Source organism: Candidatus Pelagibacter sp. FZCC0015, assembly GCF_007833635.1.
GTDB lineage: Bacteria > Pseudomonadota > Alphaproteobacteria > Pelagibacterales > Pelagibacteraceae > Pelagibacter.
The window spans coordinates 57672-114263 of the sequence record NZ_CP031125.1; the positions used below are offsets into that span (position 1 = coordinate 57672).

Consider the following 56592-nt stretch of genomic DNA (forward strand, 5'->3'; position numbering starts at 1 on the left):
TGCCGAGTATAAAATTTAATTTAGATTATAATCCTAACCAACCGTCTACAGTTGATTTATTTGCTTCCATCCAAGCTCTAGCAACAGCAGCTGGATCTTTCTTCTCAACTGAAACTGCATAAGCCATTGCAGAAACATCATCAGCTGTTAATTGAAAATTCTTGAAGAATTCTACAATCGCTGGTGATTGACTCTCTAAAGAAGTAGCCCAACCTATTTGGATTTGCTTAAGCGCATCTTTAGATGCAACATAAGATTTCTTATACCAGTCAGCATCTGCTTTAGGTTGAATCATTTTATATTTTGCAGGATCATATTTTGGTTCTGTTAACATCACTACGTCAGCCATTCCCCAAATTGCATGAGGTTTGTAACAATAGAATGCATAACCTTCACCTTTTTTGATTGAGTCTAGTACTCTTGCATTTTTAACTGCTTCAGCAGCTCTAACTGCTTCGATACCAGCATCATATAAACCATAGTCTCTTAACTTAACTTGGTTTACATTTGCAGAAGCCCAACCATCAGCACCAATCCAAAACTCACCTTTTCCATTGCCATCACTATCCATAGCTTTAACAACTTCTGGTCTTGCTAAGTCTTCAATTGCTGTAATGTTCATTTTTTTAGCAAACTGTTGAGAAACACAGTAACCTTGGTTTCCTTCATAAGGTTTGCTGCTTAATTTTAAAGTTCCTTTTGGAACTAAATCATTTGTATAAGCTTCTTGGTTTGGTAACCAAATATCAGGGTGAACATCAATCTCACCTTTTCCTCTATCAATCGCTGCATAAATTGCAGTATTGTTTCCAGGAACAAGTTCTGCTTCACCACCCATTTTATCTATAACTACTGCTGCTAATAAATTAGCAATAGCAGTTGCACCTGTCCAACCTGGATCTCCAATTTTAACTTTTTCTGCGTTAGCAGAGAACATTGTTAAAATAGAAATTAATCCAGCTACAAGTGTAGTTTTGATTATTCTCATTATCTCTCCTTATTATTTATAAATAAATTCTAACGCGGATTGAGATAACGAGTCAAAGAAAATAAAGTTATAAAATGTAACTATAATAACTAAATATAATTTATTCTGGGTTTGATGTAAGCGTCTTTATTTCAAGGATATTTTCGTTAGGGTCTTTGACAAAAAATGTTTCTTGCTCATACTTAGTGCCCTTAAATCTTAGATAAGGTTCATCATAATATTTTGTACCACTATCTTTCAGTCTTTGTTTAAGTGCATCAAAATCTTTTCTTGATAAGTGAACCCCAAAGTGAGGGACAGACACGTTACCCATATCAACGTCGTGTCTTTCATTGTCCAGTTTATGATCACTTTTATGAAGCGTTAGTTCATTGCCCCAAAAATCTACATCGGCCCATTCCTGAGCAGAGTTATCTAACCTACATCCTAAAGTTTCACTATAAAACTTTTTAGCTACCTCTAAATCACCACAAGGAATAGCTAAATGAAAACAATTAGTATTCTTATACATTTCAACCCTCTTTAAATTGCGTATTTAATCACTATATAAAGCATGTAATTTTTTTTATCAACCGCGACAAATTTTTAAGGAAATATGAGTGATTTTTTACAATCAATAATTGATAGAGACCCAGCTGCTAAGTCAAAACTAAGTTTAGTTTTAACTTATCCCGGTGTCAAAGCAGTATTCTTTCATAGACTAGCAAACTTTTTTAGTACTGCTAAATTTCATTTGATTGCAAGAATCATTTCTCAATTCTCAAGATTCTTAACAGGTATTGAAATTCATCCAAATGCAAAAATTGGAAAAAATTTATTTATAGATCATGGAATGGGAGTAGTGATTGGAGAAACATCTGAGATTGGTGATAACGTAACTATTTATCACATGGTTACATTAGGTGGTATTGCTCCAAGTATAAATTCCAATGATCAACGTAATACTAAAAGACATCCTACAATAAAAGAGGATGTGGTAATTGGTTCAGGTGCACAAGTGTTAGGACCAGTAGTAGTTGGTAGAGGTGCAAGAATTGGAGCTAATGCAGTAATCACTAAAGATGTTGAGGAAAATGCTGTGATGGTTGGAATTCCAGCAAGAAGAGTTGGAATAGCTGATAGCGAATTTAAACCTTATGGTATTACACCTGACAGTGATAAAAAATCAGATAATGAATAATACACAAAACGATTTTATTTCAGGAATAGGAAATACCCCATTAATCAAACTAAGAGCTGCTTCAGAGATTACTGGATGTAACATTTATGGGAAAGCAGAATTTTTAAATCCAGGAGGATCAGTTAAAGATAGAGCTGCGCTTGCATTAATTAAAGATGCTCAAGAAAAAAAATTAATTGCTAAAGGTGGAACAGTTGTTGAAGGAACAGCTGGAAACACTGGAATTGGTTTAGGTCTATTAGGAAATTCCTTAGGTTATAAAACAATCATTGTAATGAATGACAATCAAACTCAAGAAAAAAAAGATTTACTTAGAAATCTTGGTGCTGAATTAAGATTAGTGCCACCTAAACCTTATAAAGATGATAACAATTTTGTTAAAGTGGCAGCGAGACTTGCAGATGAATTAAGACCAACAAATAATAACGGTGTCATTTGGGCTAACCAGTTTGATAATACCGCAAATGCCAAAGGTCATTACGAAGGGACAGGACAAGAAATTTGGGAACAAACTGAGGGTAAAGTTGATGGCTTTGTATGTTCTTCTGGAACTGGAGGAACAATTTCTGGTGTAAGTAATGCTCTTAAAGAAAAAAACAAAGATATAAAAATTTACTTATCTGATCCAAAGGGATCAGCTCTTTATAATTACATTAAAAATGGTGAACTAAAGTCAGAAGGAGGATCAATTACTGAAGGAATTGGTTCAAGCAGAGTAACAGCTAACTTTGGCGAGGCTAAGATTGATGATGCCTATTCAATAGATGATCATGAGGCACTACCTATACTTTATGATTTAATTCAAAATGAAGGCCTAAGCTTAGGTACTAGTTGTGGAATAAATATTGCTGGAGCAATAAGAATGGGCAAAGAATTAGGACCCGGTAAAACTATAGTAACCATTCTTTGTGACAGAAGCGATAAATATGCAACTAAAATGTTTAATAAAAAATTCTTAGAAGAAAAAGGTCTACCAGTACCTAATTGGTTTTAGATATAAATTTTATCTGCTAGTCCGTAACAAAGTATTGCACTCAATAAAGTTAAAATACCTGGTGCAATAATTCCTTCATTAGATGTTTGAGGTGTGTGACCCAATTTATTTATTTTAATATTATAAATACCAACCACAAAAGCTGAAAGATTTTGTAAAAATACTAAATTAAAAAATGCCCATGTTCCTTGAAGACCATCAGGTCTAATAAAACCAACCCATATTGCCATTGCAACAGCACCTATAAACAAAGAACCAAAAAATCTGGTCATTCCAGCACCAGTATCATCAATACCGAACTTATCTAAAAATTTCTTTGTAGCGAAAACGGTTTGATATGCATAAACAGCAAAAACAATAAAATGTACTAAAAATATAATTAAATAAAAAATTCCATTAAATTTTTCGATCATGATAAAACCCTATCAAATTTTATCATCAAATAAAACAACATAATCAGCAATTTTTGTGCTCCTTAATTGCATAACTGACGCGCGTTATAAACGCGAGAGACTTTTTCATGAATATGTAACAGTTTTCTATTACTTATAATTAATAATTTAAAAAGAAAGATAAAATGAAAAAAATAATAATAATTTTGATGCTTAGTTTATTTACTACAATTGCTAACGCTGACGGCCATGCAAAAGCAAATGCATTTGCTATTACTTTAAAAGTTCCAGCGAGTGATGTTGCTAAAGTAGAAGAAATGTTGAAAACTCACCACAAATGGATGAAAGAAACTCATCCAATGACAGGTGAAAAAAAATTAAATTCATATTCAATTCTCAAAGGACCTGAATGGAATAATCCTGCGGATCCTTCACAAGGTATGACTGGAAATATGTATTTTATTTTAACTGAGTATTATGAAAATCCTGCTGGTTTTCAAAATCACCAAGAACTTGGAAGTAAATGGCCAATGATACAAGAATTTCAACAAATGCTATTTACTTACGTTGTTGGATATACTTTTCCTGGAACAACTGTTGCTACGATAGAGTAAAAGGAGAAAATTATGAGAAATATATTAATCACTTTAATTATAAGTTTATTTTCAACTGCTTCTTTAGCCGACAATCATAGTGGAAAAATAGATCTTAAAGGATTTTTTGTTGGGGACGCTAAAGCAATTTTTGACGAAAAAGGTAATCCAATGACTTTTGTTTATGATGGTTTGGTTGGAATGATGGCGTTTGGTGGAACATCATTTGGAGATAACTCATCTCATTATTGCGTAGGAGCAGGAACAATTCCAGGCAAAGGAGTGGAAATGGGTCATTGTATAATTAAGTTTATTAATGGCGATACTGCAATTACTTATTATGAAATTAAGTTGGGTTACTCTATGGAAGGTACGTTTAAATGTATCAGTGGTACTGGAAGATATGAAGGTATCGAGTGTAGTGGAACAACTGGCTATACACAAATGAAAACAGCTCTTGAAGGAAAAGTTCACTCAACAAATTATTTAAAGGGAACTTACACTTTAAAAAAATAGGTAATATATGAAAAAAATAATAATAACTATATTCAGTCTTTTTTTTCTAACATCTGTATACGCAGATATGAATGATAGCGACAAAAATAGAGCTTGGGAATGCAGTGGAATATATATGGCTAACTATTTTTTACCATCTGGAGAAACATTTGAATATAGTATGAAAGAAAAATCTATGGCATCTGTAAAAGTTTTAAAAGCTTATGCTTTAGAAGTAGGAATTCCTGAAAAGGAATGGGATGAAGGCGTAAACAAAGCTGTTGATAAACATTATGGCTCTAAATTTGACGAGTCTAAAACTAATGCATGTCATGACTTTGTAAATTCAACAATACCTAATGGAGAAGATAGAGTTAAAAAGGTAGTTCAAACTCTATATTAACAAAAAAAAAGGAGAAAAAATGGAAAAAGAAATGTTAGTAGTAGCAAAGTTAAAAGAAGGTACTTTTGAAAAATTCATGGGATTTATGCAATCTCCTGAAGGACTTGCTGAAAGAGCAAAAGTTGCAGTGGTTGAAAAAACAATTGGAACTGTAACTCCAGACAAAAGTACTGTAATGTTTAAAATATTTTGTACTGATGAAGCTGCACTTCATAAGTTTATAGAAGGTACCGAGGTATCAAAACCAATAATGGATGAAGTGTTAGACAGTTACTCAATATATGATTTAACTAAGGTTAAATAGAAAGGAATAACATGTCTATATTAGAGAAATATAGTGCTGCATTAAAAAATAAAGATGAAGCTGCCATGAATGAACTTTTGCATGACGATTTTAAATTCACAATGCACAAGTCAGGAAATGTTTTAACCAAAACTGATGTTATCAAATGGGCGATGAGTGGTGATATTAATCAAGATAAGGTTAGAATTGTTTATGAAAATGACGAAGTTGGTATTCACCATGCCTTTGTAACATTTAATGATGGTAATGTTGAGGCGGTAATGGCAGTTTATAAATACGACAATGGAAAAATTGTTAGTTTAGAAACTGGTGCTACACCAATGCCAAAATAAGTGAGTGAAATTGATTTTTATTTTTCGATAGGAAGCACATATACCTATCTATCCGTAACTAGAATACTTGATGTTGAAAAAGAACATCAAGTAAAGTTTAACTGGAAACCTTTTTCAGTAAGAGCAATCATGAAAGAGATGAACAATATCCCATTTCCAAAGGATAAAATGAATAAAGTTAATTACATGTGGAGAGATATTGAAAGAAGAGCTGAAGGTTATGGTTTTTTTGCTAAAACGCCAGTTCCCTATCCATTATCAGAATTTGATTTAGCAAACCAAATTGCAATCCTTGGTTTTGAAAAAGGTTGGGGAGAAGAATTTGTTGTTCTTACTTATAAGAAATGGTTTCAGGAAGGTAAAGAACCAGCGATCGAACCTAGTATTTCTGAAGTTTGTTCAGAATTAAAATTGAATAAAGATGAAATTGTCTCTGAAGCAAAATCATCAGATATAGAAACAAAATATAATGAAAACACAAACTCAGCTCGTGAAAATAAAATATTTGGAAGTCCATCTTTTATTGTAAAAAATGAACTTTTTTGGGGAGATGATAGAATGGAAGATGCAATTGAATGGTCTCTTAAATAATTCTATATATTCTCCTTAAATTAATTTAAAGTCTCGAAATGAGTCTTACAACTTCATATATATTTTTAGGCATTGCAGTTTTTTTGGGTGTTACATCTAATAGTTTTGCTAAAAGTGCTGAAGGATTTACTCTTCTAATTCCAAGCATAATTACCGCAATCACAATTGTATTATGTATGTACGCACTTTCATTAGTAATGAAAAATATTCCAATGGGAATTACTTATGCCTCCTTTGCAGGTTTAACAATTATAGCAACGGTCGTGGTTGGAATAATTAGGTTTAATCAAGTACCTAACCTATATTCACTAATTGGTTTAGCGTTTATTATAATTGGTGTATTGATGGTAAACTTATTAGGAAATAACTAATTATGATTTCAAAGAAATATGCACAACTTTTATTTATGTTTTTTATGTCTTTTAGTATGAGTGTAATTATGAGTGGAGTTGTAGTGGCTGTTAATACGGGTATAGGAGAAGGATTTATAAATAGATGGTTTTATTCTTGGATGTTTGCATTTCCAGTTGCATTAGTTGCAGCACTTACAATGGCACCGATAATGAGGCCTTTAGTAAACAAGATTGCATCAAAAGAATAATTATGAAACCTTTATTGGGATATTTATTTTTAGCTAATGGCATAATTTTTGGAATAGCTTCAAATAGTTTTGCAAAAATTTCTGAGGGATTTACTAAACTTACACCATCAGTTTTATGTATTTTGTTTATGTGTATTACTATGTTTTCAATTGCAAAAGCAATGTCTGCACTGCCAGTTGGATTTGCCTACTCTACTTATAGTGGTTTGACAGTTACAGGTGTTGTACTTTTCGCAGTATTAAAATTTAATCAAGTTCCTAATCTTTATGGAACTATAGGAATTATTTTAATTATTATTGGTGTGATAATGGTTAATTATCTTGGACGACTGAACTGATACTTTTTTAAAATCTCTGGAAGCTCATGTCTTCCATCTTCATTCAATGGTAACTCATATTCATTAACAACAGTGCTGGTATCTAAAGGTGAATATAAATGAGGATACATATCTCCATTTGATGCCTGTTCCCATAATAAATGTTCAAGTTTAAAAGCATTTACTTTTAACAAAACTAGATTTTCTTTTTTGGAATAATATTTATTTAAAGTTTCCTCTACCTGATCCTCTTCTGAAAAGTGAATATATCCATCTTTAAGATCTTTTTCTGATCCACTATAAGTTCCAGATTGTTTGGCCTTTTGCCACTCATCTTTATCTATAACTTTGAAAATAAATTCTAAATTCATTTTACCAAGAAGAATTTGGACCTTTTAAGAATTCTATTTCTTCTTCAGTGGATTCTCTTCCTAAAATTTCATTTCTATGAGGATATCTATGAAATTGTCTGATTGCTTTTGTATGATCTTGCCAAAATTTTTTTATTTCATTATATCCTTCGTGTTCTCTTAAATATTTATTTAATAAGTAATAGGCCATTTCATGATCACTGATTTCCTCACTATGAATTAAAGGTAACAACATAAAAAATCTTTGATTTACATTCATGGCTTCTAAATAACCTGAATAAACTGCATCGTTTACAATCAATCTAGTTTTTTGATCTTGAGCAAAAGCTTTTTTGTCATTTCTAAACATGTTTCTTGAAAATTGATCAAATAAAATAACCAATGCTAAACAGCTCATAGGATTATCTTGCCAATCATCATATTCATTTTGACAAGCAAGTTCATAATCCTTTAAAAAATTATCTTTAATTTTTTGATCAAACTTTTCATTTTTTTTGAAACGCATTTCAGAAGGAGTTTCTTTAAACCAGAAATCTAAAATTACTTGTGCTCTTTCTGGTATCATTCAGCTAATGGTTTTAATAATTTTAAAATCTTTTTATGATTAGCTTTATTATTTGAAACAATAATATTCCCTCCAACGACAGGGTTTTGGTTGCCCCAAGTTGTTACTATTGCTCCTGCTGCTCTCACGATTGGCATAATCGGGTGAATATCCCAAATCTTATTTGCACATTGTGCAACCATTTCAAGTCTACCTTCTGCTAATTGACAATAAGTCAATGCATCAAAGCATGGAAATTGCATTCTTTTAATAAATTTTTGAATTTTTGATTGTTGCTTCAAAGTTAATTGATTATGAAAAGCAGCAGCCAATTTTGCATTAGTAAAATTTAATTTTGAGTTAACTTTAAGTTTTCTTTTTTTATTATCTTCAAAAACATATGCAGAATTTTTATTCACATTTAAATAATATTTTCTTATTTTAGGAAAATTTGCTAATCCTAAAATTGGTTCTCCATTATAATTTAATGAAATGAGATTACTCCAACTAGGATTACCTACAACGTATGATCTAGTTCCATCAATTGGATCAATCACCCATGAAAACTCACTCTTAGTATTTTTATGACCATATTCCTCGCCTATAATTTGATGATTTGGGAATTTTTTTGAAATTTTAGATCTTATAAATTTCTCAAAGGCTTTATCTGATGTTGTTACAGGATCGTAACCTTTGCCTTTCATCTTATTGGTTATCTTAAATGGCTTATCTAACTTGGCGTAATAAAACTTAGTTAAATCTTTAGCAAGTTGATTTAAAAAGCTTGCATATATTGGATATTTTTTTGTATCAAATTTTTTCACAATGAACTCTTACTATTTAATTTATGTTGATTAAAGTTAAATTTTAAATAATCCTTAGCTTACTATTATGAAAATTGAGCTAATTGAAAATAAGGTTTATTTTAATAATGGGTCTGAAAAAAAAGAAATTCACCCATTCTGGTTACGAGAAAGAGTTAATGGTGAGGAATATTTAGATAAAGGAACTCAGCAAAGACTTTTTGATCCTACATTTTTAAGTAATGATGTTTCAATAAATAAAGTAAACCTTAATGAAAAATACTTAGAAATAGATTTTAATGATGGTGTTAATTCAAAACTTGAAATTGATAAAATTGCTTCTGAATTTTCTAAAGAAGATATTGTAATTAGATCTATTGAAAAAACTAAATGGGACTCAACTTTAAAAAATATAAAAAATTTTGAATACCAAGAAAATTTTTATGAAAGTAAAGAGATGCATGATCTGCTTGTTTCATTTTATAAATTTGGTTTTGTAATAGTAAAAAATATTCCAATATCTAAAAATTATATTGTTGAATTTGCAAATTCAATAGGCAGTGTTCGAAGAACAAATTTTGGTGAATATTTTGACGTAAAATCTAAACCTGATCCAAATGATCTTGCTTATACTTCATTAGCTTTAGCACCTCATACCGACAATCCTTATAGAAATCCTGTTCCATGTATTCAACTTTTGCATTGTATAGAAAGTAAAGTTTCAGGAGGATTATCTACTTTAGTAGATGGTTATACAGTAACTGAAGATTTAAAAAATCAATATCCAGAATTTTATAAAATTTTAACTGAAGTAAAAGTTAGATTTAGATTTGTAGATAAAGAAGTAATTTTAGAAACTATCTCTCCTTTGATTGAACTAAATGAGAATAGGAGTTTCAAACAGGTAAGATTTAGTCCTAGATTAGACTATGTTCCAATTTTAGAAAAAGAAAAATTAGATCTTTACTACCAAGCAAGAAAAAAAATATCTGAAATGTATAATTCAGATAAATATAGAATTGAATTTAAACTCGAGCCAAAAGACCTAATGATGATGGATAACCATAGACTACTCCATGGGAGAACAGCTTATGAGACAAAGGAAGGTGAGAGATTTTTACAAGGTTGTTATATTGATTACGATAGTACTGAGGGAAAACTTAGACACTTAAAAAGAAAGTTTAATCTTTAAACAAATTTTCTATTTGAGCTTCAGCCTCTTTGATTGATTTTTCATAATCTAGTGCCATTTGATCTGCACTAATTATATCTACTTTTTCAATACCAAAAAAATTAAGAATAAATTTTAACCAAGGAGTTAGAAAATCTTCTGAACTATTTAGTTTTGTTCCTCCAGAAGTAATAACTAGATATGCATGTTTATTTTTTAACAATCCTTCTCTTCTACCATTTGGTTTAAATCTAAAAGTTTCACCTATACGAGCAGCTAAATCCGACCAAGCCTTAAGAGTTGCTGGAGGTCCATAATTATAAATTGGTGCTGAAATTATTATGATATCACTCTCTTTTAATTCTTTTACAAGCTTGTCAGAAAGCTCAAACATTTTCTTGTGTTCTTCTGTTTGATCTTTTTCATCTATGTTCATTCCAGATTCTGTAAGTCCACTTACAAAAAGCATCTCATCATCTAAATCTCTATAAATTACTTCATCTTCTGGTTTTTTAATTTTATCTAAAAGCTTTTTTGCTAAAGCTCTAGAGGTAGAGCCTTTTTTTCTAGCACTGGAATCTATTTGATAAATCTTCATTGATACTTTTTATCCGAATTTTTGCATAAATGGAAAGATTTTAATTATATAAAATCCTATTGCTTGTAATTGATTAGTCAAAATTAAAATACCTGTAACTAACAGAGTTATTCCACCAATTTTTGAAATTAAATTTATGTTTTTCTTAAAATTTTTAGAAAATAATAAGAATCTTTGAATTAAGTATCCAGACAAAACAAACGGGATAGCAAGACCTAATGAATAAGAAATTAACAAGATTACAGCTCTTGATAAAGTTTCTTCAATAGATGCCAAAGCTAAAATTGAACCTAAAATTGGACCAATACATGGTGTCCAGCCAAAACCAAAAGCAACACCAATCACATATGGAAAAAGAATATTTCTTGATTCTTTTGCATCAAATCTTTTTTCAAAATTTAAATATGGAATATTGATAATTCCAATTAATTGAAGAGAAAAAATTATGATTACTATTCCTGCTGAAATTCTTAACACTTCTGAATTTTGTAGTAATGCCTGTCCTAAAAAAGATGCTGATGCACCTAAAAGAACAAATACAGTTGAGAACCCTAAACAAAATAAAATTAATGGAAAAAAATTAATTTTTTTTTGATTTAAAATTTCTTGTAAAGATTGACCAGAGATATAAGAAATATATCCAGGTATTAATGGGAGAACACATGGAGACAAAAAACTTATAAGTCCTGCTCCAAAAGCAATTAAGTATTCAAACATTTATCCAGTATTTTTCATTGCTGCAGAAATACCTGCAATCGATGTCATTAAAGCATCTTCAAGAAATTTTTTATCTAAATTTTTATATTTTTTATTTGTTAATTTGTTCATTACATTTGCCTGAAGTATATTTAACATCTCTGTATAGTTATTTCTTATAAATAAAGCTTTTCTAAATTCTTTCCTTTCTTTTATCACTTCTTTGGGGGTAATTTTATTGTGCAATTTGACCAGTGCCTCAAATTGAAATCTTAATTTTTTACCAATTCTTTTTAATGAGGCATCAGCTAAGTTATTTTCATAAATAACTGATATTTCTGGATCCACCTTAGAAATTACCATATCTAGAATATCCATCGTTGATACAAAGTATGGCCAATTTCTTTCCATGTCAGTCATTGTTCTTTTAAATTTTTTAATTGAACCGTATCTTAATGCTTCAGTTGTACCAAGCCAAGCAGGTAACATTAATCTAATTTGTGTCCAAGCAAATACCCACGGGATAGCTCTTAAACTTTGAATATTATCAACATTCTTTCTTTTGGTTGGTCTTGATCCAATTGCAAGTTTTCCTAGTGATTTATGTGGCGTAACTGTTTTGAAGTAACGAATAAAATCCTCGCTTTGATTTAAATATTTTCTATATGAAGATGTAGAAATTTCTGACATTTTTTGAATTAATTCACGCCAATTAGTTTTTGATCTTGGTGGAGGATTTAAAGAAGCGTCCATTACAGCCCCTATATAGCTACATAAATTGTACTCAGCTAAAGGTTTATAGCCATACTTTTGCTGAATTACTTCTCCTTGATCAGTAATTCTAATTTTTCCGTTAACTGTACCGGAAGGTTGTGATTTTAAAGTAGCCTGTATTGGACCACCTCCTCTTCCTGGAGATCCACCTCTGCCGTGAAAGAAAACAAGATCTATTTTATATTTTTTAGCTAAATTTCTAAGCTCTTCTTGAAGTTTGTATTGATGCCAACTTGCAGATAATTTTCCAGCATCTTTACTGGAGTCTGAATATCCAATCATGACTTCCTGTTTTGACTTAATCATTTTTCTGTACCATGAAAGTTTGAATAAGTTTGTCATAACGCCGTTAGCATTTTTTAAATCATCCAGAGTTTCAAAAAGTGGAACAACTCTTAATAAATTTTTTGTTTGTGCCTGCATTTGTAAAAAATAAACAGATAAAATATCAGATGCTGTGGACGTCATCGATATTACATAAGCACCAAGACATTGGGTTGGTTCTTTAGAAATTTGTTTAAAAGTATTCCATACTTCTTTGTTTTCTTTATCTCGAATATTTATTTTATCTACAAAAAATTTTCCTTGTTTAATATTTTTATTTAAAAGTTTTATTTTTTCACTTTCACTTAGAGAAGAATAATTTATTTTATTTTTCTTTTTAAAGATTTCATTTAAAAGTTTTTCATGTCGATCAGACTCTTGTCTGATATCTAATCTTGCAAGATTTATTCCAAAACATCTCACTCTTCTAATTAAGTCTAGTAAATCAGCATTTGCAATATGTTGACCTTTGTTTTGATTCAGAGAACTTCTTACTTCTCTCAAAGGGTTAATAATTTCATATTTATCTTGGAGTAATTTTTTTTCATCTAAAGGTTTATTAAAGTTTATGTGTGCCTCTATTAATTGATGAGTATTTCTTACTTTGTCTCTTAATGGTCTTAAATAAACTCTATATGGTTCAAAACTTTTTCCAGTAACTCTACTGATTGCAGGAGAACATTCTTCCATGGATAAATCTTGAATTAATTGAGTAAGTTCTTTCTCGTATAGTTTTGCAGCTTGCCATCTAGAAAATAAAATTACTTTCTTGGTTACCTCTGAAGTTACATTTGGATTTCCATCTCTGTCTCCACCCATCCATGAACCAAATTGAATAGGATTAAAATTTCTAGGCAAGTCTTTGTTTAAATTTTTTCTAAAGATATCATTCAATCTCTTATAAACTTTAGGAATAGTATCCCACAAACTATCTTCAATTACAGCCAGACCCCATTTTGCTTCATCCAATGGAGAAGGTTTAGTTCTTTTTAGTTCATCAGTTTTCCAAATAATTGCTATTTCTGAATATAGTTTTCTATCTAATTCTATAATTTTTGAGGGATATTTTTTATAGAGGTGTCTTTGCTCCATAATTGATATTAAATTTGCATATTTTTGAATTAAAGTTCTTCTTTTAACCTCTGTTGGATGAGCGGTAAGAACTATCCCAATATCTAGCTTGGTTGCCAAATCATAAATTTTATTATTTGAAATATTTTTATTTTTAAAAAGTCCCTCAATAATATCCTCAATAAATAAATTTTGATTTTTGCTTTTAAAATATGGATTTTCATATTCATTTAATTTTCTAGATGCATCTAAAGACTCAGCTAAATTCATCAAATTAAGGATGTGCGAAAAAGCCCTTGTGATTTTAAAAGTTTTTTCTGGCGAAAGTTTTTTTACTTCTTTTGATATTTTTGAGAAAACTTTACTCTTGTTTTTATCTAGTAATGTGTTTTTAGATAGTAATCTTAGTCTTTCAACAATTTTAAAAAAAGATGGTCCTTCTTGATCTTTAATTACTCTTCCTAAAAATGTTCCTAATAATCTAATATCTTCTCTTAAAAGCTTTGTAGGTATTCGCTCATAGTAAAGATCTCTTTTCTTCATTATTTAATATAAATTTTTTTTGCAAAACTCCTTTTGCATTTGTTTTTACACTAAAAAAGAATCCTGAATATCTAAATTTTCGCAAATCTGCTTTGCTCATACCTTTTGTTGCTGTTGAAACGTAAAGTTCTTTAGTATTTTTACCTCCAAATGCACAATTAGTAATATTTTTTGCAGGAAAATGAATTCTGTGAATTAATTTTGCTTTTTTATTAAAAACAGAAATACATGCACCATGAAAATGAGCTACCCATAAATTTTTATTTTTATCTAAGGTCATTCCATCTGGTGAACCCTCTTCAGGTGATAATTTTTTAAATATTTTTTTGCTGACTATTTTATTATTTTTATTTATTTTAATTTTATAGATTGTTTTTTTTGGACTATCCGTATGATAAAAATTATACTGATCAATAAATGCTGGTCCATTAGTAATTCTATAATTTTTATCAACTTTTATTAATTTAAAATTTTTATCTAGTTTATACAAAGAACCTTTTTCAATTTTTCGCTCTAAGTTGTCCATAGTACCAAACCAAAGATTTCCTGCAGGATCTGTTTTTCCATCATTAATTCTATTTAACTTTAAGTTTGGTTCTATCTTAATTGATTTTAAAATTTTTTTTGATTTTAGATTTTGAATTCTTAATTCACCCTGAAGGCCTAAAATAAAAATATGATCTTTGATATGAGCGATAAAACCAATTTCTTTATTTACTTTAAAGATTTTCTTTTTTTTATTTTTAATATTGAAAGAACAAATTTTCTTTTTTTTTATATCTACAAAATAAATTGAATTATGTTCACCAACCCATAATGTTCCTTCACCTAAAGTACATCTTATTTTCCAAAGAGGTTTTGGTTCTGAGGTTTTTATTTTATTCATTTACTTCAAACTCCTTTATAAAGTCTTCATCAGGATTAATTCCAATACCTACTTTATCTGTTACTGATGCAAAACCATTATTGTTTTTAACTTGGTCTAAAATTGAAAACTCTTCCTTTGGCAAATCTGTGATAAAAATATTTTTTTCTGTTGTATCAAACTCGAGCATAGATTTAGATGGAAATAATCCACCTGGCATATCTGGTTGTGCTGTCAACAAATGGAGATTAACTGCAATACTCACTGCAGAGCCCCATACATGATTAATAACTGGTATAAAATTTACTTGCGCTAATGCTGCAACTTTTAAATACTCCGTAATACCGCCAAGTCCACAAACCTCTGGTTGAGCTATATCAATACATTTGTTTGATATTAATTTGTTCCAGCCATATTTGGTAAATTCAGCTTCCCCTCCTGCAATACTAGTAGAGATTTTTTGTTTTAATTCTCTGTAACCTTCATAATCTTCTGGAGCCACAGGTTCTTCAAACCAATAAATATCTAGCTCATCTAAACCTTTTCCAACATAAAGAGCATCTTTCAAGTTGTAAGCGTGGTTGGCATCAACCATTAATTTAAAGTCTTTTCCAACAGAGTCTCTTACAGCTTGAACCAACTTTAAATCTTCGTTTGGACCTAATCCAACTTTCATTTTCATGGCTTTAAAATTTTTTGATTTTATTTGCTTAGATTCTTCTTTGAACAAGGCAATCAATTCATCAACTGATTTTTTTTGTAACATCATACCGTATCCATACACTGGAACTTCATTATTACATTTGCCACCAACAAGCTGATAAAGAGGAGCATTTGTTTTTTTTCCAAGAATATCCCATAATGCAATATCCACTCCTGATAATGCTTGAATTGGCATGCCCTTTTGACCGCTATCTCTTAAAAGATTGTATACTTTTTGCCAAATATGTTCTTTCTTTAAAGGATCTTCACCAATTATTAAAGGCTGTATAACCTTTTCAACAATAAACTTATTCGCTAAAGCTATATTTCCAGGACCAAAACATTCACCCCAACCTGTTATTCCTTCATCTGTTTGAACTTCAACAAGATGAGCTGTACGATGTTTATAATACTGTTGTGAGTAACCAAGTTCTTTTTCTAACTCATATCTAAGTACATGACTTTTAATAGAAGTTATTTTCACAATTAATTATAAAGCAACTACCTTCGAGTTTTGCTCTCCTAAGTTTTCTATTGATAATTTCATTGTATCACCGGCTTTTAAGAATTGTTGAGGCTTCATACCCATTCCAACACCTGGAGGTGTTCCAGTTGTAATTATATCGCCAGCTTGAAGAGACATAAATTTACTTAAATAAGATACAATTATATCAACATTGAATATCATTGTGCTTGTGTTACCTGTTTGCATTCTTGCACCATTAACATCTAAACTCATTTTTAAATTGTTAACATCTGCAATTTCATCTTTTGTAACTAAGTAAGGTCCAATTGGTCCATAAGTATCATGAGATTTTCCTTTAACCCATTGACCCATTTTTTCAATTTGCCATTCTCTTTCACTAATATCATTTACTAAACAATAACCTAAAATATGATCTTGAGCTTGGCTTTCAGAAATATGTTTTGTTTCTTTTCCAATAACAATTCCTAATTCAACTTCCCAATCAAGTTTTTTTGATCCTGAAACTATTTCGATATCATCGTTTGGTCCATTAATTGAACTTGTAGCTTTCATAAAAGTAATTGGTTCAGAAGGAACATCTGCTCCCGTTTCAGCAGCATGATCAGAATAATTTAATCCAATTGCAACAAATTTACCTGGCTTAGTAATACAAGATCCTATTCGATCACTTGCAGATAATTCTGGTAAAGAAGATAAATCAGCACTTTGTAATTTGGAAATAGTCTCAAAATTTAAATGATCAGGATTTAAATCTTTAACATGAGAACTAATATCTCTAATTTTACCATCTTTGTCTAAAACAGCTGGTTTTTCGTTTCCTTTATTTCCTACTCTTAATAATTTCATATTTATCCTTTTGTTATTTAATTATATTGAAATTCCACCATCAACATGAATTGTACTTCCTGTTGTAAATGTTGCATCATCGCTAGCTAAATAAACAGCCACAGCTGCTATTTCTTCTGCTGTACCTAATCTTCCCATAGGTTGTCTTGCTATAAAATCTTTTTTTGCTTGAACAGGATCTGGGCTTTGATTTACCCTATCTTGCCAAGAAGGTGAATAAACTGTGCCTGGCGCAATTGAATTACATCTAATATTTTGTTTAACGAAATCTGCTGCAATCGCCTTTGTTAAACCAATCACCGCACCCTTTGTTGTTCCGTAAACAAATCTATTTGGAAAACCTTTAAAGCTAGATGCACATGAAGATATATTAATAATACTTCCACCATTTTGTTTGATCATTAAAGGTAAAATAGCTTTGCACATAAAGTACATCGACTTAACATTTACATTAGAAGAAAAATCCCAATCTTTTTCATCACATTCCAATATTGTTCCATGATGAACAAATCCAACGGCATTAAATAAAACATCTACTCTATCTAAAGTTTTAGTAAATTCTAAAATTGCATTGTTGTCTGTTGAGTCTAGCTTTTGCACTTTAATCTCAGGATATTCTTTATTTAAATCAGCTAAAGTTTTATCATTTAAATCAGTAGCAGTTACATGAGCACCTTCTTTGTGAAAAGCTATTGCTGTTGCTTTTCCAATCCCTTGGCCTGCTGCTGTTACGAGAATTTTTTTACCTTCTAATCTTCCACTCATTTTTTATTCATCCTTTCGATTTCATTGTAAAGTGAACTATGATCTGTATTTCCATGACCATTATCGACCAAGGTTTTATACATTTCTTTCACTAAATTTGAAATAGGTAAATGTGTATTATATGAATTTGCACACTCCAAAATGTTATTCATGTCTTTTAAATGAGTAGATGTTTTACCTTTTGGGGTAAAATCTTTATCTATCATTCTTTTTCCATGAGTTTGTAAAATTTTACTATCTGCCCAACCTCCAGAAAGAGCTTTAATTAATTTTACTGGGTCAGCTCCTGCTTTTTCACATAAAGTTATTGCCTCCGCAACAGCTCCTATTGTAACTCCTACCACAATTTGATTTGCTAACTTTGAAACTTGTCCACTTCCAATTGGTCCAACTAAAGTTGGATTTCCCATCGCTTTTAAAATATTTATAGAGTTATCAAAAACACTTTGCTCTCCTCCAACCATTATAGCTAATGAAGCTTCCTCAGCTCCAATTGTTCCTCCTGAAACTGGTGCATCTAAATAATTTATATTTTTTGATTTTAGACTATTTCCATATTTTGTTGCTGTCGTTGGTTTAACCGAACTCATATCAATAACAGTTGATCCAGATTTTAAATTTTCTAATAAATCTGAATTATTCATTATCTCATCAACAGCGCTATCATCTGTTAACATTGTAATAATAAAGTCATTATCTTTAACAACTTCACCTAAAGTTTTTGATATTTCAGCCCCAAATTCCCTCAAAGGCTCTGCTTTACTAATTGAACGATTAAATGCTTTTAATTTAAAACCAGATTTTAATAAATTTTTAGCCATTGGAAGACCCATAAGGCCTGTTCCAATAAAGCTTATTTTCATCATGGTTTTGGTTTAAATTCGTGGAAGTTTTGTGTCATCGCTTCTGGAAAGAACATAACACATGCTAATACAATTAACTGGATAACTATAAATGGAGCAAAACCTCTAAATATATCTGTTAATGAAATGTGAGGAGGTGCAACAGATTTTAAATAAAAAGCGGCGGGTCCAAATGGTGGACTTAAAAATGAAACTTGCATGTTTACACAAAATAATATTCCAAACCAAATTGGATCAAATCCTAGAGCAATCACTATTGGTAAAAATACAGGCATTGCTAATAATACAATTCCAACCCAATCCATAAATGCTCCCATAATTAAAAACATAATCTGCATCATGAAGATTAAATACATCGGTTTTAAATCATAAGCTAAAATAGTTTCTGCTACATATTTAGGACCTCCAGCAAGAGAATAAGCTCCTGCTAAAACTGTAGCACCAAAAGTAATAGTTAAAATAGTTCCTGATGCTTTAAAAGTTCTTGTTAATGCATCTTTAAATAAAAACCACGTAAGTTCTTTTCTTGCAAAAATAATAATTAATGTGGCAACTACTCCCATGCCAGCTGCTTCGGTAATTCCTGTCATTCCAGAATAAATTGAACCTAATACAATGATTACTATACCAATTGGTGGTAAAAGACCTGGGAGGTATGACATTTTTTCTTTTAAAGTTAAAGCAGGCTCATCACTTAAAGGTGCTAAATGTGGTTGTAATCTTGTTCTAATTAAAATGTATGTAATAATTAAACCTGAAATCATTAAACCAGGAACAATGGCTTCTTGAAACAACATAGTGATAGAAGTCTCTGTTGTTAATCCATAAATAATTAAAACAATTGAAGGTGGTATCATTGTTCCTAAAGATCCAGATGCACAGATGATACCAATCGACATATCCTGATCGTATTTTAATCTCAACATTTGAGGCAGTGCAATCAAGCCTAATAAAACTATTTCTCCACCAATAATTCCGCTCATCGCCGCCATGATTGTTGCCATAATGGCAGTAACGACACCTACTCCACCCCTAGTTTTTCTTAACCACGCATTTAAAGCGTCATAAAGATCTCTTGCGATGTTTGAACGTTCAAGCAAGGAGGCCATAAATATAAATAATGGAACAGATAAAAAAGAATAAGTAACAACAAGAGAATAATATCTTGAAAGTAATATGCCTAATGCATGTTCACCTATGTATAAAAATACTAATACTGCACCCATAAAACCAGATGCAAAACCCATAGGAACACCAATAGATATAAGTAATAACAATCCTACTATAAGTATTATCGAAAGTGATCCTATATCCATATTATTTTAATTCTTTAGATGGATCGTATTGTTTTTCTTTTGGATTTCTCCAATCAATAATTAAATTGTTTACAGATTGAACAGCAATAAGAAAAACACATAGAAGTGTTAGTGGCTTCATAGTAGCAGGAATTGGTGGATCCCAATAAGTTGCAAACCTTTCCCAATTTATAAATGATCTGTATGCATCTTCCATACCTCCATAAATTACAGCTGCTGCGAAAAGAACAATAATTAAAGTACTAATTAGGTCAAAAATTCTCTGTGTCGGTCTACTAACCCAATCATATAATAATACTATTCTAATATGGCTTCTTAATCTTGTTGCATATATTCCACCAACTAAATAACAAACTCCCGCAAGCCATAAGCACAGTTCGTTTGCCCACAAAGTTGGTTTAAACAATACATATCTCATAAAAATTTCGTACATCATCACAATTACAATTACAGGAATTAAATATTTTATTGTGTGACTTAGAAATAAGGAAACTCTATCTATCCAATTTATTGGAAAATCATCTTTACTCGCGACTTTTTCATTTTGTTCTTGTAATTCTTTATCGATCATTGCGTAAAAATTTAGGTAATTCGAAGGGCCTTTGCAGGCCCTCCAAAATTTTTTTATTACATGATACCGTTAGCTTTCATATAAGCTTTATGTATCTCAATAAGTGCCGCAGCTTCTGGAGATTTAGTCTTCCATTCTTCCCAAGCAGCTAAAGCAGCTTGTCTGAATTTAAGTCTATCTTCTCTAGACCAGTCGTGAAGAGTAACACCCATTTCATTTAAAGCTTTAACAGCTTCAGCGTTTTTTCTTTCAACTAAGCTAGTGATAGTTCTTCCAGCAATTTCTATTGCAGCTTTCATAGCACCTTGCTCATGTTTCTTTAACTTCTTCCATACTTTAGTATTACAAGCTAAATGGTCAGCCGGCATAGAATGAAAACCTGGGTATGTAGCATACTTATTGTTTTCATAGTGTCCACCTGCATAATTTGTAGCTAATGATGAATAGTCAGCACCATCGATTAGACCAGTTTGTAATGCAGTTGGAACTTCACCAAAGTCCATTACGATTGGCTTAGCACCTAATGCTGTAAAGATCATACTTTCCATTCCTGGAGGTGATCTAAATTTGAAGTCTTTCAATGAAGCAACATCTGGGATTGGTCTGCTAGATATTAAAGACTCATGTCCTGGTATCCACCAACCAATTAATGTCATTCCATATTTGTTATAAAGTGCATCAACAGCTTCTTGAGCTCCTGGGAAATTCAAGAATTCATATTGTTGATATGGATTATCGTATCCACCCATTACATCACCTGCAAATTGGAACGCTGCATTTTTACCAGTTTGGTAACCAGCACCAGTCATATCACAATCGATAATTCCAGTTTGTGCAGAGTTAAACACCTCAGCAGATTTACCTGTTACTGATGATGAGTAGAACATTTCTACTTTTAAGCTTCCGCCAGAAAACTTCTCTACGTTTTTAGCGAATTGAGCAGCAACTTCACCATTTGGTGAACTAGCTGTAAAGTGTGTTTCAATCTTTAAAGTCTTTGCATTTGCAGAGCCGAATAAAGCAACTGAAACAATAGCTACAGCTGCTATAGTTTTAGATATAAGTTTAAACATTATCTTCCTCTCGTTTATGTTTTTTCGAAAGTTAATCATAAAAGATTTTTGAGATCAATAATTTCGTTTAACTTTTATATATAGAAATTATATATATTTATTGAACAGACAACTTATAGTTGTTCTAAACTACTTCTGAAATAAGAGGTTTTTTATTGAAAAAACAGTAGATATTGTCGACAGCCATCATGCTCATAGCTAGTCTGGTTTCATGTGTTGCGCTCCCAATGTGCGGTAAAACAAAACAGTTGTCTAGTTTTAAATATCTTTTATCTAAATTTGGTTCGTTGTTGAACACATCTAAACCTGCTGCATAAATTTTTTTGTTTTCTAATGCATTTATCAAAGCATCATCATCAATGGTTGATCCTCTTGAAGTGTTTATAACTACCGCATGTTTTGGTAACAAGCTTATTGTTGAAGAATTAAGAATATGTTTAGTTTCAGCAGTTGCTGGAGTGTGTATACTTACAAAATCACACTCTGGTAGCATAGTTTTAATGTCAGAAAAATACTTTGCACCATCCTCAAGATCATCAGGGAGTTTATTTCTGTTGTAATAAATTATCTTCATTCCAAAAGCTTTAGCACATTTTGCAGCCATTCTTCCGATACGACCCATACCAATGATGCCTAAAGTTTTTCCTGTAACAGAATTTCCAATCATAAATTTAGTTAAATCCGGTTTTTGATTTTTCCAATCATCTGTTCTAACTAGATTATAAGCTTCACCAATTCTTCTAGATGCAGCTAAAATCAAAAGTATAGTGGTTTCAGCTACCGACTCATTTAACACATTAGGAGTATTTGTTACTTTAATTTTTTTTTCTTCAGCTGATTTTATTGAAATATTATCATAACCAACCCCAACTTGAGCTATAATTTTTAATTTCCCATTTAAATTATTAAAAAAATTTTCACTAATTTTGTCAAAACCTGTTGAAATCATTCCATCATAATTATTAACCAATTTTATTAATTCGCTTTCTGGAATGGGTTCATCTTTTGGATTAAGGGTTACCTCAAATTCTTTTTGAAGTTTTTCCTCTGCTAAATCAGATATTTTTCTAGAAACTAATATTTTTGGCTTCATATTAGTGAGAGTCTCTTGGTAAACCTTTGGTATGTGATACGTCTAAATATTTACCTCGAGAATTAATACATGCACCATCATCCAATTGACCAACTGTATTTCTAAATATTTCCTGCCAAGGAGTTTGGTTATTTGGTTTAAATACTTTTTTATTTTTTCTTCTTTTTTTAAATTCAGCTTGAGAAATTAATAAATCAACTCTTCTCTTATTTAAGTCTATTTTTATTTTATCGTAAGTTTTAACAATTCCTAGATCTCCACCTACTGCTGATTCTGGTGAAACATGTAATATTGATGGACTTTCTGATGTTCCACTTTGTCTTCCATCTCCAAGAGTTGGCAAATGTCTTATTCCTTTTTTTAATAATCTATCTGGTGGTTGCATATTAACTACTTCAGCAGATCCGGGATAACCAACAGGTCCGCAACCTCTAATAATCAATAGAGAGTTTTCATCTATTTTTAATTTCTTATCATTAAGCCTTTTATGATAATCCTCAGGACCGTCAAAAACTATAGCTTTACATTCAAAAACATTTGGGTGTTTAGGATTTGATAAATATTGATCTTTAAATTCTTTACTAATTACTGATGTTTTCATAATAGCTGATGAAAAAAAATTACTTTTCATAACTAAAAAACCAGCTTTTTCAGTCAATGCATTCTTAAATGATTTAATTACTTTGCTGTCTACATCAACTTTCTTTCTCAAGTTTTCACCTACAGTTTTTCCTGTAACTGTCTTTATGTTTGTATGAATTTTTTTGTTTTTAATTAATTCTTTCATAACTGCAGGTATTGCTCCAGCTCTGTGAAAACTTTCCATTAAGTATTCTCCTGCAGGTTGGCAATTCACCAATAAAGGAATGTTGTGCCCAAGTTTTTGCCAATCAGAAAGATCAAATTTAATTCCCATATGTTTTGCAATAGCACTTAGATGAGCTGTGCAGTTACTCGATCCGCCAATGGCACTTGCAACTACGACTGCGTTTTCAAAAGCTTTACGTGTCATAATTTTTGATGGGGTTAAATTTTCATGAACCATTCCAACAATTCTTTTTCCTGTTTCATAAGAAATTTGTTCTCTTTCTCTGTAAGGAGCTGGAATAACTGCACCTCCTGGTAAAGACATTCCTAATGCTTCAGCAACAGAGTTCATTGAAGAAGCTGTTCCCATTGTATTACAATGTCCAGCACTTGGTGCGGAAGATGCAACCATGTCCATAAATTCTTCGTATTTAATTTCTCCTTTGGCCAACATTTTTCTTGCTTCCCAAACTACCATTCCTGAACCAGCTAATTTTCCTTTGTAAACTCCGTCTAACATTGGACCACCTGATAAAACTATTGCAGGAATGTTTACAGTTGCAGCTGCCATCAAAGCTGCTGGAGTAGTTTTATCACATCCTGTTGTAAGGATAACTCCGTCAATTGGGTACCCATATAAAACTTCCACTAGTGACAAATAAGAAAGGTTTCTATCCAACATTGCTGTTGGTCGTTTTCCTGTTTCTTGAATTGGGTGAGTAGGAAATTCCATTGGTATACCGCCTGCTCTTCTAATTCCATCTTTAATTCTTTTGCTTAAAGAAATGAAATGCCTGTTACATGGAGAAAGATCACTGCCAGATTGTGCTATTCCTATAATCGGATTACCAGATTGTAATTCTTTTCTTGTAAGACCATAATTTAAATATCTTTCCAGATATAAAGCAGTCATGTCAGGGTTTTTAGGATTATTGAACCATTGTTGACTTCTGAAACTCTTTTTTCTTTTTTTAGGCATAATTTAAATAATGGTTTGTTTAGATTTATAGTTATATAATAATTTTATGAATAATCTAATAGTTTTAAATAAGAATGACAATGTGGGCGTAAGCCAATTTATTATTCCTGAAAAAACTAAAATTGAAGGTCATGAAATTAGTACTATCGATCCAATACCTTTTGGGCACAAAGTTTGTTTAAAAACAATTAAAAAAGGTGATCCAATCATTAAATATGATCAAATTATTGGGTTTGCATTAGATGATATTAAACCTGGACAACATGTACATTCGCATAATTTAGAATTTAGAGAATTCAAAAGAGATTTTAAAGTTACAGATAAAAAACACATTGTTGATGAGAAAGCAGACACCTTCTTTAATGGAATTTTAAGAGATAATGGACAGGTTGCTACTAGAAATTATATTGGAATTGTAAGCACTGTAAATTGCTCAGCAACTGTAACTAAAATGATCGTTGAGAGGATTAAATATTCTGACATTTTAAAAGATTATCCAAACATTGATGGCATAGTACCTATAACTCACTCTACAGGATGTGGAATGAACACTGAAAGTGAAGGGATGCAAATTTTCCAAAGAACTATAGATGGATTTAAAAATCATCCTAATTTTTCACATGTTTTTGTTATAGGTTTAGGATGCGAATGTGCTCAAATAAGTTTATTTGATGAATCTCTAAAGAAACATAACCGAATTCATTTTCTAACCATACAAGACGAAGGTGGAACAAAAAAAATAGTAGATAAAGTATTATCTCAAATTAAAAATTTACTTTCTGAAGCTAATAATATTCAAAGAACTGCACAACCCGTAAGTCATCTAACTTTAGCTCTTCAATGCGGTGGTTCAGATGGTTATTCAGGAATAACTGCAAATCCTGCATTAGGAGTTGCGGCAGATCTCTTGGTTAAAAAAGGTGGAAGTTCAATTTTATCTGAAACTCCAGAGATTTATGGAGCTGAACATTTGTTAATTAATAGAGCAAGCTCACAAGAAACTGCTGATAAACTAATTAAAAGAATTGAATGGTGGAAACATTATACTTCAATCAACAATAGTTCCATGGACAACAACCCTGCGCCAGGAAATAAAAAAGGTGGTCTCACAACTATTTTAGAGAAATCATTAGGAGCTGTTGCAAAAGGAGGAAACTCTATCCTTCAAGATGTATTGCATTATGCTGAACCTTTAAAAAATAAAGGTTTTAATTTTATGGACTCTCCTGGGTATGATCCTGTGTCTGTAACTGGTCAAGTTGCATCAGGTGCTAATGTTATTTGTTTTACAACAGGACGTGGATCCTGCTTTGGTTGCAAACCAGTTCCAAGTTTAAAACTTTCAACAAACTCAGCGATGTTTGAAAGAATGTCAGAAGATATGGATATTAATTGTGGTACAATTGCTGAAGGAAAAGAAAAAGTTGAAGAAGTTGGTCAAAAAATATTTGAATTAGTTGTAAATACTGCTTCAGGGAATAAATCAAAAAGTGAAATCAATGGCTACGGTGACGAGGAGTTTAATCCTTGGCAAGTTGGCGTTGTAATGTAATTTATTTTTCCTGTGCCTCAACAAACATCATTAATTAACGTAATTTTATTAGCCGCTGGTGGTTTTTTTATGTTTGTTTGTATGGACTCTACAGCAAAATATCTTGGAACAGTAATGCCGGTTACTCAAGCAATTTGGGGGAGGTTTTTTTTTCACTTAGTATCTTTAATTATATTTTTTTTAATTTTTAAGCCAAAAGTAAATTTAAAAAAAAATTTTAAAGTCCAAATAATTAGATCAATATTAATGGTCACTGCCACCACGTTTATGTTTTATTCTTTACAAAAATTTGACCTGGTAGATATTTATGTTGTTTTCTTCACAGCGCCTTTAATCGTCTCATTACTTTCAGCATACTTTCTAAAAGATATCTTAAGTCCAAAGGGTATACTTTTAATGCTGCTAAGTTTTGGTTCAATTGTTTATTCGTTAGGTCCAAGTATGAGAATATTTAGTTTAGAATTAATATTTCCAATTGTACCTCCAATTTGTTGGGCTCTTTACCAATTTTTTACTAAAGTTATATCAGGTGATAATGACCCATTTGCTGCTATTTTTTATACTTCGATTTTAGGCGCAATAATTTTTAGTATTTTTATATTTTTTAACTGGGTACCATTAGAGAAGAATATCTTTTGGCTTTATTTAGTAATTCTTGGTGTGGCAGGTTTTGTAAGTCATTCTTTAATTATTTATGCGATTCAACTTTCTAATTTGTCATTTGTAACTAATTTTCAATACTCACAATTAGTTTGGTCTACAATTATTAATTTCTTAATTTTTGGTGTACCGTTTGATTATAATAAAATTGTTGGGGTGATAGGTATTATTGTTTTTGGTATAATGTTCATAAGAACAGAAGGTAAAAAGAAAAGTTAAATAGTGAGGTTTAGGTGAAAAATATAGGTTTTATTGGTGTTGGATATATGGGCTATGGAATAGCTAAAAATATTTTAAAACACAAAAATAAGCTTTTTGTCATTGCTAATAAAAATAGAAAACCAATTGAGAAAATTGTTAGCGAGGGAGCTGAAGAAGTAAAATCTTTTGAAGAATTTTCTAATAAAAATTTAGATGCAATGTTTATGTGTGTTACTAACACTCCCATAGCAAAATCAATATCAGAAAAAATTTCTAATGTTTTAAATAGCAAAACTCTTATTATTGATATTACTACTCATAACAAAACTGGCTCAATGGAAACAGAAGAAATATTTAATGCAAAAAAAATAAATTATGTTGAGTGTCCTGTAATGGGAGGTCCAGTTCAAGCAGAGGAAGGTATTTTAGGAGGAATTGTTGGAGCTTCAGACGAAAATTTTAAAATTGCTGAGCCATACTTAAATTTTTTCTGTAAAGAATATTTTCACTTTGGACCTGTTGGCATGGGTGCAAAATCAAAGCTGTTAAATAATTTTTTATCCCTTGGAAATGCTGCCTTAGTTAATCATTTAGCTAAAAGTGCCAAAGAAATGGGTTTGGATTTAAAAAAAGTATTTGATGTTGCAAAACTTGGTTCTGGAAATTCTGCAGCTTTAAATCGAGTTTTTGACAATCTATTAAAAGGAGATTTTACTGGTTTTAAATTCACAGCTAGTAATTCTGTAAAAGATTTAACTTATATTCAAGATTTATTAAAAGATTTTCCAGAAGCCGAAAAAGTTGCTGAAGTAAATAAAAATTATTTTCAAAAAGCTGTTGATGATGGTTATGGTGAAAATTTTATTAGTGAATTGATAAATAAAAAATAATTTTAGGAAGTTATTTAAGTTACCGGGAATCTACTAAAGCACTAGGTTGTATTCAATAAATATATTTGCATAAAATGAAAATAAATTTATTGAAATTGTATTTAATATAATTACCTTTTTTATAGAAGGAGGTTTATGTTAATACTTTCACCGCCTGATACTTAGCTGAACAATTTTAAATATCAAAAAACTTAAAAAACATAATAAATCCACTTGGATTTAAATGCCAAAGAGGCGAAATAAGGGAGCTCTTTAGGTATCATCTTAAAGAGCGAACCCTTAAAAATAATTAATTTACAGATTTTAATATTTCTAGTGGAAGTGGAGCTTCTGGGTATTTTTTTTGACACAACTTTTCGTAGTTTTCACAAAAACTCATGATGGTTTTTTGAACCTCTTTTTTATTTTTATTTAAAAGATCAAGCTCTTTAATTAATTCACTACAATTTTTTTCAAGTTCTTTTATTTGTTCTCCTGAAAAAAATTCTCCAGTTTCTATTTCCCAATATGTGTCTTCAAGCTCATCATCATTTAAACTGTTCAATTTTTTTTGTAATAATTTTATAGTCTCATCCTCGGTTTCCTTGTCTCTCATAGGAGAATTCTTAAGTTTTCCAAGGCATTTATCTCTTAATCCATCAATGAAATGAAAATATGGTTTACCTTCTGAAAAATCTCTAAAGTGATTTGTGTTAAAATACCTATCTATAGCGGATTCTGTTGAAATTTTTTCTTTACCCTTGATTATTGCGATTTGAACGTAAACTTCTTGGCTAATATATTCTTCGATATGATCTTTAACTTTTTGAGGTATCATTCTTGCTTAGTTACTAATGCTCTTCTCTGTACCTACTATGACAAGCTTTACAATTACTCCACATAAATTTAGTTAATGTACCTCGAATATCATCTGCATCTTCGATTACTGATACAAGTTTTGTCATATCATCAGAGGCTTTTTGCATTAATGCATTGAAGTCATCTTTTTCATCCCAAATTGTAAGTAAAGCTTCAGTATCAAAACCCTCTTGTGTATTTTCAGGAAATAGATCTATTAAAACTTTATAATTTTCACTCATTTCTATCATAAGTTTTTTTGCTTTTTCAAAATCTCCTTTTGAAGAGAGCGCTTGAACCCTTTTAGCTGTACTATAGTTTTTACTAAACAATGCTTGTCGACTTTTAATAATTTCTTCAACTGTTAACTCGGCATTACTAGATGAGACGAAAAATACGCTTAAAATTGAGAATAAAATTATTTTAATATATTTTTTTATATGATTAAATAAATTATGCATGTAACGAATACCATAACAGAGTATGGCATTATCTCAAAGGTGTTACATTGGCTCAGCGCAATTATTCTTTTTATACAAATACCTTTAGGATTTTATCTAGTTGATTTGGATTTTGGTGAACAACGAATAACCATTGAAGATATACATGTTGCACTAGGTTTAACTGTTTTTTACATAATAATAATAAGATTAATAAATAATATACTTAATCCAACTCCAAAATTAGATCCAAGTATTTTTAAGGGACAAAGGTTTCTAGCAAAGATGAACCATATTCTTTTATATATTGCTATTTTATCGATAACAATTTCAGGAATATTAAAAAAACTTTTTAACGGTGAACCTTTAGTAATTATTTTTAAAGAAATTATAATAAAAGAAAATTTTGAGCTTGCTGATCAATTTTACGATATTCATATTTTGTCAAACTATTTTCTTATAGGTCTAGTTGCTTTACATATAAGTGCTGTTATAATTCATAAATTATTCTTTAAAGAAAATTTGTTAAAAAGAATATTATAAAAATTTACCGACACTTATGGAAAAATCTTCTATTGGATATATTTTAAAATTATCCGTTCCGATCTTTTTTGCTAATTTAGCTATTCCACTAGTTGCTATTATTGATACTTCATTAATGGGTAATTTGGGTGATGTTTCTTATTTATCGGCGACTTCTGTAGCAGCAAATTTATTTTCGATGATTTTTTGGAGTTTTGGTTTTTTAAGAATGGGAACAGTTGGTATGGTTTCACAAGCACATGGAGCTGGAAATTATAACGAGATAATTAATATAATTTTAAGAAATTTGTTATTTGTATTAATTTTATCTATTATTTTATTTATTGCTCAAAACTTAATCTTAAAGCTAAGTCTTCAGGTTTTTGAGCTAAATGATCAAACTACTGATTTTTATAAAGATTACTTTAAAATTAGAATTTATTCTGCACCTGGTGAACTTTCTCTTTATATTATTACAGGTCTCTTTGTTGGACTGCAAAAAACCAAAATTTCAAGCATAGCAGTTGGTTTTTTTTCAATATTAAACATAATTTTAAGTATAATTTTTGTAACCCAATATAATCTAAACATTAAAGGTGTTGCTTACGGAACACTTTTTTCTGGAATAATTACTTCTATAATATTTTTAAGTTATACTTTCATTTACTTAAATAATTTTTTAAAAATTAGTTTAAAAATAGATGAAATTATTAATCTTAATAAATTAAAATATATATTTAATATAAATTTTAACATTTTTATCCGAACTATTTTACTTACTTTTTCTTTTTTATGGTTCACATATCTTGGTTCAAAAATTGGAGAAGAATATATTGCCGCTAATGCAATATTAATTAATCTTGTTTTTTTATCTGCATTTATTTTAGATGCATATGCATTTTCAACAGAAGGAATTATTGGCTATTCTCTGGGTAAGAAAGACAAAGATTTATTCAGTTCAATAGTTAAAAATTCATTTATTTTGAGTTCTATTACAGGATTAGTAATTTCTATTGTTTATTATTTTATTCACAAGAATGTGATCTATATGATGTCTGATATTGATTTAGTAAGATCATTAAGTTTAGATTATTCAATTTGGATGATCATTTTGCCTTTTTTTGCATCTTTTTGTTATCAATTTGATGGTATTTTTATTGGGGCTTCTCAAACAAAAGAAATTAGGAATGCTATGTTTTTTTCTGTTTCTTTATATCTGGTAATTTCTTTAATTCTTACAAATTACATTTCAAATAATGGAATTTGGATATCTCTCACAGTTTTTATGATTTTACGAGCCCTATCTTTATTTTACTATTTGAAAAGAATTTATTTAAGATTTAATGACAGCTAATACCATATTTCTTTAATCTCCAATAATTATATGGCCAAGGAGTTAAAAAACCAACAAGAAGCATTATCGGAACTACCCACCAAGTTAACATGGCTCCACCTGTTAAAAGATAATCAGTTAAATTCATTGCAGCTTCCATGCTTACCATAGAAATAAAGCTCATCCCAAAAGCAGTTTTTAATGCATTTTTAAAAGTAAAGTTTTGTTTAAGTAATATAATTGTCTCTAAAATTATACTAGTAATTAGTCCATTTATAATTGCTAAAGTCATGATTGCAATAACTGGCCATGGGATACCAGTAATTTGAAAATATAAAATTGTACCAAAGTCACCAATAGCACAACCCAATAAACACCATGCTGTATTCTTAGCGCTTCTCCTCCAAGTATGCTTACATGACCAATTCAAAGTTGCGACTGCACTCATTAATTGCTCATATTAATTTGAATCTCATACAGATCAAGTGGCCAGTATGATTTAATATAAGCTAAAATATTGTCTATATCTTTATCAGACAATTTTTCTCCAAAACCCATCATTTTTCCCTCATAATTTTTAACCAATTTAGCTAATCCGTATTTGATTATTGCATGTAAAGTTTTATCATCATGATGCCAAGTATGACCTGTGCCGTTTAAGGGGGGAGCTTTTCTATGTCCATCTTCATCTACACCCTTCCAGTTTTCAGCACCAGCTAAATTAATCATATGACAAGAAACACAATTTCTTTCATATGCAATTTTTCCTCTTTCAATCATAAGTTTAGAATCAGTTGTTATGGGAAAATGATTGTGAGCACTTACTGTATTTGAAAAACTGAATGTAAAGAAAACAATAACAAATGAAATGTGTTTGAACATAAAGATTATATGGATATTTGATTTATTATAACAAGTACATGTGTTATTTTAAGTCATGATATTTAAGCAAGTTTTTGATACGAAATCGTCAACGTACACTTACATAATTGCATCAGGTAAAGGTCGAGAGGCTGTAATAATTGATCCAGTAATAGAAAATGTTGAAAGCTACATTAAGTTACTAAACGAATTAAATTTAAAATTAGTTAAAGTAATAGATACACATATACATGCTGACCATGTAACAGGTGCAAGTAAACTCAAGCAAGAAACTAATTGCTCTACAATTATGGGGGAACATACACCTGCTGATGCTGTAGAAATTAAAGTAAAAGATGATGAAATAATAAAAATTGACCAAATAAAAATCAAAGCAATGTATACACCTGGTCATACTTCTGACAGTTATAGTTTTTTAATGGATAACCATTTGTTTTCAGGAGATACTCTTTTGATCAATGGCACAGGTAGAACTGATTTTCAAAATGGTAGTTCAAAAGATGCGTATAATTCAATTTTTAATAAATTGTTAAAATTACCTGAGGATACCATTTTGTATCCTGGTCATGATTATAATGGCAAGGTATCTAGTACAATTGGTAATGAAAAAAAATTTAATCCAAGATTGCAGGTTAAAGATGTTGATGAGTATGTAGAGCTTATGTCAAATCTTAATTTAGCTAAACCAGAATTAATAGATATTAATGTAAGTAGAAATATTAAGTTAGGTGCTAATTAAAGATAACAAAAATTAAAAACCAATAAGAAACTAATCCAGCTGAAATTGTTGCAATAATATTTTTTGAAAAATAACCTACAATTACAGCAACTAATGCTCCAAAAATTTTAGGATCATTCATTTCTATAAAAGTTCCAAAATCATTTATAAAGATCCCTGGGAATATTATTGCTGGGAATACTGCAGAAGGAACATATTCCAACACTGCTTTAATTTTATCTCCCAACATATCTCTACTTATTAAAGCGATCATAGTCATTCTAGTGAGGTAAGTTAATATTCCAGCAAAAATAATTGTAGTTAGTGTCATTTTTTTAACCTCAATAATAGTGCAGCTACAAATAAAGCAATTACTGGAGAAATAATTATGTAAGATTTAAATGGAGCGTCAAAAAATAACAGTGAACTCAAACCACAGGTAATCATAACAATAACATGATCTAATTTTTTTAAATCCTGAACAACAATTGCTATAAATGTTAGAGGAATTGCAAATTTTAATCCAAGTTCCTCTGGAACAAACGATCCTAAAACAATACCTGATAAAGTTGCAATTTGCCAACAAACCCACATTGTGCAGCCAGTACCAATTAAATGATAATGTAAAAATTCTTCACTTCTATTTTTTTTGAAAAACTTATTAGACTCTGCAAAGCCTTGATCTACAACTACATATGAAATTAACAATTTTTTAATAAAAGATAATTTTTCTAAATATTCAGATAAAACAGCTCCATATAATAAATGTCTGGAATTTATAATTCCAACAGAAGCAACTGCAACTAAACTAGATGCGCCTCCTGATAACAACTGTAAAAATACTATTTGTGAAGCTCCTCCAAAAATTATGAAGGACATTGCGTAGACCAAATATGGGTGAAATCCAAGTTCAACACCTATTGCTCCACAAATTATTCCAAATGGAATTACAGAAAGCATATGTGGAGAAATATCCAACATCCCTCGAGTAAATAATTGTTTTTTGGTATGCATTTGCTTGTTTTATTAAAAACAAACTATGTGATCAATATTAATCGGTCTCTTAATTCCAAACTTTTCATCAGCTTCATGTTGATGTTCGTGATGAGAATGAACAAAAACTGGTATTAATAAATTGCTATTAGTTTTTAAAGTATAAATAAAGTTTGTACCTCTAAATTTCCGATCCACTACCTCTAGCTTCAAATTGCTTTTGTCATCATGCTCAAGATCCTCTGGCTGTAATAAAAGTTGTACATTAGAACCTTTTGGATAATGTTTAGTGAAGTTACCTTTAATTGTTCCTAAATCATCATTTTCCAATGTGTTTTCGTCAGTAACTTTTGCAGGAATTAAAATGCCTCTATTTAAGAAATTAACAACATCCACAGAATTTGGGAAATGATAAACATTATATGGATCATCAAATTGTTTGAGTTCACCATCTAAAATAATTCCACATTTACTTCCTAAATAAAAAGCTTCATAAGAGTCATGTGTAACAATTATTGTTGTAATTTTTAAATCTTTTAAGATTTGTTTTAATTTAACTTGTATTTCTTCTTTAAAACTCTGATCAATATTTGATAATGGTTCATCCAAAAGTAATAGATCAGGATTTGACATTAAAGATCTTGCTAAAGATGCTCTTTGTGCTTCTCCAGAACTTATTTCATGAGGAAATTTATCTAGAATATTTTCTAGATGAAGAAATTTCACTATATCTTTAAGGTTCAATCCTTTCTTTTTTTTTCTATTTCTTTCAGCTCCAAAGTTAATATTTTCTAAAACATTGTAATGTGGAAAAAGTGAATTATCTTGAAATGCTAATGATATATTTCTATCTTCTGGTTCAACGTGATTTTCTTTAGAAGAAATTGTTTTATTTTTTAAAATAATTTTTCCTGAATGTATCTTTTCTAATCCAGCTATTGTTCTTAAAATTGTAGTTTTTCCAATACCAGATGGTCCTAGAAGACATACAATATCACCTTCATTTTCTATATTAAAAGAAACATTATTCACTTTATTTTTTGAACTTGCTGCAAAAGTAACGTTTTCAATTTCTAAAAAATTATTTTTCATATTTATTTATCTTTAAGAATATATCTTGATGTAATCAAAATGAAAACACTTGCTATAAGTATAAGTATCAAAGATGGTGCTGCGGCAGCTTCTAATAAGTCTTGAGAAGCAAAAATATAAGCTTGAGTAGCAAATGTTTCAAAATTAAATGGTCTCATAATTAATGTAATTGGTAGCTCCTTAATTATTTCAATTGATAATAAGACACCAATTAATAAAACAGAATTTTTTAGATATGGGATGTGAATATTTATAAATGTTTTCAATTTAGAATATCCTAACAAATAAGCACTTTCATCTATTGAGTAATTAATTTTAAGATAACCAGATTTAAGACCATTATTCGCTAAAGAATAAAATCTAATAAAATATACAATTACAAGTCCAGCAATTGATCCTATAAAAATTGCTTTAATATCAAAAAAATAAATTATATTTTTATCAAACCATGAAATAAACGATATAAAAGCTACAGCTAAAATTATTCCTGGAATAGCGTAACCAGTAATTGAAAAAGTAGTTAAAATATCTAAAAGTTTATTTTTATTAATTCTATTTCCATAATTAGATATGAAAGATAATGAAATTAAAAGAAAGCTTGATAGAAAAACTAAAATTATTGTATTTGATAATAAATCAATAATATTTAGGTCTATAAAATGTTTTGGAAAAATTAATGTCCAATAAAGCATTTGAGTTACAGGAAATAAAAAACTTAAAAAAAATATTATTGAACAAAATAAAATTGCAAAAAATGATTTCCAACCAGTTAATTTTTTTAAAGATTTTGATTTAAAATTACCTCTAGTATGTGAATGATATTGAGCTTTTTTTCTAGAAAAATTTTCTAAGACAAATAAACCTAAAATAAATATTAACAAAAAAAATGATATTCTATTTGCTAATGCTAAATCATCAAAAGCTATCCATGCATCATAAATACCTGTAGTCAGAGTTGAAATTCCAAAAAAAGAAACGGCACCAAAATCTGAAAGAGTTTCCATAGCTACTAAGGATAATCCAGCCACAATTGCTGGTCTGGATGCTGGTAAAATAATATTTAAAAATGTCTTTTTATTTGAAAAACCTAGGTTTTTACCTAGTTCAAGTAAATTCTGTGACTGATAGTGGAATGATGCTCTTGTCAAAACATAAACATATCCAAATAATGAAAATGAAATTGAAATTATTGCTCCAAACATCCCATCAAATTTTGGAATATAATTATTATAATCTCCCTCACCGAACAAACTTTTCATAATTGAAAATGCTGTACCATAATTTTCAAAGAATGCTGTTAATGAATAAGCATAAATATAAGCAGGTACAGCAAATGATAAAATTAAAGCCCCTTTAAAAAATGATGAGCCTGGAAATTTATAAAATGAAACTAAATAAGCGCATCCTACTCCAATAATAAAGGTAGCTGATAAAACACCTATAAGAAGAGTTACCGAATTAAAAATATATTCAAATAAAAAAGTATTTTTAATTATTGATAAATATTCTCCTGTAGGTTCGAAAAAACTACTAAATACAGTTACTATCGGTATAGCAACTATAATTGATATAAGCAAAGAGCTTAAAAACCATATATTTAATTTATTACCCATTTTAACGAAGCACTAATGATATAAAGTAGGGTAATTAACTTTATACCAAAAGTGCTTAGTGTTAACCTCTTTTATTTCCAACCAGCTAGTAACATTACTTCTAATGCATCAGCTTGGTTTTTTTTATAGTCTCCAACTTTTGTTTTTAAATCCTGTTTAAAATCTTTACTCATTTTTTTTACTAAATCATGTGGTTCAACACCTTCAATCATTGGATATTCAAATGTGTTGTTGACTATATGTTGTTGTGCTTCTTTTGTTAGAAGAAACTCTAATAATTTTTTTGCATTTTCTGGATTAGGAGAATTTTTTAAAATGCCTCCTCCACTTATATTCATATGAGTTCCTCTATCATTTTGATTTGGAAAGAAAGGCATTACTTTTAAAGCAGCTTCTTGTTGCTCTTTGCCTTTTTGACCTGATAACATCAATGCATAATAATAAGTATTGGCCACTGCTATGTCAGCTTCACCTGCGGCTACTGCTAAAATTTGAGCTCTATCATTTCCTTTAGGACTTCTTGCAAAATTAGAAACTAATTTTTTTGCCCATTTTAATGTTTCTTCTTTTCCATTATTTTTTATCAATGACGCAACAAGAGATTGATTATAAATATTATTTGACTTTCTAATAACAATCTTTCCTTTCCACTTTGAATTGGCTAAATCTTCATATGTCATTCCACTTAGATCACTTAAACTTACTCTATCTGGTGAATAATAAATAATTCTTGCTCTCTTTGCGATACCTGTCCAATTATCTGATCTAAAATTTGAGGGGACGGTAGCTTCAATAATTGGTGTCATTGAGTTTTGAAACATTCCTTTTGCATCAAAAGCTCCTAATCTTCCAGCATCAGCAGTGATATATAAATCTGCCTTTGAGTCTTGTCCTTCCTCACTTATTCTTTTTTGTAAAGCTTTGTCTTTTCCTGATACTACGTTTACTTTAATTCCTGTCTTTGCAGTAAATTTTTGATACAACTGAATATCAGAGTCATAATGTCTTGCGCTAAAAACGTTTACTTCATTTGCAAAACTAAACTTGGCAAAGAAAACCAAAACTATTCCTATTAAACTTATTTTTTTCATTATTGTCCTATTCTTTACCCTAATTAATTTGCGAATGAGAATTATTCTCAATGCGAATGATTATCAATCGCATAGATTGTCTCAGAAAGCAAGATATATTTAATATTATTTTTAGAGGAGATTTCTATTTCCAGTCGCCGATTTTACTGAATAAGAAGTTTCTAAAAGCTTGAACTCTAGCTGTGTTTTTTAAGGATTGTGGGTACACAAAGTGAGCTTCTGTTATTGGTCCTTCTACTTTCGGAAGTACTTTAATAACGTTATTAGAATTTGATACTAAATATTCTGGAAGTGCAGCTAATCCTACTCCAGACTCAACTGCTAACAGTAATCCCATAACACTATTCACTTTCATGATTGATTTTCTTTTCTTTCCATCATGCATTCCAATTTTTAACGCCCAATCAGGGTTATAAACTGGAGAAGGAGCACCTTTTCCAAAAGAAATAAATTTATGTTTATTTAAGTCTCCTATTGTTTTTGGCATCCCATTTTTTTCTAAGTACTTATTTGATCCATAAATATAGTACTTAATATCAACTAATTTTTTTTGAATATAATTAAGCTGTTTTGGTCTTCTCATGAAAATCCCAATATCTGCTTGTCGAGTACTTAAATCTAATTCTTTGTCATCAAAAACTAATTCGATTTCAATTTCAGGGTTAAGTCTCATAAATTCTTGAATTCTAGGTGTTAACCAGTGAGTTCCAAAACTTCTGACAGTAGTAATTGTTAATTTACCTGTTGGCTTACTTTTTTGGTCTCCTAATGAGGTTTCAACTTCTTTTAGTTTACTTATTACTTCATGGGCTGTTTTAAAGACATATTCACCATTTTCTGTAAGTGTTAGTCCTCTTGCGTGTCTTTCAAACAATTGTACTTTTAAATCTTGTTCTAATGATTGAATTTGTCTGCTAATTGCTGATTGACTAAGATTTAAGTTAACAGTAGCGTTCGTAAAACTACCTGCTTCTGCTACAGCATGAAAAATTTTTAATTTATCCCAATCCATTATTTATTTAAATCAACTAATACTCTTCCAGCAATTTCACCTTTTAAAATTTTTGGATAAGTTTCAACTAATTCCTCCAAGCTGACAGTTAAAACTGATTTTTCAATTAAATCAAAATCAATTAATTTAGATGCTTCTCCCCATATAAATTCTCTTCTCTTTATACTGCAGTTAGCAGAGTCCATTCCCCAAACTTTAATACCTCTTAACATAAACGGAAGTAAATTTGTATTAAGCTCATTACTGTTTGCATTTCCACAAACTGCAATAATTCCATTTGATTTTGTTTGAGCTATTGCATTTGCTAAAATTTTTCCACCCACAGTATCAACTACTCCATCCCATAAACCTTTATCTATTGGTCTTGGATCTTTATCAAATTCAGCCCTATTTATAATGTTTTTAGCGCCTAATGATTTTAAATACTCTGACTTAGAATCTTTTCCTGTTACTGCAGTAACGTTGTAACCTAATTTAGTTAAAGCCATAACTGCTAAACTACCAACTCCACCAGTTGCACCAGTTACCAAAACATCATTAACTTTTTCTCCTAATAAAATGCTTTCTCTTGCTTGAATAGCAAATGCGCTCATTAAAGATGTTAAACCTGCTGTTCCTAAAATCATTGCTTGTTTGCTGGTTAAACTATCTGGTTTTTTAACTAAAAAATCTCCACTTACTTTTGCAATTTGTGAAAACCCTCCAAAAAAAACTTCACCTACTCTAAAACCAGTAAGAATTACTTCATCACCTTCTTTAAATTTCGGATTATCGCTTTCAATAACAGTTCCAGAAAAATCTATTCCTGGGATATGAGGATATTCTTTAACTAATCTTCCCCCATTCTTTAGAATCATTCCATCTTTAAAGTTTAAGTCTGAATAATCTACTTTTACAGTTACATCACCATGTTTTAAGAAACTTTTATCTAAGGATTTTACTTCACGCGAAAAGTTTTCGCCTTCTTGATTAAGGACTATTGCTTTGAATTGATCGGACACCTTAATCTTTTAACGTAGTGCTAATAAATCGTAAATATCTATTTTGATAACTTAAATCTTCTTTGAATTGGCCTAAGTAGTAATTTGTAACCGTAGTTGCTTGTTCTTTTTTAATACCTCTCATTGTCATACACTGATGAGTTGAATCAATAGTTACAGCAACTCCTTTGGCATCTAGAGACTCCATTAAAGTGTTGGCTATCTGCATAGTAAGTCTTTCTTGTGTTTGTAATCTTTTAGAGAAAACTTCAACTACTCTTGCTAACTTACTCAATCCTACAACTCTTTCTTTTGGAATATAAGCTACGTGCGCTTTTCCAATAATTGGAGCCATATGATGCTCGCAATGACTTTGAACTGAAATATTTTTTTGAACAACCATGTCATCATAACCTTCTACATCACCGAAAGTTTTATCTAAGATTTTATTTGGATCTTCTTTGTAACCTTTGAAATATTCTTTAAATGCTTTTACTACTCTTTTAGGGGTTTCCAATAAACCTTCTCTATTAGGATCTTCACCCATCCAAGAAAGGATGGTTCTAAAAGCTTCTTCAGCTTCTTTATCTGAAACTTGCTTTGTGTCTAAATTTTTGTTGTCTGCGTTTTTAACTAATTTCATAGCGGTTTTTATACAGTAAATACCTCATTTTAAAAATATTTAATATATTTAGATATGTGCTACATAATCACCCTTTATGTTCAAAAAAAGAGAAAATATCTATGATATTGAGGAAGGAAATCTTCTTTCACCTAAATTTGATAATAATGGTTTAATTCCAGTAATCACTATGTGTTCAAAAACTAAAGATATTTTGATGCATGGATATATGAATATGGAAGCTCTTAAAAAGACAATTGAAACTAAAGAGGCACATTATTTTAGCAGATCAAGAAAAGCTATTTGGCACAAAGGTAAAACAAGTGGTTTTACTCAAAAGGTTACTGAAATCAGAATAGATGATGATCAAGACTCAATATGGTTAACAGTTGACATCGGTGATGGAGCTAGTTGTCATGTTGGTTATAGATCATGTTTTTACAGATCTATTCCTATGGGACCAATAGAAAACGGAAGAGAAGTTAAAATGGAATTTCTTGAAAAAGAAAAAAAATTTGATCCAGAAGAGGTTTATAAAGGTCAACCAAATCCAACAAAAATTTAAATCATGGAAAAATTCGAATTCCAGATTATTAAAAATCTTGGGCCTTCAGTGTTTAAGACAAAAATTCCAGATGAAATATTAAATAAAATAAATAATTATATTGATGAAATAATTAAAGATGAGGAAAAAATAAAAGAATTAGATCATGGAAGCAAACTTGTTGGAGATGTGACCCAAGAGTTTCAATTAGAAAAAAAAATAATGGAGGAAAGTGGATGGTTAAATTTTTTAGCTAATTGTACAGGAGAATGGATCAAAAGAGAAACAGCAAAAACAATTACAAAATTCTCTATGAAGGGCTCATGGGTTGTGAGACAGTTTCAAAATGAATATAATCCAACTCACTGGCATGATGGACATATTTCTGGAGCTGGGTTTTTGAAAGTACCTAAAAATTTTGGAAGCAATATTCAAAAAAACAAACAGTCTTATCAAGGTGGTAATTTACAATTAATCCATGGTTCAAGAATGTTTCTAAGTCAGTCCATAATTAATATTGTCCCAAAAGTTGGAGATTTATATCTATTTCCAAACTACTTAATGCATACAGTTTTTCCATTCAAATATACAAATGAAGAAAGAAGATCTATTTCCTTTAATGCAGTAATTGATAACAAAATCTACGATGTTTATGGAAACTAAACTTCAAAAAAATGTTCTAGGAGAATACCTGGAAGAATGTTCAAATGACCCTTTAACAGGTTGGTTTAGAGATGGGTGTTGCAATACAGATGAAAATGATCATGGTTTTCATACAGTTTGTGCTAAAGTCACTACTGAATTTTTAGAATGGTTAAAAGAAGCAGGAAATGATCTAATAACTCCACATCCTGAATTTGGTTTTCCTGGTTTAAAAGATGGAGATGGTTGGTGTGTATGTGCTAGTTGGTACGCTAGAGCTGTTGAGGCAGGTAAGGGTTGTCCAATATTTATTAAAAGAACTCATAAAAATACTTTAAAATATCTTCCTATCGAAACGTTAAAAAAGTTTGCGATAGACCTATCGTAATTACATATTCCCATATCTTGGACCACCACTTCCTTCCGGTGTAACCCAAGTTATATTTTGAGAAGGTTCTTTAATATCGCATGTTTTACAATGGATACAATTTTGAGAATTAATTACAAATTTATTTACATCATTTTCTTTTTGAACTTCATAAACCCCTGCAGGACAATATCTTTGAGCAGGTTCGTCAAATTTTTCTAACGTATAATTAATTGGTAAATCAGGGTCTTTTAGCTTCAAATGAACCGGCTGATTGTCTGCGTGATTGGTTCCTGTTAGATAAACTGAGCTTGTTTTGTCAAAAGTTATTACATTATCATATTTTGGATAATCTATTTTTGGCATTTGATTTGCAGGTTTTAATGTTTCATGATCAGCATGTTTATGTTTAAGTGTAAAAGGAAGTTTTCCTCTAAATAAAATTTGATCAATACCTGTGAAAATTATTCCTAAAATTAATCCCCAGCTAAAACTAGGTTTCACGTTCCGAGCTTCATAAAGCTCCTTATGTAACCAACTATTTCTAAATTTACTTTCATAAATTGATAAATCTTTGTTTTCTTTAAAATGTTCATTAATAGTTTCAGCTGCAATTATCCCACTTTTCATCGCTGTATGAGAGCCTTTAATTTTTGGCATATTTAAAGTTCCTGCATCACAACCAACTAATAAAGCTCCAGGCATAAACATTTTTGGTAAGCTTTGAAATCCACCTTCAATTAAAGCTCTTGCACCGTAAGAAATTCTTTTTCCACCTTCTATTATTTTTTTTATAACTGGATGTGTTTTAAACCTCTGAAATTCATCATAAGGAGATAAATGTGGATTTTTGTAATCTAGACCAATTACATAGCCCAGAAAAACTTGTTTATTTTCTGCATGATAAACAAAACTACCACCATATGTATTATTATCTAATGGCCATCCAGCTGTATGCATCACTAAGCCTTCTTCGTGATTTCTATCCTCTATTTCCCAAATTTCTTTAAAACCAATTCCGTATTGTTGAGGATCTTTACCTTTATTTAATTCAAATTTTTCAATCAATTGTTTTCCTAAATGACCTCTGCACCCTTCGGCAAAAACAGTTACTTTACCTAAAAGCTCAATACCTGGTTCAAAACTATCTTTTTTATTACCATCTTTATCTATACCCATATCTTGAGTTGCAACACCTTTAACAGATCCATCTTCGTTATATAAAATTTCACTTGCTGGAAATCCTGGAAAGATTTCTACACCTAAATTCTCAGCTTGTTCCGCAAGCCATCTACATAGATTTGCTAAACTGATAATATAATTTTTATGATTTTGTTGTACCGCAGGTAGTAGCCAGGTTGGCCAACTTAAAGATTTAGTTTTTCCTAAAAATAAAAATTTTTCTTTAGTTACTTTTGTTTTGATGGGAGAATTTAATTCTCTCCAATTTGGTAATAATTCATCTAGAGCACGAGTTTCAAATACATTTCCACTTAAAATATGAGCTCCAATCTCTGATGCTTTTTCTAATAAACAAACATTTAAATTTGGATCTAATTGTTTTAACTTTATTGCAGTTGATAATCCTGATGGCCCTCCACCAATGATTACAACATCATATTCCATCGATTCTCTAGACATACTCTAGTTTTTAACTGTAAGGATTATTTTTGTATAGTGTTTAATTTGTTCAGCTCTTCCATGAACTGAGGCAGTGCCTCAAATAAATCAGCTTCAAGTCCATAATCTGCAACACTAAAGATTGGAGCTTCACCATCTTTATTAATTGCAACTATAACTTTACTTTCCTTCATTCCTGCTAAATGCTGAATAGCACCTGAAATTCCAACAGCGATATATAGATCTGGTACTACCACTTTTCCTGTTTGACCTACTTGATGATCATTACTTATATATCCAGCATCTACTGCTGCTCTTGATGCTCCAATTGCTGCACCTAGTTTGTCAGCAATTTCTGTAATTAATTTAAAATTGTCTCCACTTTGCATTCCTCTGCCACCTGATACAACAATTCTTGCTGTTCCAAGTTCAGGTCGATCAGATTTAATTTCTTCTCTTTTGATAAATTTAGTATTTGAAAACTCTTCACTAGCATCTACTTTTTCAATTGGAGCTGATCCACCTGTGCTCTCACAAGGATCGAAAGAAGTAGGTCTGATAGTTACACACTTTTTAGCATCATTACTCTTAATTGTTGCAAAAGCATTACCTGCATAAATTGGTCTTAAAAAAGTATCTTGTGATATTACTTTAATAATGTCGCTTACTTGCGATGTATCAAGATGAGCAGCAATTCGTGGCATCAAATTTTTTCCAAATGTATTTGCTGAACAAATAATGTGAGAATAATTTTCTGCAAGTTTAACAATCACTGGAGCAAAATTTTCTGCTGTGAAGTTTTCATAGTGAGCTCCTTCTACACTCAATACCTTTTTAACTACTGGAAGTTCAGATAATTGTTTTGCAGCAACTGCAGAGTTTTGACCAATAATTACAGCATGAACATCTGAATCAATTTGAGATGCTGCTGTAGCTGCATTAAGAGTAAATGGTCTTAATTCTTTATTATTGTGTTCCGCTATAAGTAAAACTGCCATTAAATTACCTTCGCCTCATTTTTTAACTTTTGAACTAGTTCTGCAACATTTGCTACTTTTATCCCCGCTTTTCTTTTTGGAGGTTCCTCTACTTTTAATTGCTCTAATCTTGGTGATACATCTACGCCTAAATCAGAAGCTGCAATTTCCTCTATAGGTTTTTTCTTAGCCTTCATTATATTTGGTAGTGATGCATATCTTGGTTCATTCAGCCTAAGATCACAAGTTACAATAGCTGGAACATTTATTTCAATTGTTTCAAGGCCTTCATCTATTTCTCTAGTTACTTCTAATTTATTATCTTTCACATCAATCTTTGAGGCAAATGTTGCTTGTGGCCAATTTAATAAAGCACTCAACATTTGGCCTGTTTGATTACAATCATCATCAATTGCTTGTTTACCCATAAATACTAAATCTGGTTTTTCTTTATCGACTATTTTTTGTAAAATTTTTGAAACAGCGAGTGGTTCTAAAATTCCATCCACTTTCACATGAATACCTCTGTCCGCACCAACCGCTAAAGCTTTCCTAACAGTTTCTTGAGCTTTTTCTTCACCAATAGTTACTGCAACTACTTCTGTAGCTTTGCCTGCCTCTTTAATTTTTACAGCTTCTTCTATTGCATTATCATCAGGAGGATTAGTTGACATTTTAACATTGTCAGTAACTACACCAGATCCATCTTCTTTAACTCTAATTTGAACGTTGTAATCAATGACTCTTTTTACAGCTACTAAAATTTTCATTAAGCTCTCAATAAATTATTTTCTGAATCGTATGGACTCTCATCTAGGACTGTAGCGTCGTACATTTCACCTAATATATCAACTTGTAATTTGTCGCCCACATTCGAACAATCTGGTTTAACCATCGCAAGCGCAATTGATTTATCTAATCTAAAACCAAATTCACCTCCAGTTGCTCTTCCAACAACTTTTCCATCTTTGAAAATAGGATTATTTCCTAATACATCAGCATCTTTGGTATTATGAACCTCTAAAGTGACCAATTTATTATCAAAACCTTTTTCTCTCCATTTATTAAGTGCTTCTAACCCAATAAAGTTTCCTTTATTTGGATGAACAAATCTATCAAGACCAGACTCATATGGTGAATATTCAATTGATAATTCTGTTCCAACTAGCTTGTAAGATTTTTCAACTCTTAAACTATTCATAGCTCTAATTCCAAAAGGTTTAATACCTAAATCTTTTCCTGCTTCCATTAATTTATCAAAAATATGGTTTTGATATTCAATTGGATGATGTAGTTCCCAACCAAGCTCACCCACAAAATTTACTCTCATTGCATTTACTGGAGCATATCCAACATTTACATTTTTAGCAGTCAGCCATTTGAAATTCTCATTAGAAAAATCGTCTGTTGAAACCTTTTGCATTAACTGTCTAGCTTTAGGTCCTGCTACTACCAGAACTCCTGTACTATTAGTTAGATCTTCAAAAATTACAGATCCATCATCTGGCATCCATTTTTGTATCCAGTCATGATCTAATCTTAAATTTGCTCCAGCAGAAACTAAATAGTAACTATTCTCTCCTTCTTTCATTATTGTAAATTCTGAATGCACCCCACCTTTAGTGTTCAAAGCATGACATAAATTTATCCTTCCAATTTTTTTTGGAAGTTTATTCGCAACTAAATAATCTAAAAATTCCTCTGCTTTAGGCCCTTTTATTCTACATTTTGCAAATGCAGTCATATCTAAAAGACCCACATTTTCTTTTACATTTTGACATTCTTTTTTAATTGCATCAAACCATTTTGATCTTCTAAATGACCAATCATCTTTTTGCTCCATTCCATCTGTTGCAAAAAAATTAGGTCTTTCCCATCCAAATTTCTGACCAAAGACTGCTCCTAAATTTTTCATTCTTTCATAACAAGGAGATGTTCTTAATGGTCTTGCTGCTGGTCTTTCTTCGTCAGGATAGTGAACAATAAATACATGGCTATATGCTTCTTCATTTTTTGCTTTCAAATAAGATTTAGTAGCATAATTTCCGTAACGTCTTGGTTCAACTCCTAACATGTCAATTGTAGGTTCGCCATCAACGATCCACTCTGCTAATTGCCAACCTGCCCCACCTGCTGCTGTTATTCCAAAACTATGTCCCTCATTAATCCAAAAATTTTTAAGTCCCCATGCTGGACCAACAATTGGATTACCATCAGGAGTATAACATATTGCTCCATTATAAACTTTCTTTACTCCAACTTCTCCAAATGCAGGAACCCTATGAATTGCACCTTCAATATGTGGAGCTAATCTGTCTAAGTCTTCTTGAAATAATTCATATTCTGAATTTTTTGATGGACCTTCTACATAACAAGCTGGTGCACCATCTTCATAAGGGCCTAAAATTAATCCTCCAGCTTCTTCTCTCATATACCATCTGCTATCACTATCTCTTAAGACTCCCATTTCTGGTAATCCATCTTTTTTTCTTTTTTGAATTGCAGGATGTGGTTCTGTAACAATGTATTGATGTTCAACAGGTATGACTGGTATATCCAGTCCTACCATTTCACCTGTTTGTCGTGCAAAATTTCCTGAACATGAAATAACATGTTCGCACTCTATTGATCCTTTGTCTGTTTCTACAACCCATCCTTCTTTAGTTTGTCTCATTGATAGAACAGTTGTATTTCTATAAATTTCAGCTCCTCTATTTCTTGCACCAGTTGCTAATGCTTGTGTTAAATCTGCTGGTTGAATATATCCATCTTCAGGGTGTTGTATTGCGCCTACTAAATCGTCTGTATGACATAATGGCCAAATTTCTTTTACTTGTTCTGGCTTTAAAAATTTAACATCTACTCCAATAGTTCGAGCAACACCAGCGTATTGATGGTACTCATCCATTCTATCTTTTGTGCTTGCTAGACGAATATTTGAAACCACACTAAAGCCAACATTTTTTCCAGTTTCTTCTTCTAATGTTTTGTAAAGATTAACTGCGTATTTATGAAGTTGTCCAACTGAATAACTCATATTAAATAAAGGAAGCAAACCTGCAGCATGCCAAGTCGATCCTGATGTTAATTCTTTTCTTTCAACCAGAACAACATCAGACCAGCCTTTTTTTGCTAAGTGATAAAGGGCACTAACCCCTACAACTCCTCCACCAACTACTACAACTTTAGTTTTTGTTTTCATTCTGCGATTCCTACTAAATTTTTAATTGTTACGAAACAAAAATGTATCTGTGCACAATCAGATTGAGCTTCCTAGGGGGATTGGGCTAGATACCATTGTAGTTAACCAACAGTCTTTTAAAGTGCCCTCGGAGGTGTACTTTTCGACTTGCCAGTTGAATTTGTGATAAATCTTATCTTTATCAAGAATGATAACTTCAAATTGAGCCCATTTGTCACTACTTCCAAGTTCAGTTATTGTGTGACTTAGGTGGTTAATCATCATCCCGTAAGAGTCGCTTTTTATCATCATCTTAAAGTTACTTAATGGTCCTGTTACTCTTTTATTATTTGGGTGAGCAAATTTCCAAGTTTGTTCTATGCCGCTATCTTTATATTCAAGATCATTTTGTTGAAGCCCACTCAATTGAATTTTAATAACTTCTTTCGGGCTTATAGTGCTATTGGGGCTTAATAATTCAGCGTAAGAAAATGAAATAAAGAAAAAAAATAAAATTAAAGCTTTAAAGATTATTAGCGGTTTTTCTAACATCATCTAAAAATTCTTGTCTCTTTGCATCGCTAACAAATGGTACTGCAAAATATCTTCTATAGACAATGTTATATATGCCACACATATGAAATACTCCTCTTTTTAATCTTCTAATTGGTAAGTTTAAAAAAAAAGTTGTAATTGCTAATCTTGGTGAACCATATGTGCAGAATATTATAGCTTTTTTATCTCTTAAGTTTCCAATTGGATAACCGTAATTTCCAACTAACTGTTTAAATCTAAAAGCCCAAGGTGGGGCTAAAACTTTATCTATCCAACCTTCTACTATCGCTGGCATTCTAAAGTTCCAAATTGGTGCGATTAAAACAATGGTATCACTTTCCTCAATTCTTTTTCTATGATCTAAAACTTCCTGATCAGGTTCCTCACCAGCAAAAACTGGATTAAAGTTCTCTTTATATAAATCAACGACATCAACTTGATTTCCATTCGCTTTTGATTGTTTAACAAATTCATCTCGGATTGCCGCATTAAATGAACTGTCATTATAATGTCCGTAGACTAAGAAAATTTTTTTCATAATATTTATTTTTATTCGGAAGTTTTGTATTTACTATTATTAATAATAAATACAAATACAATTGGAAGAATTAAAGTTAAAAGTGTTACAAAAATTAACAATATTCCAAGTTCAGAATAATCTGCTGTTGTTTGTATCTCACCAGAAACTTTATCCTTAACCTCCCTAGTCACAGTAAATATTTCATTTAAATATTTTGTACCCAACGCGCTTGCTGATAAAGCAAGATTAGTAAAAGACGCAAAAACTGCAAAAAAAGTTGCCTTTAAATGTGCGGGAGCATTTTTTGCTATCCAAGCTAGTAGAGGGATCATTGATACTTGACCAAGAGGAGACTCTAATGCGGTATTAATTAATGCAATAAACTTAGCATCAACTACTCCACCCGTTAATGAAGATGTCCAATTATGAAAACCATAATACATTCCAACACTTGGTAAAAACAATATTGCACCAGCAATACTTAAAACAACAATTATTTTTGCAATTGAATTATTTGCCATAAATGGCCTTAACAAAACAATACCAGCTAAAGTTAAGATTGACGCAAGTAGCGATAGGATAGAAAAAAATTGCTCGTTGAAACCGAGTACATCAATTTCGAACCAAGTCAAACCTGGTCCTGGTCCTGGCATGGCTCTAAAAACAAAAATAATTACTGCTGTTCCTACAATTGTTAAACGTAATTCTTCAGGTAATTCCTTGATTAGTTTAAACATTAAAAACAAAATAATTATAACTGATCCCACAAATACAATTTCTTGAGCAAATGGTACTTTGAATGAACCAACTGATAAGGTGAAAATTACAAAAACCAAACTTCCTCCTAAAATCCACCAATTAATTTTTGTTTTTTCGTTACCTCTTTCTTCCTTAAATTCTAAACCTTTGGATTGTAAAAGCTGAATTTTTTTGTGTCTTAAATAATTTGCTAAAATTACACCTAAGATAGAAACCAAAGGTATTACAAGAGCATAAATATAGATAGTTCCATATAAATTTATCTTGTCAGCTTGCTCCAAGCTTTCTACATCTCTAAATAAAATAACATTAACTAACGCAACAAGAACAGTTCCACCAATTATTGCAAACCTTCCAAGTGTTTGCATAGTTGTATGCATTATTTTTATTTGATCTTTAGAGTAATCATTTCCTTTTTCATCAACTAAAGGAACAGCTTCAACTGTCATAGCATCAGCAACAACATCTTGAACTACATAACCAACCGGAGCTAAAATCACACTTATTACAAACCATGTTTCAACAGAAAATACTTGGGACATCTCCTCTGTATGAATAATCAATCCATACATAATTAGTAAACTAATAGCTATCAATGAAGCTCCAAAGTAGACCATGTAATTTTTTCTTTGCCAAATAAGATCTACCAAATGGCCTAAAGGCATTTTTAATGCCCAGGGAATACCTGCCCAAAAAACTAAACCTGCAAGAAATGCAGCAGATAAATTTAAATAATCCTTAACAAAAAATGTACCAACTATTCCTGTTAAACCAGAAATACCAGCTGCCATATAAACCATTAATGGCGGTAAGTAGGTCCATTTAAACTCACGTCCTAAATCTAAAAAAGTACTATCTAAAAATTTAGCTAATTTATTCATAATTTAATTTTTTATTATATATGAAAAAAAATTTATTGAAATTTATCTAATTGAATTAAGATTTAACAACTTAACTAAATAAAATCCTACAAACATCGATACTACAAATAAAATTGAATAAATATTTAATAAGGCTAATGAAGAAATTGCTGGGCCTGGACATAAGCCAGCTAATCCCCATCCAGCTCCAAATAATATAGATCCAAAAATAAGTTGTTTGTTAATATTTTTATTTTCTGAATAATTAAATTCATTCACTAATACTGGTTTTTCTCTTTTCTTTATTAAATGAAACATAGGTGATGATATTATTAATGCTCCTATCATAACAAAAGCTAAAGATGGATCCCAATTTCCAAATATGTCTAAAAATCCTAACACTTTTTCAGGATTAATCATTTGTGATATCACAAGACCGATACCAAATATAATTCCAGAAATTAGAGAAATTAATCTATTCATAAAATATTTTTTAAATAAACAGTTATTATTCCAACAATCATAAATGTAATTGTTGCAATAATTGATCTGACAGAAAATCTTCCTATCCCACTTATTCCATGACCACTTGTGCATCCGCCACTTACTCTTGTTCCAATTCCAACTAAAAGTCCCGCAAAGATAAGTAATAAGTAAGAGTTTGAAATAGAAATACTTATCTGCTCTTGGTTAAATAAAGTATAAATAATAGGTCCTATGATTAAGCCAATCAAAAATAATATATTATCTAACTTATTTCTTTCTTCTGTAAGAGCATTGCTTGCAATCCCACTTATGCCAACCAATCTTCCATTAAAATAAAAGAAAATTGCTACTGCAAAACCTATAATTATTCCTCCGGTCAAAGCAGAATAAGGTGTGAAGTTTACTATATTCATTTAATTACTTAGTACTGGAAAAGCAGGTCTGATTTTCAAAAAATATTTTTGATATTCCATTTTGGTACATTTATTGTCGACATATTCTATATTATTTTTTTCCATTAAATCTTTAGCTTTCTCATCTCTAATACCAAGCTGTAACCATAAAACTTTAGCCCCTATCTTAATTGCATCTTCAGCAATAGCATAAACTTCTTTTGATGGTCTAAAAACATCTACAATATCAACCTGATCTTTAATATCAGATATTGTAGCAAAAACTTCTTCTCCTAAAATTTTTTGTCCCGCAGCTCTAGGGTTAACAGGATAAACTTTAAATCCATATTTTTGCATATATTTCATAACTATAGTTGATGCTTTTGTAGTATCGTTACTAACCCCAACCATTGCAATTGATTTATATTTAGAAAGAATTTCTTTAATATCGCTCATTTATTATTTTTAATTTGTTCTTCACAAAATATTTTAGCTTCAGTAACTGTCATTGGTTTTTCTAATTTTTGACTACCAGCAATACATGCATCTATTGCTCTTTTTTGATTATGATCTTTAAAATTATAAATTACAAACATGCCAACAATAATAAAAACAACTATTAAAACATTCTTGACCATTATTTATTCTTCCATTTTGGTTTCCTTTTTTCGAGGAAAGCAGAAATTCCTTCTCTTGCATCCATTGCCATCATATTAAGGGTCATCATTTTACTTGTATAAGCGTAAGCTTTACTTAATGGCATTTCTAACTGTTTATAAAAAGCTTGTTTTCCAATTTTTATCGTTAAGTTAGATTTTGAAGCAATTTTGTTTGCTACTTTTAACACTTCATTATTAAGTTTAGCTTTTGAAAAATTATCATTTATCAACCCTATTTCTTTTGCATAATTTGCATTAATAGGATCTCCAGTTAATAACATTTTCATCATTGGTTTTCGGTTTATTTTTCTACTGACAGCAACCATAGGTGTACTACAAAATAAACCAATATTTACACCAGGAGTAGCAAACAACGCGTCCTTAGTACTATAAGCTAAATCACAACTTGCAACTAATTGACATCCGGCTGCAAATGCAGCTCCATGAACTTTAGCAATTACAGGTTTCCTACCTTCAACAATCTGAAGCATTACTTTTGAACAAAGATTAAATAATTTTAAATATTTATCTCTCTTTTTTAAACCTCTAACTTCTTTTAAATTGTGTCCTGCACTAAATCCTTTACCAGCGCCCTCTAATATTATTACTTTAACTTTTTTATCAGTATCTAATTTTTTTAATGCCTTTAATAAATCTGAAAGATTATTGAATGATAAAGAATTATAAGTTTTTGGTTCATCAATGATAATTGAAGAAACTTCGTTGTTAATTTTTTTAATTTTAATGTTACTAGTCATTTAATCAGTTAATCCATCGGATCTGGCCTGATTTCTTTCTATATGAATTGGTAAAACTTTGCCATAAATTGCTTTGGAATGTTCTGGGGTGTTTACTCTCCATGGATCTAAAACATAAGCTGGAATACACATATATCTTGATTTTTGGCCTTCAACTTTTGTAACCCTATGCAATGTAAATCTACCTTTAAATATTTGTAAATCTCCTGGCTCTAATTTTAATTGTCTTACTCTTGATCTGTCTCCAGCTATAACTTTTTGAACTTCTTCAAAATTTTCATTTCCTGGTTCTCTTATATTTGGACAGTACTCAAATACACCACCCTTCTCAGGTTTTTGGATCATTAAACTAAGTGTAAATTCACAACTATCAAAATGCCATGGGAGTACTCCATCTGGTTTCATAACATTATAAGCATGACACGCTAAAGGATCTGCCCATCTGTAAATAGGAGAAACACCTAAACAAGCAGATACAAATTTTAAAAGTTCTTCAGTTTCGTATAGATATTTCATCTCAGAATCTTTTGGAAAACAGTCTGAATTTAAATATCCATTATATCTATTCATAAAAGTTCTTTTAGGATGATCTATTGGCAATGAAGGATCATCCTTTGCATACAAATAAGCATTTATACTTTCTTTGGACATATAAACTTCGTCTAATTGTTTTTCTAACTCAGAATTCATTATCTTAAGTGATTTAGGTAAAATAAAATTTGGTATTGTTGAACAGCTATGTTGATCCAGTTCTTCTTTACATTTTTTAACTAGATTTTTAATTATTGGTGAATTTAAATCGTGTATTGGATATTTTTCTAAATCTACAATAGTCTTAAGTCTATCGTTCATTTAATTTTATTTTAACTTTCCTTCTTCTCTCATTTTTGCTCTTATCTTAGTAGCTGATATTTTTTGAGTTTCTTCATCCAAAACTATTTCCTCAATCTTATATCCAACTCCCCTACCATAACAAATATTTGTAATATTAGGTACTAACATTATTTTAAATTGTCCTTCAAATTCAGGATTTAATCTGTCTTCAATGTTTTTTTTTACTGTTTCAAAATCAAAAGGATTATCATCTACACCTTGCACATCTCTAATTTGAATACAAACCTGTCCTGTTTTTTTAATAATTTCTTTAAACAAAGTATAATGTCCATCGTGGAAAGGTTGCCATCTTCCTAGCATTTGTGCTGTTGGTTTTTTGTTATCCCATTGGTGTGTCATTTTTTTATCTCCTCTATTATTTTTGGTGCCCAATTTTTTGCATCCTGAGTTGTTACGTGAAAATCAAAATTCTGAGGATTAACAAACATTTGGTTAGTGTCTTCAAATCTTCCTTTTTTAATTGTATCGACCCACACTCTAAAATCTGCTGGAAACAAGCTTCTTGCTTCAGGGGTTGGTGCAATAAAATCTGCTATTACATAATGTCCCTCTGCTTTTAATTTTAAAGCTGCCTCAGCCATTCTTTTTGCCTGTCTTACTCTTCCCTCTTCAGAAAAATCCCAATCGTTTGCAGCTTTTCTTACTTCGTCTGCATTTAATCTTTTTGCATTTAATAGTGGTGCCATTTCATTTGCTAGAGTTGTTTTACCTGCTCCAGGTAATCCCATTACTAAAATAATTTTCATTAAATATCTTCTAACGGATGATGGGACATTAATTCAAGTCCATTTTCACCAATTAAATACTGTTGCTCAAGTTTTACACCCTCTTTGCCGCCAACTTTACCGATATAGCTTTCAACAGTTATAGTCATATTTTTTTGAAAAATTCCGCCACGCTCACCTCCATCTGTAGGATATCTAATTGCAGGCCACTCATCACATAAACCAATTCCATGAACCATTACTGAATAACGGTTTGGATAATATTCCTCGGGTAATACCCAAGATTTTTCTGTAAATTCCTGAAAAGTCATTCCGTCTTTTATTAATCTGGAATTAAAATTTATTTGCTCCATAGCCATTGAATATAATTTTTTTTGTTCATCATTAAATTTATTTCCTACAACAAAAGCTCTGGAAATATCTGCGCAATATCCATAAGGACCAACCATATCAGTATCAAAAGCAACTATTTCTCCCTGTTGAATAACTTTGTTACTACTTTCTTGCATCCATGGATTTGTTCTTTCACCAGAAGATAAAATTCTACATTCAATCCATTCACCTCCATTTTCGATATTTGTTTTGTGTAAAATTGACCACAATTCATCTTCAGTCATTCCTGGTTTAAGATCTGATCTCATCTTAGATACACCTTTTTCTGCAACTTCTATTGCTGCTTTCATGCAAATTAATTCATCAGGGGATTTTATTACTCTTGCTTGTTCTAAAATCAATTTTGCATCTACAACTTCAATACCTTCTTTATTTAAAGCTGCTACCGCAGGACCATTTAAAACATCAATTGCAATTTTTTTTGATTTAAAATAATTCTTTGATAAATCTTTAACTTCACTTATCCATTTTGATAATTGTAGATTTGCTTGGTCTCCATTACTAAAATAATCCCATGTGATTGCAGGTCTTATTTCGTCAATTAGATTTAAATGCTTTGATAATATTTCACAATTAAAATACTCATAAAGAATAGTTGGCCCATTAACCGGAACAAAACAATATCTTGTCAAATTATGCATATTATAGACACTCATGTTCACAGTATCTAAAGCATAACGAACATTCACTGGATCAAATAGAATACAAGCTTCTAAATTATTTTTTACTAATTCTTTTCTAACCCTATCTAAACGATATGATCTTAACTTATCAAAATCAATCTCGTCTTCTCTTAATCTTTTTTTTGTTATAAAATTTTGTCTTGGTTTTATCTCAGGAGCTATTTTTCTTCTAAACCTCATAATACCCTATATAAACCTAACCATGCGTTAACATCTTTGCTTGCAATATAGTCGGATTTAAAAAATTCTAATTCTTCCCACCTCTTGCTATCTTTGAGTATATCAATTTTTTTATCAAAACCATACTCTTCATGAATTCCCTCATTAATCGTGAAGCAAATTAAACCACCTGGTTTTGTTATCCTTATAAATTCGTCTAATGCATTTGGTTTTACATGACCAAATGTAAACGTACCTACACACATCAATCCACCATAAAAATCGTCTTCAGATTCAATTGGTTGGTTTAAATCTACTTTTACTAATTTTTGATAAAGATCTTTTGGAACTGTATCTAATAAAGTTTGAGATAAATCAGCTCCATGAAAATTTTTGAACCCATATTTTTTTAACTCAACTCCAACTAAACCTGTTCCACAGCCTGCATCAAAGATTAGTGTATCTTTATTATTTTCGTGTTTATTGAAAGTTGCTACGGTTTCTTTAGGTCCTGTATAGTTCCAATCAACCATGTCTTTATTGTATTTATCTTTGTCTCCCCACTCATCGTAGTACTTCATAACTTCATCAGTAGTTTTAAGCTTATAAATTGGAATTTTGTTTCCTACATCTTTTTGAGCCATTAGCTTCTCATTTTTTGACCACTTGGATCATAAAGTGGTTCTTTAATAATTGAACAATTAAATAGATCTCCATTTATCTCTACTTGAATTTTATTTTCAGATTTAATGTTTTTTTGATCAACAAAAGTGAACGCTACACTTTTATTTACAAAATGCGCAAAACCACCTGAAGTTACATAGCCAATGCTTTGATCTCCATTCATAACAGCTTCATTATTTGTTACATCAATATCATTGGTTTCAACAATTAAAGGTATAAGTTTGTTTGAAGAATTTTCCTTTTGTGCACTTTCTTTACCAATAAATTCTTTATCCCAATTAATAAAAGCATCTAAACCTGTCTCCTTTGCTGTAAAATCTGGTCTATAATCTAAAGTCCAAGCTCCCCAATTTTTCTCCAATCTCATTGACATTAATGCTCTTCCACCAAAAGGTTTAATATTAAATTCTTTACCAGCTTCTATTAATTCTTCATAAAGTTTTAATTGATAATGGGGTGCTACATAAATTTCATATCCAAGTTCACCAGTAAATGAAATTCTATTTATTATTGCTGGAACTCCCCCAACAAACATTCTTCTAGAGTCTCTAAATTTAAATTTTTCATTTGAAACATCATCTCTTACAATTTTTTCTAAAACTTTCCTTGAGTTAGGTCCTGCAATAGACAATCCATGATACTCGTCAGATCTGTTGGAGTAACTTAAATTAAATTTTCCTAAATGACTTTCAAACCAACGTCTATGCATTTCTTGAGCAGCTCCAGAACCAAATACCATGAATTCATTTTCATCTAAACATGCCACAGTTAAATCACCACACAACTTTCCTCTATATGACAACATTGGTGATAAAGATATTCTTCCTGGTTTTGGAAGTCTTCC

General features: G+C 30.6%; 70 protein-coding genes (1 of these 70 cut by a window edge). 21 read left to right on the top strand and 49 right to left on the bottom strand.

Translation table 11 applies throughout. The features are described 5' to 3' along the window. Window positions 1–25: 25 nt before the first annotated feature. Together DT059_RS00310 and DT059_RS00315 are read right to left on the bottom strand one after the other, a co-directional pair. Window positions 26–988, bottom strand: coding sequence for an ABC transporter substrate-binding protein (locus DT059_RS00310; protein ID WP_145595790.1), 963 nt, complete (start codon window positions 986–988; stop codon window positions 26–28). A gap of 100 nt (window positions 989–1088) precedes the next feature. After that, the gene (locus DT059_RS00315) at window positions 1089–1499 is read right to left on the bottom strand and encodes a VOC family protein (protein ID WP_145595791.1); all 411 of its coding nucleotides are present in this window, start codon (window positions 1497–1499) and stop codon (window positions 1089–1091) included. 84 nt (window positions 1500–1583) lie between these two features. Between DT059_RS00315 and epsC the strand changes: the two genes are divergently transcribed. Together epsC and DT059_RS00325 are read left to right on the top strand one after the other, a co-directional pair. Next, complete coding sequence (epsC, locus tag DT059_RS00320; RefSeq protein WP_145595793.1) at window positions 1584–2168, top strand: serine O-acetyltransferase EpsC; 585 nt, start codon at window positions 1584–1586, stop codon at window positions 2166–2168. After that, window positions 2161–3162, top strand: coding sequence for a cysteine synthase A (locus DT059_RS00325; RefSeq protein ID WP_145595795.1), 1002 nt, complete (start codon window positions 2161–2163; stop codon window positions 3160–3162). The genes epsC and DT059_RS00325 overlap by 8 nt, the downstream gene beginning before the upstream one ends. On the opposite strand, the gene DT059_RS00330 is transcribed toward DT059_RS00325, so the two are convergent. Beyond that, the gene (locus DT059_RS00330) at window positions 3159–3575 is read right to left on the bottom strand and encodes a hypothetical protein (protein WP_145595797.1); all 417 of its coding nucleotides are present in this window, start codon (window positions 3573–3575) and stop codon (window positions 3159–3161) included. The genes DT059_RS00325 and DT059_RS00330 overlap by 4 nt on opposite strands. Before the next feature lie 164 nt (window positions 3576–3739). On the opposite strand from DT059_RS00330, the gene DT059_RS00335 reads away from it, so the two are divergent. From DT059_RS00335 to DT059_RS00375, 9 genes are read left to right on the top strand one after another with little or no spacing between them, the layout of a single operon-like run. Further along, on the top strand, window positions 3740–4168 hold the full coding sequence (locus DT059_RS00335) for a hypothetical protein (protein WP_145595800.1): 429 nt from the start codon (window positions 3740–3742) through the stop codon (window positions 4166–4168). A gap of 12 nt (window positions 4169–4180) precedes the next feature. After that, window positions 4181–4663, top strand: a complete 483-nt coding sequence (locus DT059_RS00340; protein ID WP_145595802.1) for a hypothetical protein — start codon at window positions 4181–4183, stop codon at window positions 4661–4663. A 7-nt stretch (window positions 4664–4670) separates the two neighbouring features. Then, the gene (locus tag DT059_RS00345) at window positions 4671–5045 is read left to right on the top strand and encodes a hypothetical protein (RefSeq protein WP_145595804.1); all 375 of its coding nucleotides are present in this window, start codon (window positions 4671–4673) and stop codon (window positions 5043–5045) included. 19 nt (window positions 5046–5064) lie between these two features. Next, window positions 5065–5349, top strand: coding sequence for a hypothetical protein (locus DT059_RS00350; protein ID WP_023854076.1), 285 nt, complete (start codon window positions 5065–5067; stop codon window positions 5347–5349). A gap of 11 nt (window positions 5350–5360) precedes the next feature. Beyond that, window positions 5361–5681, top strand: a complete 321-nt coding sequence (locus DT059_RS00355; protein WP_145595806.1) for a nuclear transport factor 2 family protein — start codon at window positions 5361–5363, stop codon at window positions 5679–5681. Next, window positions 5682–6272, top strand: coding sequence for a 2-hydroxychromene-2-carboxylate isomerase (locus DT059_RS00360; RefSeq protein ID WP_145595807.1), 591 nt, complete (start codon window positions 5682–5684; stop codon window positions 6270–6272). Between the two features lie 38 nt (window positions 6273–6310). Then, window positions 6311–6643 (top strand): DMT family transporter, encoded by a 333-nt coding sequence (locus tag DT059_RS00365; RefSeq protein ID WP_145595809.1) that lies wholly within the window; start codon window positions 6311–6313, stop codon window positions 6641–6643. A 2-nt stretch (window positions 6644–6645) separates the two neighbouring features. Next, window positions 6646–6873, top strand: coding sequence for a DUF2798 domain-containing protein (locus tag DT059_RS00370; protein ID WP_145595810.1), 228 nt, complete (start codon window positions 6646–6648; stop codon window positions 6871–6873). 2 nt (window positions 6874–6875) lie between these two features. Continuing rightward, on the top strand, window positions 6876–7211 hold the full coding sequence (locus tag DT059_RS00375) for a DMT family transporter (protein WP_145595812.1): 336 nt from the start codon (window positions 6876–6878) through the stop codon (window positions 7209–7211). Here the strand turns inward: DT059_RS00375 and DT059_RS00380 are convergent. From DT059_RS00380 to DT059_RS00390, 3 genes are read right to left on the bottom strand one after another with little or no spacing between them, the layout of a single operon-like run. Continuing rightward, on the bottom strand, window positions 7190–7561 hold the full coding sequence (locus DT059_RS00380; protein WP_145595814.1) for a DUF952 domain-containing protein: 372 nt from the start codon (window positions 7559–7561) through the stop codon (window positions 7190–7192). The two genes, DT059_RS00375 and DT059_RS00380, sit on opposite strands and share 22 nt — an antisense overlap. A 1-nt stretch (window position 7562) precedes the next feature. Beyond that, entirely contained in the window at window positions 7563–8126 is a 564-nt protein-coding gene (locus tag DT059_RS00385) for a DUF924 family protein (RefSeq protein WP_145595815.1), read from the bottom strand. Continuing rightward, entirely contained in the window at window positions 8123–8929 is an 807-nt protein-coding gene (locus tag DT059_RS00390; protein ID WP_145595817.1) for an inositol monophosphatase family protein, read from the bottom strand. The genes DT059_RS00385 and DT059_RS00390 overlap by 4 nt, the downstream gene beginning before the upstream one ends. A 67-nt stretch (window positions 8930–8996) precedes the next feature. Here DT059_RS00390 and DT059_RS00395 point away from each other — a divergent pair, with 67 nt between their 5' ends. Further along, window positions 8997–10100 carry a TauD/TfdA family dioxygenase gene (locus DT059_RS00395; protein ID WP_145595819.1) on the top strand — a complete coding sequence of 368 codons (1104 nt, stop codon included), beginning with the start codon at window positions 8997–8999 and terminating at the stop codon, window positions 10098–10100. Here the strand turns inward: DT059_RS00395 and DT059_RS00400 are convergent. The 13 genes from DT059_RS00400 to DT059_RS00460 form a co-directional block, all read right to left on the bottom strand. After that, window positions 10090–10677, bottom strand: coding sequence for an FMN-dependent NADH-azoreductase (locus tag DT059_RS00400; protein ID WP_023854085.1), 588 nt, complete (start codon window positions 10675–10677; stop codon window positions 10090–10092). The genes DT059_RS00395 and DT059_RS00400 overlap by 11 nt on opposite strands. Before the next feature lie 9 nt (window positions 10678–10686). Beyond that, window positions 10687–11394 carry a cytochrome c biogenesis CcdA family protein gene (locus DT059_RS00405; protein ID WP_145595821.1) on the bottom strand — a complete coding sequence of 236 codons (708 nt, stop codon included), beginning with the start codon at window positions 11392–11394 and terminating at the stop codon, window positions 10687–10689. Continuing rightward, on the bottom strand, window positions 11395–14085 hold the full coding sequence (gene ppc, locus DT059_RS00410) for a phosphoenolpyruvate carboxylase (RefSeq protein ID WP_145595823.1): 2691 nt from the start codon (window positions 14083–14085) through the stop codon (window positions 11395–11397). Beyond that, complete coding sequence (locus tag DT059_RS00415) at window positions 14060–14971, bottom strand: SMP-30/gluconolactonase/LRE family protein (RefSeq protein WP_145595825.1); 912 nt, start codon at window positions 14969–14971, stop codon at window positions 14060–14062. Before DT059_RS00415 ends, ppc begins: the two co-directional genes overlap by 26 nt. Continuing rightward, window positions 14964–16136 carry a mandelate racemase/muconate lactonizing enzyme family protein gene (locus DT059_RS00420; protein WP_145595827.1) on the bottom strand — a complete coding sequence of 391 codons (1173 nt, stop codon included), beginning with the start codon at window positions 16134–16136 and terminating at the stop codon, window positions 14964–14966. Before DT059_RS00420 ends, DT059_RS00415 begins: the two co-directional genes overlap by 8 nt. 6 nt (window positions 16137–16142) lie before the next feature. Then, window positions 16143–16985: a fumarylacetoacetate hydrolase family protein gene (locus DT059_RS00425; RefSeq protein ID WP_145595828.1), complete on the bottom strand. Its 843-nt coding sequence runs from the start codon at window positions 16983–16985 to the stop codon at window positions 16143–16145. Between the two features lie 21 nt (window positions 16986–17006). Continuing rightward, window positions 17007–17750 carry an SDR family oxidoreductase gene (locus DT059_RS00430; RefSeq protein WP_145595831.1) on the bottom strand — a complete coding sequence of 248 codons (744 nt, stop codon included), beginning with the start codon at window positions 17748–17750 and terminating at the stop codon, window positions 17007–17009. After that, on the bottom strand, window positions 17747–18616 hold the full coding sequence (locus DT059_RS00435; RefSeq protein WP_145595833.1) for an NAD(P)-dependent oxidoreductase: 870 nt from the start codon (window positions 18614–18616) through the stop codon (window positions 17747–17749). The genes DT059_RS00430 and DT059_RS00435 overlap by 4 nt, the downstream gene beginning before the upstream one ends. Further along, window positions 18613–19929 (bottom strand): TRAP transporter large permease, encoded by a 1317-nt coding sequence (locus DT059_RS00440; protein ID WP_023854093.1) that lies wholly within the window; start codon window positions 19927–19929, stop codon window positions 18613–18615. The genes DT059_RS00435 and DT059_RS00440 overlap by 4 nt, the downstream gene beginning before the upstream one ends. Before the next feature lies 1 nt (window position 19930). Next, window positions 19931–20500, bottom strand: coding sequence for a TRAP transporter small permease subunit (locus DT059_RS00445; RefSeq protein WP_072090374.1), 570 nt, complete (start codon window positions 20498–20500; stop codon window positions 19931–19933). 56 nt (window positions 20501–20556) lie between these two features. Continuing rightward, the gene (gene dctP / locus DT059_RS00450; protein ID WP_145595835.1) at window positions 20557–21573 is read right to left on the bottom strand and encodes a TRAP transporter substrate-binding protein DctP; all 1017 of its coding nucleotides are present in this window, start codon (window positions 21571–21573) and stop codon (window positions 20557–20559) included. A 124-nt stretch (window positions 21574–21697) separates the two neighbouring features. Next, complete coding sequence (locus DT059_RS00455) at window positions 21698–22666, bottom strand: 2-hydroxyacid dehydrogenase (protein WP_145595837.1); 969 nt, start codon at window positions 22664–22666, stop codon at window positions 21698–21700. A gap of 1 nt (window position 22667) precedes the next feature. Further along, the gene (locus tag DT059_RS00460) at window positions 22668–24452 is read right to left on the bottom strand and encodes an IlvD/Edd family dehydratase (RefSeq protein ID WP_145595839.1); all 1785 of its coding nucleotides are present in this window, start codon (window positions 24450–24452) and stop codon (window positions 22668–22670) included. Window positions 24453–24498: 46 nt separating this feature from the next. Between DT059_RS00460 and DT059_RS00465 the strand changes: the two genes are divergently transcribed. Genes DT059_RS00465 through DT059_RS00475 form a run of 3 tightly spaced genes read left to right on the top strand, consistent with a single transcriptional unit; the run spans window position 24499 to window position 27755 of the window. Continuing rightward, window positions 24499–26004: a UxaA family hydrolase gene (locus DT059_RS00465; protein ID WP_145595841.1), complete on the top strand. Its 1506-nt coding sequence runs from the start codon at window positions 24499–24501 to the stop codon at window positions 26002–26004. A gap of 12 nt (window positions 26005–26016) precedes the next feature. Further along, window positions 26017–26883, top strand: coding sequence for a DMT family transporter (locus tag DT059_RS00470; RefSeq protein WP_145595842.1), 867 nt, complete (start codon window positions 26017–26019; stop codon window positions 26881–26883). A 14-nt stretch (window positions 26884–26897) separates the two neighbouring features. Further along, complete coding sequence (locus DT059_RS00475) at window positions 26898–27755, top strand: NAD(P)-dependent oxidoreductase (protein ID WP_145595844.1); 858 nt, start codon at window positions 26898–26900, stop codon at window positions 27753–27755. A 289-nt stretch (window positions 27756–28044) separates the two neighbouring features. On the opposite strand, the gene DT059_RS00480 is transcribed toward DT059_RS00475, so the two are convergent. Together DT059_RS00480 and DT059_RS00485 are read right to left on the bottom strand one after the other, a co-directional pair. Beyond that, a complete protein-coding gene (locus DT059_RS00480; RefSeq protein WP_145595846.1) occupies window positions 28045–28572 on the bottom strand; it encodes a hypothetical protein in 528 nt (175 codons plus the stop codon). Between the two features lie 13 nt (window positions 28573–28585). Then, window positions 28586–29053, bottom strand: coding sequence for a cytochrome c (locus DT059_RS00485; protein WP_145595848.1), 468 nt, complete (start codon window positions 29051–29053; stop codon window positions 28586–28588). Here DT059_RS00485 and DT059_RS00490 point away from each other — a divergent pair. Continuing rightward, complete coding sequence (locus tag DT059_RS00490; protein ID WP_145595849.1) at window positions 29048–29575, top strand: cytochrome b; 528 nt, start codon at window positions 29048–29050, stop codon at window positions 29573–29575. The two genes, DT059_RS00485 and DT059_RS00490, sit on opposite strands and share 6 nt — an antisense overlap. Window positions 29576–29591: 16 nt before the next feature. Next, window positions 29592–30908 carry an MATE family efflux transporter gene (locus DT059_RS00495; protein ID WP_145595851.1) on the top strand — a complete coding sequence of 439 codons (1317 nt, stop codon included), beginning with the start codon at window positions 29592–29594 and terminating at the stop codon, window positions 30906–30908. Here the strand turns inward: DT059_RS00495 and DT059_RS00500 are convergent. Both DT059_RS00500 and DT059_RS00505 read right to left on the bottom strand, forming a co-directional pair. Next, window positions 30895–31335 carry a DUF4396 domain-containing protein gene (locus DT059_RS00500; protein WP_145595855.1) on the bottom strand — a complete coding sequence of 147 codons (441 nt, stop codon included), beginning with the start codon at window positions 31333–31335 and terminating at the stop codon, window positions 30895–30897. The genes DT059_RS00495 and DT059_RS00500 overlap by 14 nt on opposite strands. Continuing rightward, a complete protein-coding gene (locus DT059_RS00505) occupies window positions 31335–31769 on the bottom strand; it encodes a c-type cytochrome (protein ID WP_145595857.1) in 435 nt (144 codons plus the stop codon). Before DT059_RS00505 ends, DT059_RS00500 begins: the two co-directional genes overlap by 1 nt. Before the next feature lie 55 nt (window positions 31770–31824). Here DT059_RS00505 and DT059_RS00510 point away from each other — a divergent pair, with 55 nt between their 5' ends. Further along, complete coding sequence (locus DT059_RS00510) at window positions 31825–32508, top strand: MBL fold metallo-hydrolase (RefSeq protein WP_145595858.1); 684 nt, start codon at window positions 31825–31827, stop codon at window positions 32506–32508. Here DT059_RS00510 and DT059_RS00515 read toward each other — a convergent pair. The 8 genes from DT059_RS00515 to folE form a co-directional block, all read right to left on the bottom strand. After that, window positions 32501–32818, bottom strand: a complete 318-nt coding sequence (locus tag DT059_RS00515) for an AzlD domain-containing protein (RefSeq protein ID WP_145595860.1) — start codon at window positions 32816–32818, stop codon at window positions 32501–32503. The two genes, DT059_RS00510 and DT059_RS00515, sit on opposite strands and share 8 nt — an antisense overlap. Next, window positions 32815–33501, bottom strand: a complete 687-nt coding sequence (locus tag DT059_RS00520; protein WP_145595862.1) for an AzlC family ABC transporter permease — start codon at window positions 33499–33501, stop codon at window positions 32815–32817. The genes DT059_RS00515 and DT059_RS00520 overlap by 4 nt, the downstream gene beginning before the upstream one ends. A 12-nt stretch (window positions 33502–33513) precedes the next feature. After that, on the bottom strand, window positions 33514–34572 hold the full coding sequence (locus DT059_RS00525) for an ABC transporter ATP-binding protein (protein WP_145595864.1): 1059 nt from the start codon (window positions 34570–34572) through the stop codon (window positions 33514–33516). A 2-nt stretch (window positions 34573–34574) separates the two neighbouring features. Continuing rightward, window positions 34575–36185, bottom strand: a complete 1611-nt coding sequence (locus DT059_RS00530; RefSeq protein ID WP_145595865.1) for an ABC transporter permease — start codon at window positions 36183–36185, stop codon at window positions 34575–34577. A gap of 71 nt (window positions 36186–36256) precedes the next feature. Further along, complete coding sequence (locus DT059_RS00535; protein WP_145595866.1) at window positions 36257–37276, bottom strand: extracellular solute-binding protein; 1020 nt, start codon at window positions 37274–37276, stop codon at window positions 36257–36259. Window positions 37277–37400: 124 nt separating this feature from the next. Next, window positions 37401–38288, bottom strand: a complete 888-nt coding sequence (locus DT059_RS00540; protein ID WP_023854113.1) for a LysR family transcriptional regulator — start codon at window positions 38286–38288, stop codon at window positions 37401–37403. Then, a complete protein-coding gene (locus DT059_RS00545; RefSeq protein ID WP_145595868.1) occupies window positions 38288–39289 on the bottom strand; it encodes an MDR family oxidoreductase in 1002 nt (333 codons plus the stop codon). The genes DT059_RS00540 and DT059_RS00545 overlap by 1 nt, the downstream gene beginning before the upstream one ends. A gap of 1 nt (window position 39290) precedes the next feature. Further along, the gene (gene folE / locus DT059_RS00550; protein ID WP_145595870.1) at window positions 39291–39911 is read right to left on the bottom strand and encodes a GTP cyclohydrolase I FolE; all 621 of its coding nucleotides are present in this window, start codon (window positions 39909–39911) and stop codon (window positions 39291–39293) included. A gap of 76 nt (window positions 39912–39987) precedes the next feature. Here folE and hisI point away from each other — a divergent pair, with 76 nt between their 5' ends. From hisI to DT059_RS00565, 3 genes are read left to right on the top strand one after another with little or no spacing between them, the layout of a single operon-like run. Beyond that, window positions 39988–40455 (top strand): phosphoribosyl-AMP cyclohydrolase, encoded by a 468-nt coding sequence (hisI, locus tag DT059_RS00555; RefSeq protein WP_145595872.1) that lies wholly within the window; start codon window positions 39988–39990, stop codon window positions 40453–40455. Window positions 40456–40458: 3 nt separating this feature from the next. Beyond that, window positions 40459–41097: a putative 2OG-Fe(II) oxygenase gene (locus tag DT059_RS00560; RefSeq protein WP_145595874.1), complete on the top strand. Its 639-nt coding sequence runs from the start codon at window positions 40459–40461 to the stop codon at window positions 41095–41097. Beyond that, window positions 41087–41464 carry a DUF2237 family protein gene (locus tag DT059_RS00565; protein WP_145595876.1) on the top strand — a complete coding sequence of 126 codons (378 nt, stop codon included), beginning with the start codon at window positions 41087–41089 and terminating at the stop codon, window positions 41462–41464. Before DT059_RS00560 ends, DT059_RS00565 begins: the two co-directional genes overlap by 11 nt. On the opposite strand, the gene DT059_RS00570 is transcribed toward DT059_RS00565, so the two are convergent. The 18 genes in view from DT059_RS00570 to DT059_RS00655 are tightly spaced (at most 57 nt apart) and all read right to left on the bottom strand, a layout consistent with a single transcriptional unit that may run on beyond the window. Beyond that, window positions 41465–43084: an electron transfer flavoprotein-ubiquinone oxidoreductase gene (locus DT059_RS00570; RefSeq protein WP_145595878.1), complete on the bottom strand. Its 1620-nt coding sequence runs from the start codon at window positions 43082–43084 to the stop codon at window positions 41465–41467. 23 nt (window positions 43085–43107) lie between these two features. Then, window positions 43108–44061 carry an electron transfer flavoprotein subunit alpha/FixB family protein gene (locus DT059_RS00575; protein ID WP_145595880.1) on the bottom strand — a complete coding sequence of 318 codons (954 nt, stop codon included), beginning with the start codon at window positions 44059–44061 and terminating at the stop codon, window positions 43108–43110. Further along, entirely contained in the window at window positions 44061–44810 is a 750-nt protein-coding gene (locus tag DT059_RS00580) for an electron transfer flavoprotein subunit beta/FixA family protein (protein ID WP_145595882.1), read from the bottom strand. The genes DT059_RS00575 and DT059_RS00580 overlap by 1 nt, the downstream gene beginning before the upstream one ends. Continuing rightward, complete coding sequence (locus tag DT059_RS00585) at window positions 44810–47242, bottom strand: GcvT family protein (RefSeq protein WP_145595883.1); 2433 nt, start codon at window positions 47240–47242, stop codon at window positions 44810–44812. The genes DT059_RS00580 and DT059_RS00585 overlap by 1 nt, the downstream gene beginning before the upstream one ends. A 57-nt stretch (window positions 47243–47299) precedes the next feature. Continuing rightward, on the bottom strand, window positions 47300–47776 hold the full coding sequence (locus DT059_RS00590; protein WP_240704601.1) for a hypothetical protein: 477 nt from the start codon (window positions 47774–47776) through the stop codon (window positions 47300–47302). Then, complete coding sequence (locus DT059_RS00595; RefSeq protein ID WP_145595884.1) at window positions 47745–48314, bottom strand: NAD(P)H-dependent oxidoreductase; 570 nt, start codon at window positions 48312–48314, stop codon at window positions 47745–47747. Before DT059_RS00595 ends, DT059_RS00590 begins: the two co-directional genes overlap by 32 nt. 11 nt (window positions 48315–48325) lie before the next feature. Continuing rightward, a complete protein-coding gene (locus DT059_RS00600) occupies window positions 48326–49936 on the bottom strand; it encodes a hypothetical protein (RefSeq protein ID WP_205713271.1) in 1611 nt (536 codons plus the stop codon). Between the two features lie 42 nt (window positions 49937–49978). Next, window positions 49979–50398, bottom strand: a complete 420-nt coding sequence (locus DT059_RS00605; RefSeq protein WP_145595887.1) for a DUF6691 family protein — start codon at window positions 50396–50398, stop codon at window positions 49979–49981. Then, window positions 50395–50814 (bottom strand): YeeE/YedE family protein, encoded by a 420-nt coding sequence (locus DT059_RS00610; protein WP_145595888.1) that lies wholly within the window; start codon window positions 50812–50814, stop codon window positions 50395–50397. Before DT059_RS00610 ends, DT059_RS00605 begins: the two co-directional genes overlap by 4 nt. Further along, window positions 50815–51249: a CoA-binding protein gene (locus DT059_RS00615; RefSeq protein WP_075504703.1), complete on the bottom strand. Its 435-nt coding sequence runs from the start codon at window positions 51247–51249 to the stop codon at window positions 50815–50817. Beyond that, window positions 51246–51431: a hypothetical protein gene (locus DT059_RS00620; RefSeq protein ID WP_145595889.1), complete on the bottom strand. Its 186-nt coding sequence runs from the start codon at window positions 51429–51431 to the stop codon at window positions 51246–51248. Before DT059_RS00620 ends, DT059_RS00615 begins: the two co-directional genes overlap by 4 nt. Next, window positions 51431–52210 (bottom strand): enoyl-CoA hydratase, encoded by a 780-nt coding sequence (locus DT059_RS00625; protein ID WP_145595891.1) that lies wholly within the window; start codon window positions 52208–52210, stop codon window positions 51431–51433. Before DT059_RS00625 ends, DT059_RS00620 begins: the two co-directional genes overlap by 1 nt. Next, a complete protein-coding gene (locus DT059_RS00630; protein WP_145595892.1) occupies window positions 52211–53062 on the bottom strand; it encodes a HalD/BesD family halogenase in 852 nt (283 codons plus the stop codon). It lies immediately after the preceding gene. Window positions 53063–53068: 6 nt separating this feature from the next. Further along, on the bottom strand, window positions 53069–53443 hold the full coding sequence (locus DT059_RS00635; protein ID WP_072090468.1) for a cytidyltransferase: 375 nt from the start codon (window positions 53441–53443) through the stop codon (window positions 53069–53071). Continuing rightward, window positions 53440–53850, bottom strand: coding sequence for an adenylyl-sulfate kinase (locus DT059_RS00640; protein WP_145595893.1), 411 nt, complete (start codon window positions 53848–53850; stop codon window positions 53440–53442). Before DT059_RS00640 ends, DT059_RS00635 begins: the two co-directional genes overlap by 4 nt. Further along, window positions 53850–55085, bottom strand: a complete 1236-nt coding sequence (locus tag DT059_RS00645) for a M24 family metallopeptidase (RefSeq protein ID WP_145595895.1) — start codon at window positions 55083–55085, stop codon at window positions 53850–53852. The genes DT059_RS00640 and DT059_RS00645 overlap by 1 nt, the downstream gene beginning before the upstream one ends. Then, the gene (locus DT059_RS00650) at window positions 55082–55708 is read right to left on the bottom strand and encodes a class I SAM-dependent DNA methyltransferase (protein WP_145595896.1); all 627 of its coding nucleotides are present in this window, start codon (window positions 55706–55708) and stop codon (window positions 55082–55084) included. The genes DT059_RS00645 and DT059_RS00650 overlap by 4 nt, the downstream gene beginning before the upstream one ends. Next, window positions 55708–56592: the end of a GcvT family protein gene (locus tag DT059_RS00655; RefSeq protein ID WP_145595898.1), read on the bottom strand. Its footprint extends 1521 nt past the window's final position; only the last 885 of its 2406 coding nucleotides appear in the window; its start codon lies beyond the right edge, outside the window; its stop codon occupies window positions 55708–55710. The genes DT059_RS00650 and DT059_RS00655 overlap by 1 nt, the downstream gene beginning before the upstream one ends.

Bases quoted from the DNA above. Each gene is read 5' to 3' on its own strand.
- DT059_RS00310 (WP_145595790.1), bottom strand. From the start codon at position 988: ATGAGAATAATCAAAACTACACTTGTAGCTGGATTAATTTCTATTTTA.
- DT059_RS00315 (WP_145595791.1), bottom strand. From the start codon at position 1,499: ATGTATAAGAATACTAATTGTTTTCATTTAGCTATTCCTTGTGGTGAT.
- epsC (WP_145595793.1), top strand. From the start codon at position 1,584: ATGAGTGATTTTTTACAATCAATAATTGATAGAGACCCAGCTGCTAAG.
- DT059_RS00325 (WP_145595795.1), top strand. From the start codon at position 2,161: ATGAATAATACACAAAACGATTTTATTTCAGGAATAGGAAATACCCCA.
- DT059_RS00330 (WP_145595797.1), bottom strand. From the start codon at position 3,575: ATGATCGAAAAATTTAATGGAATTTTTTATTTAATTATATTTTTAGTA.
- DT059_RS00335 (WP_145595800.1), top strand. From the start codon at position 3,740: ATGAAAAAAATAATAATAATTTTGATGCTTAGTTTATTTACTACAATT.
- DT059_RS00340 (WP_145595802.1), top strand. From the start codon at position 4,181: ATGAGAAATATATTAATCACTTTAATTATAAGTTTATTTTCAACTGCT.
- DT059_RS00345 (WP_145595804.1), top strand. From the start codon at position 4,671: ATGAAAAAAATAATAATAACTATATTCAGTCTTTTTTTTCTAACATCT.
- DT059_RS00350 (WP_023854076.1), top strand. From the start codon at position 5,065: ATGGAAAAAGAAATGTTAGTAGTAGCAAAGTTAAAAGAAGGTACTTTT.
- DT059_RS00355 (WP_145595806.1), top strand. From the start codon at position 5,361: ATGTCTATATTAGAGAAATATAGTGCTGCATTAAAAAATAAAGATGAA.
- DT059_RS00365 (WP_145595809.1), top strand. From the start codon at position 6,311: ATGAGTCTTACAACTTCATATATATTTTTAGGCATTGCAGTTTTTTTG.
- DT059_RS00370 (WP_145595810.1), top strand. From the start codon at position 6,646: ATGATTTCAAAGAAATATGCACAACTTTTATTTATGTTTTTTATGTCT.
- DT059_RS00375 (WP_145595812.1), top strand. From the start codon at position 6,876: ATGAAACCTTTATTGGGATATTTATTTTTAGCTAATGGCATAATTTTT.
- DT059_RS00380 (WP_145595814.1), bottom strand. From the start codon at position 7,561: ATGAATTTAGAATTTATTTTCAAAGTTATAGATAAAGATGAGTGGCAA.
- DT059_RS00385 (WP_145595815.1), bottom strand. From the start codon at position 8,126: ATGATACCAGAAAGAGCACAAGTAATTTTAGATTTCTGGTTTAAAGAA.
- DT059_RS00395 (WP_145595819.1), top strand. From the start codon at position 8,997: ATGAAAATTGAGCTAATTGAAAATAAGGTTTATTTTAATAATGGGTCT.
- DT059_RS00400 (WP_023854085.1), bottom strand. From the start codon at position 10,677: ATGAAGATTTATCAAATAGATTCCAGTGCTAGAAAAAAAGGCTCTACC.
- DT059_RS00405 (WP_145595821.1), bottom strand. From the start codon at position 11,394: ATGTTTGAATACTTAATTGCTTTTGGAGCAGGACTTATAAGTTTTTTG.
- ppc (WP_145595823.1), bottom strand. From the start codon at position 14,085: ATGAAGAAAAGAGATCTTTACTATGAGCGAATACCTACAAAGCTTTTA.
- DT059_RS00415 (WP_145595825.1), bottom strand. From the start codon at position 14,971: ATGAATAAAATAAAAACCTCAGAACCAAAACCTCTTTGGAAAATAAGA.
- DT059_RS00425 (WP_145595828.1), bottom strand. From the start codon at position 16,985: ATGAAATTATTAAGAGTAGGAAATAAAGGAAACGAAAAACCAGCTGTT.
- DT059_RS00430 (WP_145595831.1), bottom strand. From the start codon at position 17,750: ATGAGTGGAAGATTAGAAGGTAAAAAAATTCTCGTAACAGCAGCAGGC.
- DT059_RS00435 (WP_145595833.1), bottom strand. From the start codon at position 18,616: ATGATGAAAATAAGCTTTATTGGAACAGGCCTTATGGGTCTTCCAATG.
- DT059_RS00440 (WP_023854093.1), bottom strand. From the start codon at position 19,929: ATGGATATAGGATCACTTTCGATAATACTTATAGTAGGATTGTTATTA.
- DT059_RS00445 (WP_072090374.1), bottom strand. From the start codon at position 20,500: ATGATCGATAAAGAATTACAAGAACAAAATGAAAAAGTCGCGAGTAAA.
- dctP (WP_145595835.1), bottom strand. From the start codon at position 21,573: ATGTTTAAACTTATATCTAAAACTATAGCAGCTGTAGCTATTGTTTCA.
- DT059_RS00455 (WP_145595837.1), bottom strand. From the start codon at position 22,666: ATGAAGCCAAAAATATTAGTTTCTAGAAAAATATCTGATTTAGCAGAG.
- DT059_RS00460 (WP_145595839.1), bottom strand. From the start codon at position 24,452: ATGCCTAAAAAAAGAAAAAAGAGTTTCAGAAGTCAACAATGGTTCAAT.
- DT059_RS00465 (WP_145595841.1), top strand. From the start codon at position 24,499: ATGAATAATCTAATAGTTTTAAATAAGAATGACAATGTGGGCGTAAGC.
- DT059_RS00480 (WP_145595846.1), bottom strand. From the start codon at position 28,572: ATGATACCTCAAAAAGTTAAAGATCATATCGAAGAATATATTAGCCAA.
- DT059_RS00490 (WP_145595849.1), top strand. From the start codon at position 29,048: ATGCATGTAACGAATACCATAACAGAGTATGGCATTATCTCAAAGGTG.
- DT059_RS00485 (WP_145595848.1), bottom strand. From the start codon at position 29,053: ATGCATAATTTATTTAATCATATAAAAAAATATATTAAAATAATTTTA.
- DT059_RS00495 (WP_145595851.1), top strand. From the start codon at position 29,592: ATGGAAAAATCTTCTATTGGATATATTTTAAAATTATCCGTTCCGATC.
- DT059_RS00500 (WP_145595855.1), bottom strand. From the start codon at position 31,335: ATGAGTGCAGTCGCAACTTTGAATTGGTCATGTAAGCATACTTGGAGG.
- DT059_RS00505 (WP_145595857.1), bottom strand. From the start codon at position 31,769: ATGTTCAAACACATTTCATTTGTTATTGTTTTCTTTACATTCAGTTTT.
- DT059_RS00510 (WP_145595858.1), top strand. From the start codon at position 31,825: ATGATATTTAAGCAAGTTTTTGATACGAAATCGTCAACGTACACTTAC.
- DT059_RS00515 (WP_145595860.1), bottom strand. From the start codon at position 32,818: ATGACACTAACTACAATTATTTTTGCTGGAATATTAACTTACCTCACT.
- DT059_RS00520 (WP_145595862.1), bottom strand. From the start codon at position 33,501: ATGCATACCAAAAAACAATTATTTACTCGAGGGATGTTGGATATTTCT.
- DT059_RS00525 (WP_145595864.1), bottom strand. From the start codon at position 34,572: ATGAAAAATAATTTTTTAGAAATTGAAAACGTTACTTTTGCAGCAAGT.
- DT059_RS00530 (WP_145595865.1), bottom strand. From the start codon at position 36,185: ATGGGTAATAAATTAAATATATGGTTTTTAAGCTCTTTGCTTATATCA.
- DT059_RS00535 (WP_145595866.1), bottom strand. From the start codon at position 37,276: ATGAAAAAAATAAGTTTAATAGGAATAGTTTTGGTTTTCTTTGCCAAG.
- DT059_RS00540 (WP_023854113.1), bottom strand. From the start codon at position 38,288: ATGGATTGGGATAAATTAAAAATTTTTCATGCTGTAGCAGAAGCAGGT.
- folE (WP_145595870.1), bottom strand. From the start codon at position 39,911: ATGAAATTAGTTAAAAACGCAGACAACAAAAATTTAGACACAAAGCAA.
- hisI (WP_145595872.1), top strand. From the start codon at position 39,988: ATGTTCAAAAAAAGAGAAAATATCTATGATATTGAGGAAGGAAATCTT.
- DT059_RS00560 (WP_145595874.1), top strand. From the start codon at position 40,459: ATGGAAAAATTCGAATTCCAGATTATTAAAAATCTTGGGCCTTCAGTG.
- DT059_RS00565 (WP_145595876.1), top strand. From the start codon at position 41,087: ATGGAAACTAAACTTCAAAAAAATGTTCTAGGAGAATACCTGGAAGAA.
- DT059_RS00570 (WP_145595878.1), bottom strand. From the start codon at position 43,084: ATGTCTAGAGAATCGATGGAATATGATGTTGTAATCATTGGTGGAGGG.
- DT059_RS00575 (WP_145595880.1), bottom strand. From the start codon at position 44,061: ATGGCAGTTTTACTTATAGCGGAACACAATAATAAAGAATTAAGACCA.
- DT059_RS00580 (WP_145595882.1), bottom strand. From the start codon at position 44,810: ATGAAAATTTTAGTAGCTGTAAAAAGAGTCATTGATTACAACGTTCAA.
- DT059_RS00585 (WP_145595883.1), bottom strand. From the start codon at position 47,242: ATGAAAACAAAAACTAAAGTTGTAGTAGTTGGTGGAGGAGTTGTAGGG.
- DT059_RS00590 (WP_240704601.1), bottom strand. From the start codon at position 47,776: ATGATGTTAGAAAAACCGCTAATAATCTTTAAAGCTTTAATTTTATTT.
- DT059_RS00595 (WP_145595884.1), bottom strand. From the start codon at position 48,314: ATGAAAAAAATTTTCTTAGTCTACGGACATTATAATGACAGTTCATTT.
- DT059_RS00600 (WP_205713271.1), bottom strand. From the start codon at position 49,936: ATGAATAAATTAGCTAAATTTTTAGATAGTACTTTTTTAGATTTAGGA.
- DT059_RS00605 (WP_145595887.1), bottom strand. From the start codon at position 50,398: ATGAATAGATTAATTTCTCTAATTTCTGGAATTATATTTGGTATCGGT.
- DT059_RS00610 (WP_145595888.1), bottom strand. From the start codon at position 50,814: ATGAATATAGTAAACTTCACACCTTATTCTGCTTTGACCGGAGGAATA.
- DT059_RS00615 (WP_075504703.1), bottom strand. From the start codon at position 51,249: ATGAGCGATATTAAAGAAATTCTTTCTAAATATAAATCAATTGCAATG.
- DT059_RS00620 (WP_145595889.1), bottom strand. From the start codon at position 51,431: ATGGTCAAGAATGTTTTAATAGTTGTTTTTATTATTGTTGGCATGTTT.
- DT059_RS00625 (WP_145595891.1), bottom strand. From the start codon at position 52,210: ATGACTAGTAACATTAAAATTAAAAAAATTAACAACGAAGTTTCTTCA.
- DT059_RS00630 (WP_145595892.1), bottom strand. From the start codon at position 53,062: ATGAACGATAGACTTAAGACTATTGTAGATTTAGAAAAATATCCAATA.
- DT059_RS00635 (WP_072090468.1), bottom strand. From the start codon at position 53,443: ATGACACACCAATGGGATAACAAAAAACCAACAGCACAAATGCTAGGA.
- DT059_RS00640 (WP_145595893.1), bottom strand. From the start codon at position 53,850: ATGAAAATTATTTTAGTAATGGGATTACCTGGAGCAGGTAAAACAACT.
- DT059_RS00645 (WP_145595895.1), bottom strand. From the start codon at position 55,085: ATGAGGTTTAGAAGAAAAATAGCTCCTGAGATAAAACCAAGACAAAAT.
- DT059_RS00650 (WP_145595896.1), bottom strand. From the start codon at position 55,708: ATGGCTCAAAAAGATGTAGGAAACAAAATTCCAATTTATAAGCTTAAA.